Origin of the sequence: Nocardioides pini (genome assembly GCF_026712185.1) — a bacterium.
Lineage (GTDB): Bacteria > Actinomycetota > Actinomycetes > Propionibacteriales > Nocardioidaceae > Nocardioides > Nocardioides pini.
Window position 1 is genome coordinate 169,775 of the sequence record NZ_JAPPUX010000003.1, and the last position, 52,714, is coordinate 222,488.

The window sequence follows — 52,714 nt, forward strand, 5'->3', positions numbered from 1 at the left end:
CCATCGCGGCGGGGCCAACGAGGGCCGCTGCCACGGGGACGGCGATTGCCACGTTGACCGCGAACGAGACGGCGATGTGGCGGGCGATGCGTGCGGGGCGGCGGGTCGTCATGCTGTCGAGCTTGCGGAGTGCTCGTCGGAGCGTTCAAGGCCAGACGTGGAAGCAATCAGGTCGCGCCGTCTACGCGCGCACGCGAGCTCCGAGTCGTCCCACATGCTCGAGGTGCTGCCGTAGTCCCGGGACGGGCGGCGGGTCCACCAGTCGTTAGCGGCGTACCGCTCCACGAGCAGGGACGTGACGAGGGCGTCCTTGGCGGCGTACGGGTCATCCATCGGTGACCACCGCATCCCCGGCGCACGGCCGGACCTCCAGCACGAACCGCACGCCGTCGGGCGGGGTCTTGGTGGGCGTGTGGATGTGCTGCCCGGAGAACGGGACCTCGATCCACGAGTCATCGGTGATGACGCCCTGGGCCACGAGGGCGTCGATGCACGCCTTGAGCGTCGGGGCCATGTTGTCGGCGTCCTTGCGGTGCCGGGTGGCGGGCCAGTGGTGGAGGACGACCTCGCACCCGGCCACGTGGGGGATGCCCGCGGCGGCGATGGCCTCGCCCGCTTCCTCGATGGTGTCCTGCGTGATGTCGTTGCGCTTGCGCCAATGGAGGCGCTGGTTCTGCGACAACGGCAGGACATCCCACGGCAGGGGGACGCGGACGGTGTGCACGAGGATCAGCGGCGGCTCGGTCACGGCGCGTCCGTCTCGGCGGGGTCGTCCACCTTGTCGGCGGCGTCGATGAGCCACCCGGCGGCCCACGCGTCGGGAATCTCGGCGGCGGCCTCGCGGAGGGTGGTGGCCCGGACGTACGCGTCCCGCTCGCTCAGGTCGCGCATGATGGCGGCCATGCTCTCGACGTCGTGGCCGGTCCGCATGGCCAGATCGGCGGCGACCTCGGCGAAGGCTGCGTAGGTGGTCACGTCGGCCTCGGTGGGGTGCTGCTCAGACATAGGTGCTCCTTCGGGTGCTGCCGGAGCCGCCGCACCCGCAGTAGCGCGATGCGGCGACGATGGGGGACGGACAGCACGCGGGGTCGGGGTCGTCCCAATCGCCCGGCTCGATGTCCGCCTGGGCCGGGTCGGGCGGGGGCGGCGCGTCGTCCGCCCCCGTCCCGCCGGTCATCACGAGGTCTGGTGCCGGACGTCGAACCCGGCCTCGACGAGGAAGTGGTCGGTGAACAGGAAGAACCGGTCATCGCGGAGGACGCGGCCGTAGGCGGTGGTGACGCGGCCGTCCCGGTTGAAGCGGGCGATGACGTCGATGTTGCCGTGGCCGGTCCCGGGGTGCTTCCCGAGGTCGTCCCACACGGACGTCAGCGGCTCACCGAAGAACGTGTCGCTGCGCTTGTCGTCCATGTTCTGGTCGCCGCCGTAGAACACGAGGGCCGGACCCTTGCCCTTGCGCTTGGCGAAGCGGCCGATGGCGCGGGCGAGGCGCTTGTTCTGCGCCCAGTGGTTGACGGTGCCGTACGTCGACCCCGCCTTGAAGCGCGCCCCGGTGAGGTAGTGCGACGCGATGACGGTGATGCGGCCGAGGTCGGCGGTGTCGAACGTGCACCACAGGATGCCGCGCGGACCCCAGTGCCGGACGCTGCCCGGGATCTCGTTCGCCGGGGGGATGACCCGGACGAACCCGGACGACCAGCCCCCGGTGATGAGGGACTTGCGGACCGCGATCCAGCTCGCGTTGTGGCCCTTCACGTGGAGGCGGTAGCCGTGGCGCTTCGCCACCTTGCGGATCATCTTCCGGTAGGCCTTCGTGCTCGCCTCGGTGCCGGTGATCCACGCGACGCCGCGGCGCTCGGCCCGCTCGAAGATGGCCTCGATGTCGTGTTCCTTCTGCCCCATCGGGTCCGAGAACTGCATGGACGCGTGCATGAGGTCGAGGCGGGTGGTGGGGGTGGTGGTCATGCGTTGTTGGCCTTTCTGGTCGAGCGTCCACGTGCGTTAGACGACGTGGCCGCGCGGATGCCGTTGGGGAACTCCTGCCGGAACCCCCAGCGGAAGATGAGCGCGCCGACGATGAACACGACGGCCGCGCCGATGAGGTCGCCGTTGCTGCCGATCACGCGACGTCCTCTTCCTCGCCGGTGGGGGTGTCGATGACGAGGCCGCGGGGGTCGCACTCGTCGCAGACCCAGCCGTTGGGGCCGAGGGCGATGGTCATGCCCGGGTGGGCGTGGTGGCCGCACGAGACGATGGACACGGCCCGGGCCGACGTGCGGCGGCGGATCTGTGACGGCGGGATCATCTCGTTGAGCGCGATGCGCTCGTCCGTGTTCGTCTCGGTGGCGTCGGGGCGGCAGGCGGACGCGGCGCACTCACCCGGGGGGAGGTCCGACATCACGCAGCGGCCGTCGGTGTCGATGCGGTGGCTCATGAGACGAAGACCCCCACGAAGTCGTCGGTGCGCTGGTCGGTGAGGCCCTGCCGCTCGACCTTCGACGCGGACCCCCACGGCTTGCCCGTGTTGCCGACGCACAGGACGTCCCCGCCGTCCTTGTGCTTGCGGAAGAACCAGTCGCGGCGGGGGAGGGTGACGACGTGGGCGAGCAGGTCGCGGGCCTCGTCGGTGTCCCCGGCGATGCCGACGAGCACGAGGTGGTCGGTGATGGCGTCGCGTGCCGTGGCGGTGTCGAACGTCCCGCGGACGATCCACGTCTCGCCGGACTCGCCGAGGTCGATGACCTCCAGGCGCTCGGTCATGGTGTCGGTCATGGTCACTTCTTCCTCTTGGGGTGGGACGCGAGTGCGCCCCCGGTCTCGGAGTTGCACGGCCCGCAGGCCGGGCGGATGTTGTTGCGCCGGTAGGTGCCGCCCTGGCACCCGGGCACGATGCGGTCGACGGTCAGCGCGTCGACCGTCATGAGCACGCCGCAGCGGTAGCAACGGCAGGCGGGGACGCCGCCCGTGTCCCGCTCGACCTCGACCACCACCGGGGGGACACCGGCACCGCCGGGCCACACCACGAGCAGGTCGACGTCGGCGCGGAACGTCACGACGAGCCACTCGCGGCGGCGACGCCGGTCCCGGGAGTTGCCCGAGACGTTCTTGTTGGACGTGCCGCGACGAGCGACGGTCTGGGCGGTCACGGGGCGTCCACCGGGGCCGCGGTCCACACGAGCCGGTAGCGGTCCCAGCGGACGCGCTGACGGACGCCGGACGTGGACGCGTTGCGGTGCGCCCGGCCGAACGCGGCGGCCCACTCGTGGAACGCCATCACCGCTCGTCCTCATGCACGAGCTCGTCGGCCCACGCGCCGAGCTCGATGGCGAGGCGGGTCAGGAACGCGGCGAGGGCGTCACGCATCGTCGGCCGCCGGGGTGATCGTGACGGCGTGGACCTGGCCCCGGAACCCGACGCGGGCCGAGACGAGGGCGTCCGGCGGCAGGTCGTCGCGGAGGGCCGACTGGACGAGGCCGGTCAACTGGTCGAGGGTCATGCCGCGCTTGCGGTCGCCCGGCAGGACGGCCTTCGTGAGTGCTTCCTTCATCGGTGCTCCTTCGGTGGTGGACGGCCGTCCGCGCTCGTTAGACGGCCGGGATACGGGAGGGCCGCCCGGTCGGTGTGACCGGGCGGCCCGGGGGGGGGATCACTTCAGGCGGGCGTCCCGGCACTTGCGGCACTCGACGCCGCGGCGGCCGCCCTTGGTGGTGGGGAACGCCTTTGCGGGCTTCGTCTCGCCGCACGCCCCGGCGCACTCGCGGGTGGCGTCGGCGTCCGTCGGCTCCCACGTGCGCTCGGCGCGCTTGCCGGGGCGCTTGGTCGGGGCCGGGGCCTTGCCCGCGCCGCAGCAGTCGCACTCCGTCTCGTCGGCGTTGAGGTTGCAGTGCTCGGCGTTGTTGCAACCGCCGCAGTCGACGTCCTCGTTGGCCTCAAGGACCGGGGCGACCGGGGCCGGGGCCGGGATGGTGTCGATGACGACCTCGCCCTTCGGGCTGACGAGCTTGAAGCCGCCGTCGGCCTTCTCGCCCGCTCGCGTGGCGTCGATCTTGCGGCTGTAGGTCTTGGTGGTGCCGTCCGCGGTGGTGAGGGTGAACTTCGACATCGTGTGCTCCTTGGCTAGTGGTGCTGCTTGCTGACACGTAAGACGTTAAGTCCTCCCGTCCACGCGAACAAGGCCGTTCGGCCAGATTCTTTAGACGGACTTCTGGGCCGCGTCCATCACCTCCTGGAGGTCGTACATCGTGCGGCCCTTGTGGTCCTGCCCGTGGCGGGCGATCCGGCCCCGGTTGGCCCACGAGCGGATCGTGGCCGGGCGGACGGCGACCGCGACGGCCGCCGTCATCGTGTCGACGTGGATCGGCGCGGGGGCCGGGCTGGACCCGACCCCCGCCGTGGTGGTGTCAGCCACCGTCACCGGTCCGCACCGCGGCGGGGACGTACCAGCCGCGCGAGCCGTCGGGGAACCCGATCTGGACCTGGCCCGTGATGCCGTCGACCGACAGCACCTTGCCCTCGCGGCCGTCGGCGGCGATGACGGGCGTGTCCTCGGACAGCCCCGCCTTCTCCGTCGCGGCGACGTTGGCCTGAGCCTCGGGCGTCTCGGTCGGGTCCGTGGTCACCGCGTCGGGTGCCTCGTCCTGCTTCTGCTTGCCACGCTGGGCCATGCGGCCCTCCTTTCTGTGGACGTCGGTCCACGATCTTTAGACGACCGGGCCAAAAGAAAAGACCCGGGGCTTGGGGGGATCAGAACGGGGGCTCGTCGCCCTGTCCGCCGCCCCAGCCGCCCTGCTGCTGCTGGTTGCCCCAGCCGCCCTGCTGGCGCTGCTGGCCGCCCTGCTGCTGGTTGGCCCACGGGTCGGGCTGCTGCTGGCGCTGCTGGCCGCCGCCGTTGCCGCCACGACCGGGGGACCGGGTGAACTTCGCCGACCCGAACGTGAGCGACGGGCCGATGGTGTCGACGTTCATCTCGAAGGACGACCGCTTCTCGCCCTCGCGCGTCTCCCAGTTCTGCTGCCCGACCTTGCCGGTGGCGATCACCTGCTGGCCCTTGACGAGCGACTCGGCGACGTTCTCGGCCGCCTGGCCCCACACCGCGAGGCGGAGGAAGAGCGTGGTGCCGTCGACCCACTCGTTGGTCTGGCGGTCGAACGTCCGCGGGGTGCTCGCGACGGTCATGTTGGCGACGGGCTTGCCCGACGGGGTGAACCGGAGCTCCGGGTCATCCGTGAGGTTCCCGACGATGGTCGACTGCATATCTCTCCTAGGTGGTGTTGGTTCTCAGTAGAACGGGCTCATCATCGAGATCCGGCTCAACGTGTCGAGCATCTTGGCGATGCCGTTGACGCTGAGCGGGGCCTCGGGGAGGTCGATGTCGAACACGACCCCTTCGTCGTCGGACCACAGCGGCGTGACGGTGGCGATGTCCTCGTGGCTCACCGGGATCGACACCACCTCGGCGACGGCCGTGCCCTCGCGGATCGGTCCCCACGTGAAGCCGCCGGGTGGCGTGGCTTCCATTGCGCTCATGTTCTTGTCCCCTCGTTTTTCGTCATCACAGGTCTCGGGTTGCTGACATCTACGCTACGTCTAACTATCGTAGACAATAGGCTAACACGCCGCCAGTTGAGGCTTGAACTACCCCGGCCCCGAGAAGTCAGACGCACGGCCGCCCGTGGAAGTTTCTGACACGGACGACTCTTTGAGAATGGGGTCCGCCACCCCCCACACCCGGCGGCACGACGGCATCCCGCACCCGATCCGCCACCCGGCCGGGTCGACCCACAGCGACGGCATCCCGCACGCCGGGCACGTCTCCTCGATACGGAACGGGCGAAGCCCCCGGGGCGGCTCCACGATCCGCGAGGCGATGCGGTGGTGGTCCCACACCTTCTCCACGACCTCGGCCGCGAGGTCCGGGTCGGCGGCGTGGAGGTCCGGCAGGCGATCCGCGACGACGCCGAGGCGTCCGGCCGTCGTGGTCGACATCGCGCCCTTGATCCGCAGCGTGCCGCGGGCGAGGTCGGCGTACCGGCGGGCGTCCGTCTCGATGGCCCGGCGGACGTCGACCACCTCGACGTCGATCGGCACCGGCTGCTCGATGCGCGTCCCCCGGATGCCCACGCCGTCCGACGGCGGACCCGGGCGGGTGCCGTGGGCGACGTACGCCCCCAGGTCGGCGTGCTGCGCGGCGAGCTCGCGGCACACGGCCGCCGCCCGGGCGATCCACCCGGCCATCGCCCGGGCGTGCTGCTGGTCATCCATCGGTGCCTCCGTTCGTCGTTGCCTTGCCTGCCATGAGCGCCCTGAGCCGGCCGGGGTTCGGACCCGGCAGGGGCGGCGGGACGTCGACGCCGAGAACCCCGCACGCGTGGGCAATCGCCTGGTCCTCCGTGGCCCCGTCCGCGAGCGCCGTGCGGGCCGCCTGCTGCCACCGCTGCTCGCGGCGCGGCTGGTCGGCCAGCACCGCCGGGGGCGTCGGCGGGGTCACGCCCACCAGACGCTCCCGGCGGATGACGCGCACCCGGCGGATGATGTCGGCGGGCATGATCCACTCCCGCGTCTCCCGGTAGTGCGCCACGATGGCGTCGCGGGCGTCGGCCAGCCGGATGTCGGCGAGGGCGGCCCCCCATGCCTGGGCGTCGGCCTCCCCGACCGTGCGGCGGTCGAACGAGGACGCGATGCCGAGGGCGGCGGCGGCCTCCGCGGCGTTCACCCGGCACCGCCCCACGTGCCGGGCGGGAGGGCGGCCGGGCCGCCCTGCTCCTGCTCGGCCAAGCGGCGGGCGAGGTCGAACGCGTCGCCCACACGCTGGTCGGTGGTCGACGGCTTCGGGCCACCGTCCCGGGCCGGGTACGGCGGGTCATCCCAGCGGCGCTGGTTGAGCCACGTCGCACCGTGCGGGATGAACTGCGCCTCGGGGAGGTTCGGGTCCGCCGCCATCCGCTCGGCCCCGGCCACGATCACGCCGAGGTCGACGGTCGCCCGCGTCTCGCGGCCGATCTGGCGGACGACGGACGCGAACGCCTTGCGCGCCGCCTGCTTGCCCGTCTTGCGCGGGTAGGCCGCCCAGAACGCGTCGAACGCCTCGGCCATCACCGCGTCGTCGCACGCCGTCGGCGGCGTAGCCGATGACGATGAGTGGTTCATGGACGGTTCAGTACGGTTCAAGGACGGTTTGTAGGAAACAGCGTTCCCCCCGTAACTACCCGGCTGTTCCCCCCGTGCGACGTCGCTGTTCCCCCCGTGCGACGCAGCGTTTCCCCCCGTGACGGGTGCGGCAGGAACGTCGTTCCCCCCGTGGACGGCAGGAAACAGGTTCCCCCCGTCCATCGCGAGGTCGTAGACGACCGGACGGCGGTCGGCGCGGAGGTGCCCGACGATGCGCTGGTCACCGCGGCGGATGATCCCGGCCTCGGCGAGACGGCGGAGCTTGGTGCCCACCGTCCGCTCGGTGCAGCGGGCGTACTCCGCGAGGGTCGCACGGGACGGCCATGCGCCCGTGCCGTTGCTGCCCGCGTGGTCGGCGAGGCCGATCAGCACGAGGTGCTCCTGCGCGTCGATGACGGGGGCGTGCTTCAACGCCCAGACCATCGCTTCGAGGCTCACGCGTCACCCCCGGCGGCCTCGTGGTCGGCCACGTCCTCGTCGAGGTCCGTGGTCGGCCGGTCACCGTTCGCGGCGATGGTCGCCTTCTTGGCGTCGCCCTTCACGAAGACCAGCAGGTACTCGTGAATCCGCCCGGCCTTGCGCGACGCGTCGAACTGGCGCGGCGTGCGGACCGCGGCCGTCCCGATGGGCGTCAGGAGGATGTGGTCGTTGTAGAGGTCCAGCCCGGCGTCCTGAAACGCCCGGATGGTGTCGGGCACGAGGCCGACGCACGACCCGTCCCCGCCCTTCTCGCGGACCTCGCCCACGACCCACGCCGCGAAGCGGTTGTCGGCCAACGTCTCGCACGCGTCGCGGATGATGCCCCGGTACGCGTCGAGGAAGTCCCCGTAGGGCATGTTCGACAGGTCGCCCGGGTCGTCCGAGTACTTCTCGAGGTACGCGTACGGCGGGCACGAGAACACGAGGTCGGACTCGTACCCGTCGGCCACGAGGCCGGGCACGACCTCGGCGCTGTCCCCGGCGATCCACGACGGCACGACGTCGCCCGCGATGTCGGCCTGCTGGCGGTTCGCTTCGACCTGCTGCGCCCGCAGTTCAACCCCGGTGTAGTTCCGGGCCATCGCACCCGCCACGACGCCCCTGACGGACCCGCCCGCGAACGGGTCGAGGACGCGGTGCCCGGGGGCCGAGTACCAGCGATAGACGAGCTCGCACAACGTCGGCGAGAAGATCGACGTCTGGCTCGACTCCTGGGCGGACCTGAGGTGCCGCTGGTCGTGCATGAAGTCCATCCGCATGTTGAAGGTCAGACCGTCGTCGCGGCCGAGCTCGGACTCGATGCCGAGCGCCCTCCACTTCTTGTCGCGCCGCTGCCACGCCTTGCCCTTGCGGTCGAGGACGGAGAACGGCGGCTCGGTGTAGCGCTCGCGGAGCAGGTTCGACGCCTTCGGCTTCATGTCGAACAGGCCCTCGTCGGCGAACGGGTCTGCGGTTGCGGTGGTGTCGGTGTCGTTGGTCATTCGTCTACGCTCCTTAGACGTTCACGGCACGCCAAAGACGCGCCCGGTTGCCGAGGCCGGAGGTCCCGGCGTTGTCGGGGACGGCCTCCACGAGGCCGTCGTGGACGAGTTCGCTCGTCCGGGTGCGGACGCCCGACGGCGACGCCGAGACGTGCACCATGAGGTCGTCGTGGGTCATCGGTCCGTGGTCCGTGAGGGCCGCGAGGACCTGCTCACGGATGCGGGGCCGGATGGTGACGGCCTTCGCCGCCGCCTCGTGCGACGTGTCCGGGTCGCTCGCCCGGACGGGCAGGGTCGTACGTGTGGTCATGCTTCGCTCCTTCGGTTGTTACGGGGTGGGGTCGGGGATGGTGAACGCGGCCCACACCGGGCCGGGACCGAGCCACCAGGCGCGGTCGTGACGCCACACGGGCATCTCGTCCGGGTCCATCCACGACGGGACGATGAAGCCGCGGTCGGTGGCGAGGGCGACGTTGTGGTGCGCCCAGTGGTGGCATCCCGAGCAGAGGGCGACGAGGTTGCCGAACGTGTCCGGGCCGCCACGGGACCGGAGCTTGCGGTGGTGGCACTCCCACGCGTCGGGGTCGAGGCCCACGCCGCACCGGTCGCACAGACCGCCCGCGCGGCAGTAGATCGACGTGCGGAGGTCCGCGTCCATCGACGGCCGCTTGAGTCCGCGGGACTTGGCCTTGCGCCGCGCCTTCGGCGGGTTCGGGGCCTTGCCGTGGGAACCCCGGCGGCTGATGGTCGACCGGGCGGCGAGCGGGGTGCGCCGCGCGATGGGGCCGCCGCGCTTCACTGCTCGCCCCGACCGGCGACGGCGAACATCTGGCGAACCGATGCCCCCACCGACTGGTAGGCACGGAGCTCGGACTCCAGCGCCTTGGCGAGACGGTCGGCGTACTTGTAGGCGACCTCCGCGACGTCGCGCGCCTGCCGCTCGTCCTCCGTCTCAATCTCGACGGTGGCCTCCTTGTCCTTCACGGTGCCCTCGGCGTTGAGCCACGCGCGGGCGTGCGCGAGGTCGTAGGCGTGGTCCGCCTGCATGAAGGCCTTGTAGCGGTCGTTACAGACGCCCGCGCTGTTGGCGATCCGCTCCGCGATGTCGCGGATGCGCGTCTCGATGTCGACGGGGTTGAGGACGTCGATGCGCTCCGTCATGCGTCACCGCCCTCGGCTGCCGCCTCGGCCGCCGCGGTGGCGTCCGGGTCCGGGTCCGAGCCGGCCGTCTCGTCCTGGGCCAGCTCGTTGGCCCGGGCGTCGAACTCGTCGCGGATGTGCTGCGGCGCGCTGCCGACGCTGTGCGCCCGGTAGACGGCACGAAGGGCCTCGATGTCGGTCGCCGCTGCCATCGCCTCGCGCACGGCCGTCTCGGGGTCGGTGACCTCGCCCGTGGTCGTGTTGACGTGCGGGACCGTCTCGTAGGAGGACGCGTCCGGGTCCGGCTCGTCGGTCGGCATCGTGAGCGACTGGATGAGCGCCGTGCGGAACGCGACCGACATCGCCTTCGCGGTGGCCTTGTCGCCCGAGTCCATCGCCTCGGCCGCCACGGTGGCCCGCAGCGTGTCGCCAGCGGGGCCGGTGAACACGAACGCGACCACGACGCGGCAGAGGGTGAGGTTGCCGCCGCTGCGGGTCGTGGCGGCGTCGTACGCGACGGTCTGGAGGTCGGGCACCACGACGACTCCGTGACGGACGAGGGCCGGGTGAACGGCCTTCATCACGGCGTCGATCCCGCGGAAGTTGAAGCCCTGCTGGTTGTTGAAGCCGTCCTTGCCGACCGCGCCGACGTCGGCCATGACGCGGACGAGGGCGGCGGACACCGTGGGCGTCTCGGTGGCGGTGGTGGTCATGCGGTCTCCTTCGTGGTGGTGGTGTCGGCGGCGAGGGCGTCGTCCCAGCCGTCGGTGATCGAGGGCGCGTTGTCGGGGTCCATCGCCCGGCGCGGCATGAGGAGCGCGATGTAGTCCTCGCCCATGCGGAGGACGTACGGCTTGCCCGGGCCGCCGGGTGCCTGCCGGATCAGCACGGCCTCGCGCTTCGGGGCCGCTGCCCGGAGGTCCGCGAGCCGGTGGAAGTCGACGGACATCACGCCGCCGAACGCCGGGGCGTCGTCGTCCCACGTGGCCGCGTCGCGCACGAGGCGCTTCACGTCCGGGTAGTTCACCGGGCCGACCTGGGGGACCGGCGCGGACGCGGACGCGTGCTCCAACGTCGGGGCGACGAGGGTGTGGTCGTGGCCGATGAACCGGACCTCCTTCGCGGTGACCTCCACGCGTACGTCGGGGTTGGCCCGGCCGCGTGCCCGGAACGTCTGGAGGACGCGGGAGAGGTTGTCGCGGTGGATGTGCACCGTGACCGGCTTCGCGGCCGGGTGCTTGTCGTCCCACCGGACCCGGGACACCGAGCAGGCGAAGCGGTCCGTGGTGATGAGCAGCGCGTGGCGCGGGCCGACCTCAAGCCGGGCGTGGCAGAGGACCGGGAGGTACTCGTCGGTCCCGATGGTCTTGAGCACGGGGGCGATCCAGTCGCGGAGGCCGCGGACCGTCGTGCGGATCGTGGCGCTCATGCGTCCACCACCGAGAGGCGCGTGCGGGGCGCGGTGCCGATGAACCGCTCCGCGATGTCCGGGTGGGCCTCGATCAGCCCGGCCTTGTCGAACGTCTCCGCGTCGTACGCGGTGAGCGACACCCGGGGCTTGCCCCACAACGTCAGGAACCCGCCCTCGTCACCGATGGCACCGCGGAGGCGCTTCTCGATGGCCTCGCGGTCCGCCTTGAGCTTGGTCTGCTGCTCCTTGATGACGGCGAGGCGCACGAGGTCGTCCTCGACCATCTCGGGGATGCGGGCCTCGACCTCGCGGGGTGCCCACCGGGTCGACAACGCCCGGGCCTCGACGCACGCCCAGAAGTCGCGCTCGGCCTCCAGAATCTCGGCGATCCGGGCCTCGTCGCGGGGGATGGGGCCGACGTGGAAGATCTCGGTCACGGAGTCGACCCACTCCGACTCGGGCCGCTTCTGCCAGCCCTTCGGGTTCACGCCGACGACGAAGCGGGCGTGCGCCCGGCCGGTCACCGCGAGGTAGTGCTGGGTCTGGTCGTACGCGTGCGGGCTGATGTCGCCCGCCTTCCACGCCGCGTAGTGCTTGGTCGTGGTGCCGGTGGTCTTGCACTCGAGGATGCCGCCGTCCGACGTGAGGGCGTCGGGGTTGGCGTACCGCCACGACTCGGCCTTGTTGCGGAACAGGCCGCCCGGGCGGACCTTGATCCCGTGGTGGGCCTCGGCCTCGGCGAGCAGGCGGGGCTCCAGCATGTGGCCGAAGCGGAACATCGGCAGGTTGAGCTCCGCCGGGTCGTCCGTCGCGATCTTGTCGTTGTAGACGTCGCGCGGCGTCACCTTGCCGACGTGCGTCCCCATGAGGACGGCGGCGTCCGTGCCACCGATCCCGGCCCGGCGCTCACGGAGCCATCCGATCCGGTCCGTGTTCTCGTCCACGTCTACCCGGTGGGCGTCCGGCGTGCGCCAGTTGGCGCGCGTAGCCTGTTCCTTCGATGTCATCCTTCGCTCCTGTTCTTGGTGATGTAGGCCGCCACGTCGGCCGGGTCGAACCGCCACGAACCGCCGACGCGAACCGCGGCCAGGTGGCCGTCGCGGCGGAGGCGGGCGACCGTCCACGTCGACACGGCGAGGCGCTCGGCCGTCGCGGTCGGCGTCAGCAGGTGGTCGACCCCGACGAAGCCCGCCGTCATGCGGTGGCGAGCGGTGCGCCGTCCCGGTGCATGAAGAGGTCGTTGACCTCGACCCCGAGGGCGTCCGCGATGCGCTCGGCCTTGTCCTTGGCGATGCCGTACGCGGGCTTCGCGGCGACGTTGCTGATGGTCGACCGCGAGACGCCGGTGACGGCCTCCAGCGCGCGGATCGACAGCCCCGCCTTGTCAATGGCCTCGTCCACGACGCCCGGGCCGCGCGTCACGACGACGGCGACCCCGTGGGGGAGGGGTGCGGTGGTGCTCATGGTGCTCCTTCCGTTGTCCGTTCGTCCACAACGATTAGACGATGTGCCGACGAACGTACGTCAAGGAATCGGCAATGTCCAAACTAGGTGCGCCGCGTGTCGTCAATCACTAGACGGGCACCGTCTATAACCCCTAGACTCGTAGGGCGGGGTCAAGGAACGGCCCCGGTCCCCCCCACTACCTACGGAAGACAGGACCTTGAAACATGAGCACCGACCTCCCGCCCACCCTCAACCTCGCGGCGCTGATCCGTCGCGAGCAGGACAACACGGGCGCGTCATACATGGACATCGCCAAGCGGTCCGGTCTGTCTAAGGCCAAGATCGGCCAGTTGGCGGACCCCGCCTCGCGGCACCAAGTCCGCGGCGAGACGCTTGTGAAGTTGGCCGAGGGCCTTCGCCTGCCGCTACCCGTCGTGCGCCGCGCGGCGATGGTGACCGCCGGTATTAGCGACGAGAGCGAGGGCGGCCAGAACGCACGCATCGAGCTCATCGCGAGCCAACTCGCGCTCCTAGACGAGACCACCCTTGAGACCATTGCCGCGATGATCGACGCCGCCGTGCGGTCGCAGGCGAAAGCGAAGAAGAATGGCTAGGCCACCTCTGCCCGTCGGGACCTGGGGCGCGGTGCACGTCGTCCCCGCCGGGTCCGGGTTCCGTGCCCGGACACGGTTCCGCGACCTCGACGGAGTGACCCGGGAAGTGGAGCGCACCGGCAAGACGAAGGGCGCGGCCCGCAACGCCCTCACCACCTACCTCACCGAACGGACCACCCCGGCCGCCGACGCCATCACGGGCGAGTCGCTCGTGCGCGACGTGGCCGCCGTGTGGCTCGCCGAACGGTCGACCGGTGCGCGCCCGCTGTCCATCACGACGCGTCGCCGCTACCGCGAGGTCATCCACGACCACATCGCGCCCGCTGTCGGGTCGCTGCGGGTCCGCGAGGCCACGGTCACCCGGCTCGACCGGTTCGTGAAGAACGTGACGGCCGACGTCGGCCCGGCCACCGCCAAGCTGTGCACGTCCATCCTCTCCGGGGTCATGGGCCTCGCCGTCCGCCACGGGGCCGCCGCTACGAACCCCGTCCGCGACATCGCCAAGGTGCACGTCGACTCGAAGCCCGTCCGGGCGATGACGTTCGAGCAGGTGTCGACCGCCCGCTCCGCCGTCGCCGCGTACGTCGCCGGGGAGCCGATCATCCCGGGCGAGCGCGTCCTCCGGGGACGGTCCCGGGCCGACGACCTGCTCGACATCGTGGACGTGATGCTGGCGACCGGTATCCGCATCGGCGAGGTCTTGGCTATCCGGTGGTCCGACGTCGACCTGGAGGCCGGGACGGTGACCGTGTGCGGGACGATCATCCGCGACGACACCGTGACCCCCTCGCGCATGGCCCGCCAGCCGTTCACGAAGGGCAAGAAGGAGCAGACGTACCTCCTGCCCGCGTTCGGGGTCGAGGCGTTCATGCGCCGCCGGGTGGCGATGACGCACGGCAACGTCGAGGACCTCGTGTTTCCCTCGCAGGCCGGGACGGTCCGCGAGCCGGGGAACGTCCGCACGACCCTCGGCCGCATCCTCGACAAGGTGGACCTCGGCTGGGTCCGGCCGCACACGTTCCGCAAGACCGTCGCGACTGTCATCGAGCGCGAGGCCGACCTCCGCACGGCGTCCGCCCAGCTCGGCCACGGGTCCGAGGCCGTCACGCGCCGCCACTACGTCGAGCGCGCCACCGTGGGGCCGGACACGCGGCACATCACGGCCCGCTTCGTGCCCGCGTCGTCCAACGACTGAGGACGGTCGTCCGCGCGTTGTGGGGGGTTTCCGCGGGGTTTCCGCGGGATCGGCACCGTTAGACGGGGAACGACAACGGCCCCTGACCCGCATCACAGCAGGTCAGGGGCCGAGCCATGTGCCCCAGATAGGAGTCGAACCTATGACCTTTCGCTTAGGAGGCGGCTGCTCTATCCACTGAGCTACTGGGGCGGTGCCGCGGCACGCGAGGTGGCGCAGCGGGAAGTATCCTGCCACGACGTCGTACGCCGTCGGGCATCAGCAGGGCGCCTGCCTCGGCGTGGCTGGTGCTCGACGGGAGCGGAAATCTTGCCGGAGTGAAGTAAGTTCAGTCCGGTCAGCCCCTCCCCACCCCAACGAAGGTGAGCCCGTGTCGGACGAGCCGCGCCCTGAGCCGTCCGACGGCACCCCCAAACGCCGTGGGAAGGCCGCCCGCAAGCACACCGTGGGCCGCGTGGTCCTGATCAGTGCGCTCGTGCTGGCGCTCATCACCGGGCTCGGCACCGTCTACTTCATCCGCCACCTCAACGGCAACATCGAGGGCCTGTCGCTCGACGCCCTCGGCGACGAGGAGCGTCCGGAGAAGGTCTACACCGGCAACGGCGAGCCGCTCAACATCCTCGTGATGGGCTCCGACTCGCGCGACTGCGAGGGCTGCGGCATCGACCAGGAGGGTGGCGGCGGCTCCGACACCACCATCCTCGTGCACCTCTCCGCCGACCGCAGCCGGGCGTACGCCGTCTCGATCCCGCGCGACTCGATCATCGACCGTCCCGAGTGCAACGACGGCGAGTCACCCGCCGCGACCGACGTGATGTGGAACGCCGCCTACAGCGAGGGCGGCCCGGTCTGCACCCTGGACCAGCTCGAGACCACCACCGGCATCTACGTCGACCACTTCATCGTCGTCGACTTCGCCAGCTTCGGCGACATGGTCGACGCCGTCGGCGGCGTCCCGGTCTGCGTGCCCGAGGACATCGTCGACCGCGAGCACCAGATCTTCGTCCCGAAGGGCAACCCGTCCGTCCTCTCCGGCGACGAGGCGCTCGACTACGTCCGCGCCCGCTACGTCGGCGAGCAGCTCCAGCAGAACGACCTCTCCCGCATCCGGCGCCAGCAGGAGTTCATCGGCGCCCTCGTCCGCGAGGTGCAGTCGGCCGGCACCCTCACGCGGCTCGACAAGGTCGTGAAGTTCCTCGACGCCGCCACCAAGTCGCTGACCACCGACGAGGAGTTCGCCTCCGTCACCCGCCTCGGCAAGGTGGCGATGCAGCTGCAGAACATCGGTCTCGACAAGGTCCGGTTCGTGACCCTGCCGACCGAGTACTACCCGCGCGACTCGCCGTTCTGGGGCAAGGTCTACTGGACGCCCGAGGCCGAGCAGATCTGGAAGCTCATCAACGAGGACAAGGTGATCCCGCCGCGGCTCCTCGGTGGCAACTCGGTCAGCGCCGAGGGACCGCCCGGATCGTCGGAGACCCCCTCGCCGAGCGCCGGCGAGAGCCCCTCCGAGACGCCGTCGGAGACGCCGTCCGAGACCCCGTCCGAGACGCCCTCGGAGACCCCGTCCGAGACGGCCTCGCCGAGCGACACCGCCACGCCCGAGGCGCCCGCCACGACGGAGCCCGACCCCGTCCCGGGCGTCTGCGCCTGACCCACGCCCGTGGATCCCGACACCCCTCCTGAGCCCGGCGAGGTCGGCGAGGCCGAGCGCAAGGCCGAGCGCGAGGCCGAGTGGCAACGCCGGCGCCGGCTGGCCGAGGTGTTCGGCGACACCACGCCCGACCAGACGAGCGACGACCGCGACCCGCGCGAGGACCGTTCGGGCAAGGGCGACGACTGGTACCGCGACCAGGTGCCGCCGCACCACGGCTGAAGACCCGGTGCCGGGTGCGCCGCCGTCTCGAGCGGTGGCCCACCCACATTCGTACGCCGTCAAACGTGGCTCACGCACCGCCGGGCGGCGTGTCACGGCGGTTGCGCCGACGGGCGGTGGCCCACCCACATTCGTACGCCGTCGAAGGTGGCTCACGCACCGCTCCGCAGGCGCCCCCGGAGACGACGAACGGCCCGCCCCCGGTCGGGGACGGGCCGGACGAAGCCGTCGGCGGGCGCGGGTCAGGCGGCGCCGCCGCGGGCGCGGAGCAGGTCGCGGATCTCCTCGAGGAGCGCGACGTCGGGCGCCGCGCCGGCCTCCTCGGTGGGGAAGAACCGCTCGCGCGCCTTCGTGTAGGGCAGCACGATGAAGAAGTAGACGACCGCGCCCATGATGAGGAACGAGATCAGGGCGTTGAGGAACGCGCCGAAGCTCTGCTCCTCGGTGGAGAACAGGTCGGAGCTGTCGGGCAGCAGTCCGGTGAGCCAGGCGGTGAAGGTGGTGACGACCGCAGCGAAGGCCAGGGCCATGATCAGGCCGGTGGCGATCTCGATGAGGTTGCCCTTGAGGACGAATGCCTTGAAGCCGCTCATTGCTGGATCTCTCTCTGCTGGGGCCCCGAGAGGAGCCACGGACGAGTGAACGGTCTTCACGCTAGCGGCTCCACGACACGGTGAGGTACTTCGTGAGCGACGCGCCGGCGATCGTCGTCGCCTCGGCCGCCGTCGCCCCGACCACGACCAGCGCACCGCCGGATCCGCCGGCCGGTCCCTCGGGCACCCCCGTCGGGGTCGCGAGGACCGTGACGTCACGGGCCACGAGGGAGGCCTCGCCGGTGCCCGGGTCGGTGGCGAGGAGGTCGACCGTGTCGCCCGCGCGCAGCAGCGTGGCCATGCCGGCGTCGGGCAGTCGGACCGGCACGATCGTCTCCCCGGGCTGCGCGAGCGCCAGGCCCGGCCCGACGAGGCGTACGTCGGTCACGACCTCGCCGCGGCCGATCGGCGCCGCCAGCACCCGCCCGGTCGGGGCCGTCGCGGCCTCGGCCGGCACGAGGTCGGCCGGCCAGTCACGGGCGACGACGTCGTCGCCGGCGAGGAGCGCACCCGAAGGCAGGTCGCGCGCGGCGACCAGCACCTCGACGGTCTCGGCCGGCGGCGGGGCGAGGGTGCGCAGCGCGGCGAGGGCGGCGACGGCGGTGAGCGCGAAGGCGATCAGCCGACGACGGCGCCGCAGCTGGTGGCGTACGGCGCGCAGCCGACGCCTGGCCGGTGGGAGTCCCGGGAACATGCACCGACGCTAGGCCCGGGCGGCCGGCTCCCGCTCAGCCTGTCCACAGGGGGTCTCGTGACGGTCGCTGCGCGACCTCCTCGACCGGCGACGGGGCGGTCGGTCAGTCCGACGAGCTGGACGACGAGCTGGACGACGAGCTCGACGAGCTGGTCGACGGGGTCGGGGTCGACGAGGCGCTGGAGTCGGCGGACGAGGACGCCGGCGCCGAGGAACTGGCGCTCGAGCGGCTGTCGGTGCGGTAGAAGCCCGAGCCCTTGAAGACCACGCCGACGGCGTTGAACAGCTTGCGCAGCCGGCCGTCGCACTCGGGGCAGACGGTCAGGGCGTCCTCGCTGAAGCTCTGGAACTGCTCGAAGGAGTGGCCGCACTCGGTGCAGGCGTACTGGTAGGTCGGCATGTGGGTCCTCTGACAGCGACGGTGGTGCGGGATCGGCCGGGCCGGCGCGACGCGCTGGCACTCGGGCCCTTCGACTGCCAATGGTACGGCACAATGGTCGAGCGATGACCGAGCCTGCCGACACCTCCGACGCCACCGACGCGCCCGCCACCTCTCCCGCCACCTCTCCCACCACCCCGCCCCCCACCTCGCCCGCCGCGACCGGGCAGGCCGACCCGGCCGAGGGCTCCGGGCGCGGCTCGCGCTGGCAGGCCTTCAGGCGGGCGCCGCGCGCGGTGCGGTGGACGGCCTGGATCGCGCTGGGCCTCGTGGTGCTGCTGCTGGTGCTCGCCGTGGCCGTCGTGGTCGTCGTACGCCGCCCGCTGCCGCAGACCGACGGCGAGATCGAGGTGCCCGGCCTGTCCGCGAGCGTCGAGGTGGTGCGCGACGGCCACGGCATCCCGCGGGTCTACGCCGACACCGACGCCGACCTGATGTTCGCCCAGGGCTTCGTGCACGCGCAGGAGCGCTTCTTCGAGATGGACGTCCGTCGCCACGTCACCGCGGGCCGGCTCTCGGAGATCTTCGGCCCCGACACCCTGGAGACCGACCGCTTCATCCGCACCATGGGCTGGCGACGCGTCGCCGAGCGCGAGTGGGCCCTCCTCGAGCCCGCGACCCGCGACGCGCTGACGGCGTACGCCGCCGGGGTCAACGCCTACCTCGCCGACCGCAGCCCCTTGCAGCTCGCGGCGGAGTACAGCGTGCTGGGGCTCACCGGCCTCGACTACACGCCGGCGGAGTGGGAGCCGGTCGACTCGCTGGCGTGGCTCAAGGCGATGGCGTGGGACCTGCGCGGCAACATGGACGCCGAGGTCGACCGGGTGCTGCTCTCGCTCGACCACACCGACGACGAGATCGCCGACCTGTGGCCCGACTACCCCTTCGACCAGCATCCGCCGATCGTCGGCGGCGGTGGTGTCGTCGACGGCGTCTTCGAGCAGAACGCGACCGGCAACGCGACCCGCAACCCGCGCCGCCCGGCGTACGCCCCGGGTGTCGTCGCCGCCCTCGAGCGGGTGCGCGACCGGCTCGACGCGATGCCCGAGCTCATCGGCAAGGGGCGCGGGATCGGCAGCAACTCGTGGGTCGTCGACGGCGACCACAGCGCGACCGGCAAGCCGATCCTCGCCAACGACCCGCACCTCGGCACCAGCCAGCCCGGCATCTGGATGCAGATGGGCCTGCACTGCCGCGAGCAGGCGAGCGACTGCACGCTCGACACGGCGGGCTTCACGTTCTCCGGGGTGCCCGGCGTCATCATCGGCCACAACGCCGACATCGCGTGGGGCATGACCAACCTCGGCCCCGACGTCACCGACCTCTTCCTCGAGCAGACCGAGGGTGACGACCGCTACGTCCGCGACGGCGCGACCGAGGCGATGGAGGTGCGCACCGAGACGATCAAGGTGCGCGGCGAGGACGACGTCGAGCTGCGGGTGCGCGAGACGGTCCACGGTCCGCTGATCAGCGACGTCTCGTCGGAGTTCGCGACCGTCGGCGCCAACGCGCCGACCGACGAGCCGGGCGAGCGGGGGAGCGGGTACGCCGTCGCGCTGGCGTGGACGGCCCTCGAGCCGGCGCCGACGGCCGACGCGATCCTCGCCCTCAACCGCGCCTCGGACTGGGACTCGTTCCGTGCGGCCGCCGCCGACTTCTCCGTGCCGGCGCAGAACCTCGTCTACGCCGACCGCGAGGGCCACATCGGCTACCAGTCGCCCGGCCGGATCCCGATCCGACGGGCCGGCAACGACGGCACGATGCCGGTGGAGGGCTGGGTCAGCGCCAACGACTGGACCGGCGACTACATCCCCTTCGACGGGTTGCCGAGCGTGCTCGACCCGGAGGAGGGCTTCATCGCCACGGCCAACCAAGCCGTCATCGACGAGCGGTACCCCTACCTCCTGACGAAGGACTGGGACTACGGCTACCGCTCGACGCGCATCCGCGAGGTGCTCGAGGCCGAGGGCGAGCTGTCCGTCTCCGAGATGGCCGGGCTCCAGCTCGACTCGACGAACCCGATGGCCGAGACCCTCGTGCCCTACCTCCTCGACGTCGAGGCGCTGCCGTCCCCCTACTACCGCAACGCCCAGAACCTGCTGCGCGACTGGGACTTCTCCTCCCCGGCCGACAGCCCGGCCGCGGCCTACTTCAACGTCGTGTGGCGCACGATCCTCGACAAGACCTTCCACGACGACCTGCGGCAGCGCACCTGGCCCGACGGTGGCGACCGGTGGTTCCGCGTGGTCAGCCAGATGCTGTCGGAGCCCGCCGGCCCGTGGTGGGACGACGTCCGCACCGACGACACGGTGGAGACCCGCGACGACATCCTCCGGGCCTCACTCATCGACGCCCGCGACGAGATGACCCGGCGCCAGTCACGCGACCCCCGCCTGTGGGAGTGGGGGCGCCTGCACCGGATGAACCTCCACAGCCCCACCCTCGGCGAGTCGGGCGTCGCGCCGGTCGAGCGCCTCTTCAACCGCGACGGCTGGCAGGTGGGCGGCGGCTCGTCCATCGTCGACGCCACGTCGTGGAACGCCGTCGACGGCTTCGAGGTCACCGCCGCGCCCTCCATGCGGATGGTCGTCTCGCTCGCCGACTGGGACGACTCGCGGTGGATCAACCTCACCGGCGTCTCCGGCCACCCGGCCTCGTCGCACTACTCCGACCAGACCGAGCTCTGGGTCGACGGCGAGACCCTGCCCTGGGCCTACACCCGCGGGGCCGTCGAGGCCGCCGCGGAGGACCGACTGGTCCTCACGCCGGCGGGGTGAGTCCCACCTGCGCGTCCCGGCGGTCACCGGATATCCGGTGAGATCCCTGGTTATAGGTAGAGATCTCTACCTGTAACCAGGTCGGTCACCGGATATCCGGTGACTCCAGGGAGCCAAGCGGTCTCACCCCGGTCGACGTCAGGGCGAAGCCGACCCGTACGTCGTGGGGCTCGGCGGGCACGTCGAGCCCGACCTCGTCGTCGTACAGCACCACGGCGACGGGGGTGCCGGGCAGGACGCGGGGGAGGGCGCGGTCGTAGCACCCGCCACCCTGGCCGAGCCGCGCGCCGACCGGTGACACCGCCGTGCCGGGCACGAGCACGACGTCGGCCTGCGCGATCGCCGTGCGCCCGAGCCGCGGACCGGTGGGCTCCAGCAGCCCGCGCGCGGCGGGCGCCAGGCCCGGTCGGCCGGTGTAGGTGGCCCAGTCGAGGTCGAGGCCGGGCAGCACGACCGGCAGCAGCACGCGCTTGCCGGCCGCGGCCAGCGCGTCGAGGAGCAGGCCGGTGCCGGGCTCGCTCCCCACGGACACGTAGGCCGCGACCGTGGCAGCCGAACGGACCGGCTCCCAGCCGAGCGCCACGTCGGCGACGGACGCCGCGAACCCCGCGGCAGCCTCGAGCGGACGCCGCTTGCGGGCGGCCAGCACCTGGTCGCGCAGGGCGGTCTTGGCCGCCGAGTGTCCCGGTCCCACACCGGCAGCCTACGATCGAACCATGGCAAGCAAGGGCAATCCGCAGGGCCTCGAGCTCGCGCGCCAGAAGATGCGCGAGGCCGGGGTCGACGACGTCGCCGTCGACACGTTCGCGCACTACTACCGTCTCCTCGAGCACGGCGAGACCGGCATGATCCCCGAGGCCACCATCGAGCCGCTCGACATGGAGTCGCTGGCCGACGTCGAGGTCGACGAGGAGACCGCAGCGGAGGCCATCCGCAAGACGGCGGTCATCAAGCTCAACGGCGGTCTCGGCACGTCGATGGGCATGGAGCGTGCGAAGTCGTTGCTGTGCGTGCGCCGCGGCCTGAGCTTCCTCGACATCATCGCCCGGCAGGTGCTGCACCTCCGCCGGCAGTACGACGCCACGCTGCCGCTGCTGTTCATGAACTCCTTCCGCACCTCGGCCGACACGATGGCCGCCCTCGCGCGCTACGAGGACCTGCCGGTCGAGGGCCTGCCGCTGGAGTTCCTGCAGAACAAGGAGCCCAAGCTCCTCGCCGCCGACCTGATGCCCGCGTCCTACCCGAAGCAGCCCGACCTCGAGTGGTGCCCGCCCGGCCACGGCGACATCTACACCGCGCTGCGCGGCACCGGCCTGCTGGCGCGGCTCCTCGACGCGGGCTACCGCTACGTCTTCGTCTCCAACTCCGACAACCTCGGCGCGGTCCCCGACGCGCGGGTGGCCGGCTGGTTCGCCCAGAGCGGCGCGCCGTTCGCGATCGAGGCCGTGCGTCGTACGCCGTCGGACCGCAAGGGCGGGCACTTCGCCCGCCGCAAGGCCGACGGCCGCATCGTGCTCCGCGAGTCCGCGCAGACGCTCGACGCCGACAAGGAGGCGCTCGCCGACCTCAGCCGTCACCAGTTCTGCTCGACCAACAACCTGTGGTTCGACCTGCAGGCGATGGTCGAGGCGCTCGACGCCCGTGGCGGCATCCTCGGCCTGCCGCTGATCAAGAACGTCAAGCACCTCGACCCGGCCGACAGCTCCACCCCGGAGGTCATCCAGATCGAGACCGCGATGGGCGCGGCGATCGAGGTGTTCGAGGGTGCGCTCACGATCGAGGTGGGTCGCGACCGCTTCGTCCCGGTCAAGACGACCGACGACCTGCTCGTGCTGCGCTCCGACGTCTACGACCTCGGCCGCGACTTCGTGCTCGACCAGGCCGGCGACGAGGTGCCGTTCGTGTCGCTCGACGGCACCTTCTACAAGCTGGTCGGCGACTTCGACAAGCGCTTCCCCGAGGGCGCCCCGTCGCTGCGGGAGGCCGAGTCGTTCACCGTCGAGGGCGACTGGACCTTCGGCAAGGGCGTGCGCGTCGTCGGTGACGTCGCGCTGGAGGCCTCGGCCGCCCAGCGCGTCGAGGGCGGCACGGTGCTGAGCCAGGACCCGGCCCAGGACAGCGATGGCTGACCTGCTGCCCGTTGCCGACTACGTCGAGCGCATCCTCGCCACGATCTCCCCGCTGCCGGCCTTCCCGCAGCCCCTGATGGAGGCGCTCGGGCTGGCGCTGGCCGAGGACGTGGTCGCGCCGATCTCGCTGCCGAGCTTCGACAACTCCGCGATGGACGGCTACGCCGTGGTCGCCGAGGACGTCGCCGCCGCGACCGAGGACGCCCCGGTCACCCTCCCCGTGGTCGGCGAGATCGGTGCCGGCCAGTCGTCGATCCTGGCCCTGTCGCCCGGCACGGCGGTCAAGATCATGACCGGCGCCCCGGTGCCGGCCGGTGCCACCACGGTGGTGCCCTACGAGTGGACCGACCGCGGCGTCGCCCAGGTCCGCATCGACCGCCCGGCGGCGCCCGGGCAGCACATCCGGCCGACCGGCGACGACATCACCGAGGGCGACATGCTGCTGGAGGAGGGCACGGTCCTCGGGCCGCGCCACCTCGGCATGCTCGCCGCCGTCGGTCGCGCGACCGTCCGCACGCGGCCCCGCCCGCGGGTCGTGGTCATCTCCACCGGCTCCGAGCTGCGCGACCCCGGCACGCCGCTGGGCCGCGACTCGATCTACGACGGCAACTCCTACCTCCTGGCCGCCGCCGCCCGCGCGGCCGGCGCGATCGCCTACCGCGTCGGCATCGTGCCCGACGAGGCGCACGCGTTCACCGAGGCGCTGAGCGACCAGCTCGTCCGCGCCGACCTGGTCGTCACCAGCGGCGGCGTGAGCGAGGGCGACTTCGACGTCGTCAAGGAGTCGCTGTCCTACCACGGCACGATGTGGTTCGGCGGCGTCGGGATGCAGCCCGGCAAGCCGCAGGGCTTCGGCACCGTCGGCGAGGACGACACCCCGGTCTTCACCCTGCCCGGCAACCCGGTCTCGTCCTACGTCTCGTTCGAGATGTTCGTGCTGCCGGCGATCCGCCGGATGATGGGCAAGCTGCCCTACGTCCGGCCCGCCGGGCGCGCCCGCCTCACCCACGGGCTGTCGTCTCCGGAGGGCAAGGTGCAGCTCGTGCGCGGCCACTACGAGACCGACCGTGGCGGCAGCTTCGTCTCGCCCGTCGGCGGCCACGGCTCGCACCTCATCGGTGACCTCGCCACGGCCAACTGCCTCATCGAGGTGCCCGCCGACACGACCGCGATCCCCGCCGGCGAGATGGTCGCCATCCGCAGGCTCGACGAGGAGTTCTGATGGAGGACCAGCCGGGACGGCTCACCCACGTGGACGAGCACGGCGCCGCCCGCATGGTCGACGTCGGCGACAAGCCCGTCACCACCCGTACGGCGTCCGCGACCGGTCGCGTGCTCGTCAGCGCCGCCGTGGTCGAGCTGCTGCGCGGCGAGGGCGTGCCCAAGGGCGACGCGCTGGCGGTGGCCCGCATCGCGGGGATCATGGGCGCCAAGCAGACGCCCGCGCTGGTCCCGCTGTGCCATCCGCTCGCGATCTCCGGCGTGAGCGTCGACCTCGAGGTCACCGACGAGTCGGTCGACATCAGCGCGACCGTCCGCACCACCGACCGCACCGGCGTCGAGATGGAGGCGCTGACCGCCGTGTCGGTCGCCGCGCTCACGGTGGTCGACATGGTCAAGGCGGTCGACAAGGCCGCGACGATCACCGACATCCGCGTCGAGAGCAAGAGCGGTGGCCGCTCGGGGGACTGGACGCGATGAGCCTCCTGGCGGCGGTGGTCGTCGCGTCCAACCGCGCCGCGGCGGGGACGTACGCCGACGAGACCGGCCCGCTGATCGCGGCGTGGCTGCGCGAGCAGGGCTTCGCGTGCGACGACCCGGTCGTGGTGCCCGACGGCGACCCGGTGCGCGACGCGATCGCGGCGGCCGTCGCCGCGGGCGCCCGGCTCGTGCTCACCACCGGCGGCACCGGGCTCACGCCCACCGACCGCACCCCGGAGGCCACCGCCCCGTTGCTCGACCGCGAGGTGCCGGGCGTCGCCGAGGCGATCCGCGCGGCCGGGGTGGCCAAGGGAGTCCCGACCGCGATGCTCTCGCGCGGTCTCGCCGGGATCGCCGGCGACTGCCTGGTCGTCAACCTCCCCGGCTCCCGCGGGGGAGTGAAGGACGGCCTGGGCGTCCTCGAGCCCGTCGTGCGCCACGCCGTGGAGCAGGTCGTCGGGAGCGACCATTAGCCCGGCGCCCGGCTGGCCCGCCCGGCTCGAGTCCGAGGGCGTGGTGGTCCGCGCGCTGCGCAGGTCCGACGCCGACGAGTGGCAGGCCGTGCGCGCGCGCAACCACGAGTGGCTGCGGCCGTGGGACGCCACGGTGCCACCCGGCGCCGCGCCCCGCCCGTCGTCGTACCGGGTCGTCACGCGGTCCCTGCTCCACCAGGCCAAGCTGGGCCAGTGCCTTCCGTTCGTCATCGAGGTCGGCGGCCGCTTCGCCGGCCAGGTCACGGTGAGCAACGTGGCGCGCGGCTCGGCGCAGTGGGGCTCCATCGGCTACTGGGTCGCCGCCGAGGTCGCCGGGCGCGGGGTCGCGCCCCGGGCGGTCGCGCTGGTGATCGACCACTGCCTGGGACCGGTCGGCCTGCACCGCGTGGAGATCTGCGTGCGGCCCGAGAACACCAACTCCCTGCGGGTGGTGGAGAAGCTCGGCCTCGAGCAGGTGGGCTACGCGCCGCGGTTCCTGCACATCGACGGCGCCTGGCGTGACCACCGGATCTTCGCCGTGACCGCCGAGGAGGTCCCCGAAGGGGTGGTGGCACGGCTCGAGACACACCAGTCACACCAGTAGTTCTGCGACACACCACTTGACATCCGCCCCGCCCGCGCCCACCGCTCCTACGCTTCGAGCGTGGACCTGAGCGCTCTCATCTTCGTCGCCCTTGCCGTGGCGTGGGCCGTCTACCTGATCCCCAAGGCCCTCAAGCACCACGACGAGGTCGTCCGCAGCCGTTCCGTCGAGAAGTTCTCCCACACGATGCGCGTCCTGGCCCGGCGCGAGCCCGTCGACCGCCGCAACGCCCGCCTGGTCATCTCGCCGATCCGCGCCGCGCTGCGCCCGCCGGTGGAGACCAAGGCCCACGCCGAGCCCGAGGTCGTCACGACCTCGACCAGCAGCGCCGTCGTCACCACCGAGGTGACCCGCGAGGTCACCGCCACCGTCTCCACGGGCCGTACGCCGTCCCGCCCGCTGTCGCCTGCCGCGGAGCGGGCGTCCGCCCGCCGGGCCGCGAAGCGCCGCCGCAACGTCCTCGCTCTTGTCCTGCTCGCCAACGCCGTCGTGGTCGGCCTCGCCGTCGCGAAGGTCGTCGCCTGGCCGTGGGTCGCCGCACCGGTCGCGGTCCTCGTCGTCTGGCTGGTGGCCTGCCGGGTGTCGGTCCGCGCCGAGCGCCGCCAGCGCGCCTCCCGCTCCGCCATCGAGATCGGCGTCCCGCCGGTCGTCGAGGAGGAGCTCGACGAGTCCGACCTGACCGGCGAGATCACGGTGACCCCGCCGCAGCCCCGCGTCCCCGACACGCCGGCCGAGCCCGCGCAGGCGGCGACCTCGCCGGCCGCCGACGCCCCGGCCGTGGTCACCGGCGAGGTGCCGGTGGTCGGCGGCTGGGACATGGTGCCCACCACCCTGCCGACCTACGTCAGCAAGCCGGCCGCCCAGCGGCGTACGGTCTCCACGATCGACCTCGACTCCACCGGGGTCTGGTCGAGCGGCCACCACGACGGCGACTCCGCCCTCGCCCGCTCGGCCGAGCAGTCCGCCAAGGCGGCGCGGGAGGCCGGCGAGACCCGCCGCGCCAGCGGCGCCTGAGCCCGACTCGGGTCGAGGTCCGCCGGACGCCAGGGCGATTGGGTGGGCGGCGAACCGCTCGTGTATCTTGGCGTCGCGCCTCCGGGCGCATGGGGCTGTGGCGCAGTTGGTAGCGCGTCTCGTTCGCAATGAGAAGGTCAGGGGTTCGAATCCCCTCAGCTCCACCAGATGACGAAGAGCCCGCAGGTCGCCTGACCTGCGGGCTCTTTCCGCGTCCTGACCCGGCCGCCGGCCGTCACGACCCGGTCAGGTCCCTGACGGCGTCGACGACCAGGAAGACGCCGATCGCCACGGCCGCCACCGCGAACACCGTCGGGCCGGAGGCGATCGCGCGGTCCCGGAGCCGCGCCAGGTACGCCTCGGCCTCGCCGGGCCGCCTGGCGTAGAAGAGGTACATCAGTCCGACGCTGGCTGTGGAGGCAACCGTGAAGCACGCGAACGCGATCAGGGTGAGGAAGCCCTGCACGTGGTGGTGCGCCAGGTAGATCGCCGCTGCCGTCGTGATCGCCCACGGTTGCTTGATGACGCCGAGCACGGATGCGCCGCGCGGGCTGAGGTTGTCCAGGCGGCCGAGCACCTTCTTCGACCCCCACCCGTCCGAGTCTGCGGGCAGGACTCCCCGACGCCGCCACTGGCGGACGCCCGCACCCACCAGGGCGAGGCCTGCCAGCAGCTCGAGCACCACGAGCCCCGTCCGCCCCGTGCCCTGCTGGGCGGTGCGTGAGGAGCCGACGGCGTAGCTGAGGGAGAAGACGACGACCAGCGAGATCGCCCAGCCCACGAGGAACGCGGTCGCGTTGGTCCGTGGCCTGGCCGTGGCGAGCACCAGGATGAACACCACGATGGTGGCCGGCGACAGGCTCGCCATGAGTCCCATCATCAAGATCGCGAAGATCAACCCCATGGTGGCTCCGGGCCTTGTCTGATCGGGCCGCAGCCGCCCCTCGGTAGGCGTGGGGCGGCCGATTCTTGCGCTCACCGTGGCACTCCGTCGGCCGCTCCGCCTCACCATTTCCGGATGATGCAGGCGGGTCGACGCGCTACCTATGGTGAGCCCATGCGACCGCCGCCGACTGCCGCTCGAGGCCGATCCGTGACGGACGACGGTGCCCGGAGCCCGACGCTGCCGCGCTCGGTCGTGGTGCTGCTCGGCGTCGTCGGCGTCGTCGCCCTGGGTATCGGGATCAAGGCGGCGGCGGGGATCATCGCGCCGGCGGTGCTCGCCCTCGTGCTCACGATCGCGGTGCTGCCGATCCACCGATGGACGAAGAAGCACGGCTGGCCGGGCTGGTGCGCCACGCTGGCGGCCCTGGCCGGCGCGTACCTCATCCTGCTGGTGATGGTGGTCGGCACCGCCGTGTGCCTGATCAAGTTCGCCGACCTGCTGCCGTCGTACGCCAAGCAGGCGAAGGACCTCACCACGAACGTGGAGGACGGGCTCGCGAACCTGGGCCTCGACACCAGCTCCACGAGCGCAGCACTCTCGAAGCTGGACCCGACGAAGCTGGCGGGCTACGTCGCCGGGCTCGTCGAGGCGACCTTCGGGTTCCTCGGCTTCCTGTTCTTCCTGGTGACGCTGATGTTCTTCTTCGTGGTCGCCATCGCCGGCTTCGGTCCGCGCGTCACCGCCCTGCGGCGCTCGAAGCCGGGGCTCGCCGCCGCCCTCGGCACCTTCGTGAGCGGTTCGCAGACCTACCTGTTGATGTCCGCGCTGTTCGGCGCGATCGTCGGTGTGCTCGACGCCGGCGCCCTGTGGTTGCTTGGTGTCCCCCTGCCGCTGGTGTGGGGCTTCTTCTCGTTCCTCACGAACTTCATCCCCAACATCGGCTTCGTCATCGGCGTCATCCCGCCGGCCTTCCTGGCGCTGCTCGACGACGGTTGGGAAGGCCTGCTGTGGGTGGTCCTGGTCTACAGCGTCCTCAACGTCACCATCCAGACCTTCATCCAGCCCCGCGTCGTCGGCAACTCGGTGGGGCTCAGTGCCGAGATCACCTTCCTGTCGCTGGTCGTGTGGACGTTCCTCCTCGGAGCCCTCGGCGCGCTGCTCGCGGTGCCCATGACGCTCCTCATGCGAGCGATCTTCCTCGACTCCGACCCGCGGGCCGCCTGGGTGGCCCCGCTGATCGACGCCACGGTGGAGGACGAACCAGAGCCTTCGTGAACCTCCTGGCTCACTCGTCAGGCACGAGCTGCTCGTCGCTCCGAGTGGCGACGGGGGCGGCGTCGGCCGGCGCGGCCGGATCAGTGCCCGGCTCGGTGCCGGGTTCGGTGATGCCGCGCCGGTGGCCGAGGTGGCGGAGGATGTCGCGCAGGGCCACGTGCAACGCGTCCGCCCCGATCACCCGCTCCTCGGGGAACGGGAGGTCGGTCGGCACGACGACGCAGGCGCGGTCCTGCCAGCCGCCCAGGCCGCCGTGGCACCCCACGAGCCCCTCGAACGCGGCCACCTCCTCGGTCCCGGGGTCGAGGAGGCTGTTGGCGTAGATGTCCGGTGCCTCGGGGCGGTGGGCGACGCGGCGGACGAACTCGGGGGCGAGCGGCCCGAACGGCAGGAGCGGGTCCTCGCCCTCCACCGTGCCGTCGTCGAGCCGGTGCAGCCCGGCAGCACCCAGGGCCACCGGCCCGTCGTCGTCCATGACGACGACGAAGCCCACGCCGGGGTGGGCGGCCAGCCCGGGGACCAGCGCCGGGAAGCGGCGGGACAGCTCGGCGCGGGTCAGCTGCTCCTTCTCGCCGCGCACGTAGATGAGCCCGAGGTTGCCCGAGCCGAACACGTGGAAGGTCTCGTCCTGCGTGGTGCTCCTCCGCGCGGTCGCATCTCCTCGCGGCTTCGCGGCCGACACGGCGTCGGGCTCGTTGTGGTGCCCCTTGTCCATGGCCCTGCCCGCCGACTCCATGGTCCTGCCGGTGACGCCGCCGGACGTCGAGAGCTCGCCGACCAGGGCCCGGGTGCGTCCCCAGCCCTCCACGTCGTCGTCGGACGCGGCCACGTCCGACTGCGCCAGCCGCGAGACCAGCGTCGCCAGGTCCTCGTCGTACCGGTCGGCGAACGTCGCGCCCTGGGCCTGGCCGTGGTCGGAGAGCACGACGAACCGGTACCTGCGCGGCGCCGCGCTCGCCACCGTCTCCAGCTGGCGCAGCACGCCGTCGACCGCCTCGAGCGCCTCGAGGCTCTCGGGACGCAGCATGCCGGCGTGGTGCGCGATCTCGTCGTAGTCCACGAAGTCGACGTAGATCGACTTGGTGCCGCTCAGCATGTGCTGGGCGACCAGGATCGTGTTGAGGTCGCGGAGCGCGCCGTTGGTGACGCAGCGCAGCAGTGCGGTCTCCCACGTGCGCTCGCAGCGTGGCTGGACGTCCCGACGGATGCCGCGCCTGGCCTGGAAGCGGTCGCGCGCCAGCTCCGACACCGACCGTGAGATGGCCCGGGTCAGCCCCGACGGCGACATGACGAACTCGGCGACGGCGCGCCTGGCGGCCTCGGCGCCACGGACGCGGCGGCTCATGGTGAGCACCGCGGACGGGGCGTCACCGGTGAACAGGTTGCTGATGCTGACCCCGTCGTCGACCAGGAGCCCCTTGCCGGTGGTCAGGTCGGCCTCGATGACGGCTGCGTCCGCGGGCTTGTTGGCCACCATCACCCGGTCGTTCGCACGGTCGTACCAGCGGAACGCGGGGATCCCGTCGATCACCCCGTGCAGGATCCCCATCTGGCTCGCGGGTGTCGTGGCGGGCAGCTTGGGGGTCCACTCGTGCAGGCGGTGGCTTCCCGACCGGACCCAGCGGGTCAACGTCGGCACCGTGCCGGCCGTGATCGCCATCTGGAGGACGGGGAACGGGACGCCGTCCAGCTGCACGAACACCACCCCCTCGGTGTCCGGATCGGCCAGCTTCGCCGGGCGGCGGCGCGCCGACGAGACAAGTCTCGAGACCAGCACCTGTGAGGTCCCGGCGCTGCCGAACCACCCCAGCACCGTGCTGACCAGGCCGACCGCGACGACCACGACGAGGGCGGTCCAGAAGTCGTCGATCGTGACGGGTGGTAGGACAGCCCCGGTGACCAGCACGACGACGGCTTGGCCGACGAACGCGAGCACCAGGACCCCCGCCCACCCGAGTCGGACCGCCGCCGCGACGAGCAGGGGCTGGAGCACGACCCCCACGAGCGCCAGCACGGCAGCGAAGACGATCGGACCCACGGGCTCCTCGACGTGGAACCCCGGCAGGAGCCAGTCGCACAGCCACACCGCCGGCACGATGAACAGCACCGACACCACGAACGAGACGACCTGCGCGTACCACGGCCGACGCAGCGTCTCCCGGGCGAGCTGTCCGGCGATCCCCGTCGAGGGGGCCGGAGCGGGGCCGTCGCCCCCGGACGGGGGCGGAGAGGCATCAGCGTGCGTCGAGGTCACGGACCCATTGCACGTCGCCGGGGCCCGGGTGCGCCTCACTCATATCGTGTGAGTCGATGCGCAGGCGCGAGCGGAGCCTCTGGCGGCCTACCCGGCAGAGGACCTGGCTGACGGCGCGACCCGAGCCGCGCCGCGGTCGAGGGCGACGGCCAGGCCCGGGAAGAACATCACCGACAGCACGCCGGCGCCGACCAGCGCCGCTGCGTTCTCCGGGAGCATGTGGCCGCTGTCGAGGCCAACACTGGCGAGCGCCACCAGGAGTGGGAGCGAGGTCGCGGTGAGCAGCGTCATCTGCACGCGCTGGCGCACGGTCAGGTCGTGGCGGTAGAGGACCATCGACGGAAGTCCACGCACCGCCAGCAGCAGCACGAAGAAGGCGACCAGACGCAGCGGAGCCTCCCCGATCGAGGCCAGGTCCAGGCTCATGCCGGACGAGACGAAGAAGACGGGGATGAAGAACCCGTACCCGACGGCGTCCAGCTTGTCCTCCAGCGCCGCCACGTCACCGGGGGCCCACCGCCGCAGGATCACTCCGGCGAGGAACGCCCCGAGCACCACGTCGATGCCGACGTCGTCCGCCAGCACGAGCAGGGCGAAGAGGAGCATCAGCGTGAGCCGGAGCGTGATCTGCGACGTTGCGTGCTCGCCCTCGCGGGAGATCGCCGCGATCCGGGGCAGCCGGGCCAGTCGGGGCAGCCACGCGAGACCCAGCGCCACCGCGCACATCGCGACGAGCGAGATGAGGCCGGCCAGGCGACCCTGCGACCCGAGGAAGATCGCGATGCCGGCGATGGGCAGGAACTCGCCCACGGCTCCGGCAGGCATGATGAACCGCCCCAGGGGCCCGTCCAGCATGTCGTTGTCGCGCAGGATCGGCAGCAGCGTGCCGAGCGCCGTCGTGGTGAGGGCGAGCGCGACGGGGACGAAGGCGTTCACCAGGTCGACCGCCGCCAACGCCCCGGTCACGACGATCGCGAGCACCGCGCTGACCGTCCAGCCCGCCACGGCGAGACGCCCGGACCGCTCGCGGAAGTGGTCGAGCTCCAGCTCGTAGCCGGCGAGCAGGAACAGGAAGCCCAGCCCGACGTTGGAGACCAGCTCCACGGACTGCGGCTCCGCGAATCCACCGACCTGCGGGCCGATCAGCACGCCGCCCACGATCAGCACCACCACCTGCGGCACCAGCAGCCGCGCCAGGAACGCGCTGACGAAGGGCGCGGCCAAGGAGACGATCGAGACGATCAGGAGCGCCTGCAGCTCCGTCTCGACGTCCATCCGCCCACCTCTCGGCACCGGCGCGCGCCGCACCCGTCGCGGGACGCCGAGGTGGCAGATCGTGTCGCACCCCACGGGGCGCCGGCATCCTCCGCCGGGGGTGAGGCCGCCCTTCTCGAGGAATACCTGCCAGCCCGTAACAGGCTTGCTCGTCCCGACGCTGTAGGGGAGAGGGCAGCGGCGCGATTTGTTTCCCCCCGGATCGAGATCGCGCCGCTGTTCGTTGTCGTCGTCGCGACCACGGCTGTACCGTGGTCGCAGGCGCTCGATCCGGGGGGATGGACTGCCTGGTGGAGGCCCGGTCGCCCACTCGTGGGCGACCGGGCTTCCGTGTCCTGCCGGACGTCCTCCGGCAGACCGGCGGGCGTCAGTCGCCCGTCGGCCCGAACCGCTCGACCCGGATCGCCGCGGGGTCGAGGCCGCACGCGACGAGCAGGTCCTCGGCGTACGACGCGAAGCGGGCCGAGCCGCAGACGTAGCCGAGGTCGACGCCGTCGACCAGCGGCGCCAGCTCGTCTGCCGTGAACGGCCCGGCGGACCGGCCGTCGGCGTCGGCCCGGGTGAAGGCCAGGGTCGCGCCGTGACGCTCGAGCTCGGCGGCGTAGGCGAGGTCGTCGCGGGACCGGCCCATCGCGGCGATGCGCAGCAGGTCGGTGCGACCGAGGCGCCGTGCGGTGCGTGCCATCGCGACGGCCGGCACGACACCGGTGCCGCCGACGAGGCACAGGATGCGGGCCTTGGTGTCCCAGACGAACCAGCGACCGATCGGCCCGCGCAGCTCCAGCACGTCGCCCACCTCGGCGACATCGGCGAGGAACTCCGAGACCTCCCCGTCGGGCTGTCGCTCGACGAGGAGCTCGAGCAGCGGGTCGTCGCTGTCGGAGGCGAGGGAGTACGAGCGCTGGGCGGTGTAGCCGTCGGGCGCGCGCAGCCGGAGGATGTAGTGCTGCCCCGGCAGGTGGTGCGGCCGGTCGTCGACGTGCAACCGCAACCGGACCGTGTTCGCGGTCGGCTGGTCCTTCTCGATGATGCGGCCGTCGCTCCAGGCCGCCATGGGTGCCGGCGCCACGTCAGTCGTCACCCTGGTAGCGCTGCTCGCGCCACGGGTCGCCCCGGTCGTGGTAGCCGTTCTGCTCCCAGAAGCCCGGCAGGTCCTCCGCCATCAGCTCGAGCCGCGAGAGCCACTTGGCCGACTTCCAGAAGTAGAGGTGCGGCACCAGCAGGCGCAGCGGCCCGCCGTGCTGACGGGGGAGCGGCTTGCCGTCGAAGCTCCACACCACCCACGCGCGCCCGCCGGTGACGTCGGCCAGCGGCAGGTTGGTCGTGTAGCCGGTGACCGAGTGCGCCATGACGAAGGCCGCCGCTGGGTCCGGCCTCGCGACCGCGAGCAGGTCGTCGACGCTGACACCGCTGAAGGTGGTGTCGAGCTTGGACCAGGTGGTGACGCAGTGGATGTCGCCGAAGAAGGTCGAGCCCGGGAGGGCCTGCAGCTCCTGCCAGGTCCAGGTGTGCGGCGACTCGACGAGGCCGTCGATGCTGAACGTCCACGACTCCTCGGGCTGGTGCGGCGTGGCCTCGGCGCTCAGGACCGGCCACGACGAGCCGGTGTCGTACTGGCCCGGTGGGAGCCGGCCGCGCTCCGGCTCGGGACGGCGGCGGTGGAATCCTCGGGTGACAGGCATCGATGCTCCTCGGGGTGGGCTCGTGCTCGACCGGACAGGACCAGTCTGCCGGCTCAGCCGTTGCGGCCGCGAGCGGTGACCGGCCACGGGTCGTCCCCGGTGGTGGGCCACAGCTCGTCGGCGAGGTTGACCGCGGTGCAGCAGTGGTTGGGCACGACGAGGACCCTGCTGCCGAGCGCCGGCAGCCGACCCGGCACCTCGGCGACGGCGTGGTGCTCCGACAGCTGCACGATCCGGGCGTCGGGGTGGTCGAGGAGCCGGCCGGAGCCCGATGCGTAGGGGGCGCGGTCGGCGCCGAGCACCTTGGACCCGGCGTCGAGGACGGCCCGGCCTCCGGCGTGGCTCACCACGGTCGCCACCGCGGTCAGGGCGACCTGCTCGGGCGTCGCCGAGCCGAGCTCCCACTGCTGGGCGTCGTTGAACACGTAGACGCCTGGCCGGAGCTCGGTCAGCACCGTGGTGTCCGCGTGCTCGAGCGAGGGTGTGGACCCGCCGCTCACGACCTCGACGTCGAGGCCGGCGGCCCTGACCGCCTCGCTCGCGACGGCGAGGGCGACACCCTCGTCGCGGGCCGCGGCCGCCCGCGCGCCGGGTGAGTAGGAGTGACCCGGGAAGGTGAACACGCCGCGGACGGCCAGGTCGCCGGCGGCGAGCGCGACGTCGCCGGCCGCGGTCGGCTCGACGCCGCTGCGGTGGTGACCGGAGTCGACCTCGATCACCACCTCGGTGCCCGAGCCGGCCAGGAGTGCGGCCGCCGCGCGGGCACCGCCGACGGAGTCGACACCGATCGCCAGCCGCACGCCCGACGAGGCGAGCGAGCGGAGACGCCCCGCCAGCGCGGTCGTCAGCCACAGCGGGTAGGCGACGAACAGGTCCGTGACGCCTGCTGCTGCGAAGGCCTCGGCCTCCCCGACGGTGGCGACGGTCAGCCCGGCGGCTCCGGCGTCGAGCTGCAGCCGGGCGATGTCCGCGGACTTGTGCGTCTTGGCGTGCGGACGCAGCGCGACACCCGCCGCCGCGGCCGCCTCGGCGGCGCGCGCGACGTTGGCGTGCAGCCGGTCGACGTCGACCCGGAGGTAGGGCGTGGCCCGCTCCGCCGTCATCCGAAGCGCCTCCACTCGCCCTCCGAGACGACCTCGACCCGGTCGCCGTCCACGAGGACCGCGGACTGCTCGTCGAGGGCGTACGCCGGGTTGCCGAGGCCGGCGGCCCACTCGGCGGCGGCCTCCATCGTGTTGGACGGGAAGAGCCCGACGTGGGGGAAGATCGAGAAGTCGACGACACCCAGGGTCGCGTCGCCCTCCTCGGGCCGCCACTCGACGAACAGGTCGCCGATGCGAGGGGTGAGCGCCATGCTGCCGGCGCTGACACCGACCCACACGGTGTCGCCCAGCTCTGGGAGGAGGCCGGCGAGCCCGGACTCCCGCAGCCAGTGGGCGAGGTACGTCGCCTCGCCGCCGTCGACGAGCAGCACGTCGGCCTCGCGCACCCAGGGCACCCAGCGGTCCGGGTCGATCGTCGGGAGCGCCGTCAGCTCCAGCAGGCCGACGGAACGCCAGCCGAGGCCGGTCATCGTCGCCGGTGACCCGTCGGTGACGAACCGTCGCAGCGACACGGGCCCGCACATGGGATGACCCCACTGCGCCGTCGGGATGCACAGTGCGGTCGAGTCCTCGACCGGCTTGCCGAGCAGGTCGACCAGGGCGGCCCGGATGCTGTCGTTGGTCACGCCGCCGGAGGTGAGCAGGAGCTTCATGCCCGCATCGTCGCAGGCCGGGCCCGGCGCTACGGTCGTCCCGTGAGCGACTACCAGCGGATCCTCGTGGTCAGCACGCGGGCCGGCGCGGCGGAGGTCGCGCGGGTGCGGGCAGGGATCGGGGCGTCCGCGGTCGTCCTCACCGCGCCGACCGCCGACGGCAAGCGCGTCGTGCAGGAGCTGGGGCACACCGCCCACCCGGAGATGCTGCTGGCGCCGGTCCGCTTCCCCGACGTGGACCGTGGGCACCGGCTCGACGAGGTCGTGCGCCGCCACGCGGTCGCGGACCGGTTCCGCGACGTCGTCGTGGTGGCCGACCCCGCCACGATCACCCTCCTGCTGAGGGTGCTCGCTCCCGACCAGCTGCCCGCCTCGGGACCCGTGACCGAGGTCGGCCTCCCGCGGGGGCCGCGGCCGGTGCCGCTCGGTCGCGCGGCCGTGGCGGGCGTGGTCCTCGCCCTGCTCGCGATGCTGCTGTCGGCCGTGACACCGGTGTGGGTGCTGCCCGCGCTGGCGACGGTCGCCGGGCTGGTGCTGCTGGTCGTGCCCGGACGCCGGTGGCTCGGACAGTCGCTGCTCATCGCGGTCGCGGTGTCGCTCGGCGTCTCGTTGCTCGCCGTCGCCGGGTCGGCCCGGTTCCCCGGCGCGTGGTGAGTGCGGCGCCCGGCGCCCCGGCGGGGTCGCCCGGCGCGGCGGCTCAGCCCTTGCGCGGACCGAAGAGCAGCCCGCGGCGACTGGCCTTGCGCGGCTGCGGGATCGCGGGCGCGGGCCACCACTCGAGGCTCGCGTAGCCGGCGCGGTTGAATCCCTCGCGGTAGACGAAGTTGTCGCCGCACGAGCACACCCAGCGCTCTCCCACCTCGTGGTCCTCGCCGGACGGCGCTCCCTCGGTCTGCAGGCAGACGTGGATCATCGTCGAGTCCATCAACGCTCCCTCCCTCGCGTCGAGCCCTGGCACAAACCCCCGTGTGTGCAGGTTCGACCATGGTCGTGGCGCTCTCGTCGAAAGAGAATGGCCGCGCGCCGAAGTGCGGTCCATCTTGAGCAAACCTCGGTGGTTCCTGCTGGGTTCAGATCCAGCGCTGGAACCAGATGCGGTGGTCCCACTCCGCCTTCGTCAGCAGCGCGTCGGTCCAGATCGGCCAGAACCACGCGAAGGAGATGAGCGCGAGCACGGTGTAGCTGCCCGCGACGACGACGCCGAACGTGCGCCGAGGGGTGGGCACGTCGGACGTCCCGATCAGGTGGCCCATCACCAGCGTGATCGACAGGACGAGGAACGGCAGCGTCGTGATGGCGTAGAAGAAGAAGATCGGCCGGTCGTCGTAGGCGAACCACGGCAGCCAGGTGCTGGCGATGCCGGCGACCACGACGCCGTGGCGCCAGTCCCGCGCGCCGACCCACAGCAGCAGCGACGCGACCGCCGCCAGGCAGCCGCCCCACCAGATGACGGGGTTGCCGAGGAGCAGCACCTGGCGGATGCAGCTCGAGCCCGACGGCGCCTCGCACCCCTGCGACCCGGGCTGGATGTCGGTCTGCGCGTCGACCCCCACCGGACGTCCCATCACCAGCCACGTCGACGGCTTGGAGGCGTAGACGTGCGTCGAGTCGTTGAGGAAGTGGCTGTGGAACGTGTAGACGTCCTGGTGGTACGACCACAGCGACCGCAGCGACTGGGTGACCTCGCCGAGGCCGTCGGCGTCGGGCTCGCTCGCGGTCGGCCACGGCTTCCCGCCGCCGTACGACGTGTACTGCGTGTCGCTGAACGCGTCCTCGTAGGCGTCGGCGTGCACCAGCCAGCCCGTCCACGACGCGACGTACGTCGCCAGCGCGACGCCCACCAGTGCGACGAACGCCGGCACCCCGTCCAGGACGACCGAGCGGAGCAGCGGGCGGCGCTCGCCGAACGCGCGTCGCGCGCCGGCGCTCCACACCCAGGCGAGGAGGCCGAACAGGGCGAGCGCGTAGACGCCCGACCACTTGGTGCCGCACGCGAGGCCGAAGCTCACCCCGCCGAGGACCAGCCACGGCCGCCACCAGGTGCGGGTCGCGCCCCCGGCCAGCCGGTCGCGCAGCCACTGGCGGTCGGCCACCACGCAGTGCACGCCGCAGAGGGTGAAGAACGCCAGGAAGATGTCGAGCAGGGCGAGCCGCGACAGCACGAGCTGCAGGCCGTCGAGGGACAGCAGCAGGCCCGCGACGAGCCCGAGCAGCGTCGAGCCCGTCACGCGCCGGGCGAAGCGGCACATCAGCAGGACCATCAGCGCGCCGACCACCGCCGACGCCGTGCGCCAGCCGGTGGGGTCCATCCCGAAGACCTTGATCCCGGCGGCGATCAGCCACTTGCCCACCTCGGGGTGGACGATCATCGAGGGACCGTCCTGGAACAGCCCGGTCAGGTTGCCGTTGAGGATCGTCTTGTCGGCGTCCTCGACGTAGCCGCGCACGTAGCCGTGGTTGAGCAGCGACCACGCGTCCTTGGCGTAGTAGGTCTCGTCGAAGGAGAACGCGTGCGGCGTGCCGAGGTGCCAGCGGCGCAGGAAGAAGGCCAGCGCGGCGAGGCACAGCGCGCCCGCCCACCCGAGCACCGGGTCCTCCGACCGCCAGCGCGGACGATTCCGCTCGGCGGCAGTCGGGCTCACGCGGGCAGCCTAGCCAGACGTCACCCTCCCTCACGCACGTGCGGGCACGACGCGGACGCTCACACGCCGATCGAGGCCCAGTCGCCCCAGATGGCGAACGTCAGCCCGCGGCTGGCCTGGATGTTGACGAAGAGGGTGTGCCCGTCCGGGCTGAAGGTCGACCCGGCGAACTCGTCGCCCTCGCGGCCGGGCATCGCGTTGCGGGCGATGGAGAACAGGTCGCCGTCGGTGGTCAGTCCGCGGAGGAAGTTGCCCTGGTCGTGGTCCTCGCACAGCACCAGGGTGCCGCGCGGGCTGGTGGTGACGTTGTCGGGGAAGTCGAGCACCTCCCGGCTTTCGGACTGGTAGACGCACCGCAGGGTCTGGGTGCGGGTGTCGTACGCCCACACCTGGCCGAAGCCCTTACCGTAGCCGTTCACGTTGTCGGGGCCCGTCATCGCCGGACCCCCGCCCTGGGTGGCGGTGAAGTAGACGACGCCGTCGTGGAAGATCTGGCCCTCGCAGCGCGAGAAGTGGGCCGCGCCCTTCGCCCGGCCCTGGTCGCCCACGAAGTTGATCGCGGTGTCGTTGCTCGTCGGCGCCGGCTCGCCCGGCGTGTAGGGGAACTCGACGTCCGGCTCGTCGATGTCGACCCACTCGACGTCGTGGACGGTCGTGGTGTCCTGGTGCGCCTCGAGGTGCAGGTTGGGCCGGCCGACGACGGCGAGCATCTGCAGCCGGCCGTTGTGGTCGAGGTTGCGGTGGTCGTCGCGTCGCTCGCGCGGCACGTAGCGGTAGAAGCCGGACGGGAAGGCGAAGTTGTCCTCGGTCAGGTAGAGCACGCCCTCGGTCGGGTCGTACGACACCGCCTCGTGCGCGAACCGTCCGGCCTTGCGCAGCGGGCGGGCGTCGGCGAGGCCGCCCGCGGGGACCTCGAAGACGTAGCCGTGCCGCTTCTGCAGGGGCACGTTGGACGCGCCGGTGAAGTCGGGTCCGACGTCGGGACCGTTGACGGTCTCCTCGCAGGTCACCCAGGCGCCCCACGGCATCTGGCCGCCGCTGCAGTTCATCATCGTGCCGCTCAGGCTGGTGTAGGCGTCCTGCACCTCGCCGAACCTCGTCACCTGGATCGTGGTCGTGCCCGCGCCGCCGCGCTTGTCGTAGGGCTTGGTCGGCCCGAACGCCGGCTGCGGGTTGTTGACCTCGTGGTTGCGCACCAGCAGCACCGATCCGCCCGGCCCGGCGAAGGCGCCCATCCCGTCGTGCCGGCCGGGCAGCCGGGTGCCGTCGCGCAGCGTCACCGGCGTGGACGTGTCGTGGAACGAGCGGTAGGAGAAGCCCGCGGGCAGGTGGAGGCGTACGGCGCCGTCGCGCGCGTCGGCGACGGGGACCAGCGGCCCGACGGCGGCGCCGACGACGGCGCCCGTCCGCGAGAGCGCGGCGGCGTTGGCGAAGCCGGCGAACGGGCCGGCGACGAGGGCGCCACCGAGGGCTCCCTTGATGGCGGTGCGGCGGTTGAGCTCCATGCGAGTGACCTCCGAGGGCGCGACACGGGTGGGGGGATCTCGTCACGCTAGGGGTCGAAGGCCGGGAGCGGAACCCCTGTCGCGGGCATCTACGGTGAACCCATGACTGGCGTCCTGGTCCTCGCGGGCACCCCGATCGGGCAGGCCGGCGACGCGCCGCCGCGGCTCGCCGCCGAGCTCTCGGGGGCCGACGTCGTCGCGGCCGAGGACACCCGGCGGCTCAAGCGGCTGTGCTCCGACCTCGGCATCACGCTGTCCGGCCGGGTCGTGTCCTACTTCGAGGGCAACGAGCAGGCTCGCACGCCCGCGCTGCTGGAGGCGCTGCTGGCCGGCGAGCGGGTGGTGCTGGTGACCGACGCGGGGATGCCGAGCGTCTCCGACCCGGGCTACCGGCTGGTCGCCGCGGCGGTCGAGCACGACGTACGCGTCACGGCCGTCCCGGGGCCCAGCGCGGTCCTGACCGCGCTGGCGGTGTGCGGGCTGCCGGTCGACCGGTTCTGCTTCGAGGGCTTCCTGCCCCGCAAGGCGGGCGAGCGCGGGCGGCGGCTCGCTGCCCTGGCCGCCGAGGAGCGCACGATGGTCTTCTTCGAGGCGCCCCACCGCACCGAGGCGGCGCTGGCGGCGATGGCCGAGGCGCTGGGCGAGGACCGTCCCGCCGCCGTCTGCCGCGAGCTGACGAAGACGCACGAGGAGGTGCGCCGCGGTCCGCTGGGCGAGCTCGTCGCCTGGGCGGCCGAGGGCGTGCGCGGCGAGGTCACCATCGTCGTCGAGGGCTCGAGCGGGGCCCCGGCCCTCGACACCGACCCCGGCACGCTGCGCGCGGCGGTCGCCGACCTCGAGGCCGCCGGCTCCACCCGCAAGGAGGCGATCGCGGAGGTCGCCAAGCGGGCCGGCCTGCCGAAGCGGGAGGTGTACGACGTTGTCCACCGCTGACAGCGGGGGCGGGCCGACCCGCAGCCGGGCCGCCACCGAGGAGAGGTCCGGCGCCCGGCGCGACCAGGAGCGACCGCCCGCCCCCGAACCGTTGCCGCACCCCGTCGTCGACAACCACTGCCACCTCGACATCGCCGACGGCGACTGGCTCGACACCGCGGACGCCGTCGCGGCCGCGGCGGCCGTCGGCGTGCCGCGGATCGTGCAGATCGGCTGCGACCTCCCCGGCGCCCGCTGGGCGGTGGCCGCGGCGGCCGAGCACGACGCGCTCGTCGCCGGCGTCGCCCTGCACCCCAACGAGGCGCCGCGCCTCGCGGAGGCCGGCCGCCTCGAGGAGGCCCTCGCGGAGATCGAGCGTCTCGCGCAGGCGCACGACAAGGTGCGGGCCGTCGGCGAGACCGGGCTCGACAGCTTCCGCACCGGTCCGGACGGCCGTGCAGCGCAGGAGGAGAGCTTCCGTCGTCACGTCGACCTCGCCAAGCGCCTCGACAAGACGCTGGTCATCCACGACCGCGACGCCCACGACGACGTGCTCCGCGTCCTCGACTCCGAGGGGGCGCCCGAGCGCTGGGTGATGCACTGCTTCTCCGGCGACGAGGCCTTCGCCCGGCGCTGCCTGGACCGCGGGGCGTTCCTCAGCTTCGCCGGGACGGTGACCTTCAAGAACGCGCAGCCCCTGCGCGACGCGCTCGCCGTCACGCCCGAGGACCGGGTCCTGGTGGAGACCGATGCGCCCTACCTGACACCCACGCCGTGGCGGGGCAGGCCCAACGCGTCCTACCTCGTGCCGCACACCGTCCGGGCGATGGCGGAGGTGCGGCAGGCGGACCTCGAGGCGCTCTGCCGGGCGATCGACGCCAACACCGAGAGCGCCTTCGGGGGGCCCTGGTAGACCGTCCGGCGAGCGGCTGGCAGGTCGGCTGACAGGCAGAACCGTGAGCGGGGACACCCGGAAATTTGCCGTCAGGAGTTTGCGTCATGGCCGGTGATCGTTATCGTCCTGTGATTGTTGGCCGGGATCGGGAGCGAATTCCGGCAGCACGAGGACCGGATCGGGCCGGTCCTGCGAGACCCCCGCTCGCACGTCGTACGCCCCGCGACCTGGTCGTGGCTGTCGTACGTCGCTCGGCCGGGGGGTGCTGCCGCCCGAGGCCCGGGGAGTACGACGTTCGGAGAATCGTGCGCTCTCGTCTCGCGCAGCTCAGCAGGTCCAAGACCGTCCTGGCGACCCTCGTGGCGCTGGTCGTGGCAGCCGTCGGAGGTACGACGGTCGGCTACGCAGCCCTCAGCAAGGACGTGACCCTCACCCTCGACGGGCAGACCCGTCAGGTCAGCGCCATCGGCGGCACCGTCGCCGACGTGCTCGCGGCCGAGGGCATCGAGGTCACCGACAAGGACCTGGTCGCCCCGGCGGTCGACGAACCCATCACCGACGGCTCGGCGATCGCCGTGCAGTTCGGGCGACCGCTGGAGCTCGCCGTCGACGGTGAGTCCCACACCTACTGGGTGAACTCGACCGACGTCGCCAGTGCGCTCGGCGAGATCGGCCGTCGCTTCGACGGCGCCGACCTGTCGGCCAGCCGCGGGTCCTCGATCGGTCGCAGCGGCATGACCCTCCAGGTCGTCACGCCGAAGGTCGTCCACCTCAAGCTCGGCGCCAAGCAGCTGAAGAGGCGCAAGATGACCGCGATGACGGTCGCCGACGTGCTGAAGACGGCCGGCTACGACGTCGACAAGCACGACAGGGTGCGGCCCTCGCTGACCACCGAGATCGCCGACGGCGACAAGATCGTCGTCACCGACATCCGTGTGGCCACCAAGAACGTGAAGCGCGAGGTCGTCAACGCCCCCGTCGTCGAGCGCGAGGACTCCTCCATGTTCGAGGGCGAGGAGGAGGTCGTGCGCGCCGGCCGCGACGGCGTCCGCGACGTCACCTACCGGCTCCGCTTCGTCAACGGCGAGCTCGCGGCCCGCAAGATCGTGAAGGCCGACGTGCGCCGCAAGGCCGTGCCCCGCGTCATCGCGGTCGGCACCAAGGAGAAGCCCGAGGAGCCGGCTGCCGACTTCGCCGGCGGCAGCACCGTGTGGGACTCCCTCGCGCAGTGCGAGTCGGGCGGCAACTGGGCCATCAACACCGGCAACGGCTACTACGGCGGCCTCCAGTTCAACGTCGGCACCTGGCGTGCCTACGGCGGCACCGGCTACCCGCACCAGGCCTCCCGCGAGACCCAGATCGCGATCGCGACCAAGGTCCGGGACGCCTCCGGCGGCTACGGCGCCTGGCCCGCCTGCGCCGCCAAGCTCGGCCTGCCCCGCTGACAGGGAGAGCCCGCACTAGGCTTCAGCCCCATGACCACGAACCCGGCCGGCCCGAGACTCCTCGGGCCGGCCGAGGTGCGTCAGCTGGCCGCCGAGCTCGACCTGCGCCCCACCAAGCAGCGCGGCCAGAACTTCGTCATCGACGCCAACACCGTGCGGCGGATCGTCCGCGAGTCCGGCATCACCGGGGACGACGTGGTCGTCGAGGTCGGACCGGGGCTCGGGTCGCTCACGCTCGCGCTGCTCGAGGTCGCCCGGCGCGTCATCGCGATCGAGGTCGACCCGGTCCTCGCCGAGCGGCTGCCGGCCACCATCGCGTCGTACGCCCCGGGGCAGGCCGACCGCTTCGAGGTCGTGCTCGCCGACGCGATGCGCGTGGACGCGGTGCCGGGCCCGCCGCCCACCGCGCTGGTCGCCAACCTGCCCTACAACGTCTCGGTGCCGGTGCTCATCCACCTGCTCACCCTGCTGCCGTCGCTCGAGCGTGGCCTGGTGATGGTGCAGGCCGAGGTCGCCGACCGTCTCGCCGCCCCGCCCGGGTCGAAGACCTACGGGGTGCCCAGCGTGAAGGCCGCGTGGTTCGCCGACGTGCGCCGCGCGGGCGCGATCGGGCGCAACGTCTTCTGGCCGGCCCCCAACGTCGACTCCGGCCTGGTCGCCTGGACCCGGCGCGAGCCGCCGGAGACCACCGCCACCCGCGAGCAGGTCTTCGCCGTCGTCGACGCCGCGTTCGCGCAGCGCCGCAAGCAGGTGCGCGCCGCGCTGCGCGGGCTCGCCGGCTCGAGCGAGGCCGCGACCGCCGCACTCGAGGCGGCGGGGGTCGACCCGACCGCCCGCGGGGAGGTGCTCGACGTCGGCGACTTCGCGCGCATCGCCGAGGGCCTCGCCGCGGTCGTCGACGCATGAGCAGCACGGTCCGCGCCGCCGCGAAGATCAACCTCCACCTCGGCGTCGGCGCTCCGCGCGAGGACGGGTTCCATCCGCTCGACACGGTCTACCAGGCGATCTCGCTCTACGACGACGTCACCGTCTCCGACGCCGAGACGGACTCGCTGTCCGTCGCCGGCTCGCCGCACGTCGACGTGGCCGGCGTGCCGACCGACGCCACCAACATCGCGGTGCGGGCGCTGTCCGAGGCGTCGTGCGAGACCCGGCACCACGTCCAGATCGCGAAGCAGATCCCCGTCGCGGGCGGGATGGCGGGCGGCTCGGCCGACGCCGCCGCGGCCCTGCTCGCGCACGACCGGCTGCACGACCTGGGCCAGGCCGACGACGTGCTGCTCGCGCAGGCCGCCCGGCTCGGCAGCGACGTGCCGTTCTCCCTCGTCGGAGGTACGGCGCGGGGCCGGGGCCGCGGCGAGCTGGTCGAGCCGATCGTCGACCTCGGCACGTGGTGGTGGGTCGTCGTACCTGCCACCGTCGGCCTCTCGACGCCGGAGGTCTACCGCCACTTCGACCGGCTCCACCCCGACGCCCCGGCGCAGCCCGCCGAGCCCGCCGAGCTGCTCGCCGCGCTGGCCACCGGCGAGCCCGTGCGGCTGGCGCGCGCGCTGCACAACGACCTGCAGGACCCGGCCATCGACCTGCGCCCCGAGCTCGGCGAGCTGATCGTGCGCGGCGAGGCCGAGGGCGCCCTCCGCGGCATGGTGAGCGGCTCGGGCCCCACCTGCGTCTTCCTCTGCGACTCCCAGGAGGGATCCATGGAGGTGGTCGCCGCGCTCTCGGCGTCGTACGACGTCGTGCTCTCCGCCGTCGGTCCGGTGGCCGGTGCCCACGTCGTCAGCACGCGCGAGGCGGAGTGGGACCTGCGGTAGCACCGGCCCACGCCGATCCGTCCCGGCTGGGGCGCACCTGAGAGGATCGCCCGGACATGGCGAACCTGATCAACCTCGAGCGCGTCTCGAAGTCCTACGGCGTACGGCCCCTGCTCGACAACGTCTCGCTCGGCATCTCGGTGGGCGAGCGCGTCGGCGTCGTCGGCCGCAACGGCGACGGCAAGACGACCCTGCTCGAGGTGATGACGGGAATCGAGGAGCCGGACTCCGGCCGCGTCTCCCGCACCCGCGGCGCCGAGATCGGCTACCTCCACCAGGGCGACGAGCTCGTCGACAGCCACACCGTCCGCGAGGCGGTGCTCGGGGGGCGGCAGGACCACGAGTGGGCCGCCGACCCCACGATGCGGCAGGTCGTCGAGGAGCTGCTCGCCGGGGTGACGCTCGACCGCGCCGTCGTCGGCCTGTCCGGTGGCGAGCGGCGCCGCTGCGCGCTCGCCGCGCTGCTGCTCTCACGCCACGACCTGATCGTGCTCGACGAGCCGACCAACCACCTCGACGTCGAGGCGGTGGCCTGGCTCGCCGGCCACCTCGTCGGGCTGCCGAGCGCACTGATCGTGGTGACCCACGACCGGTGGTTCCTCGACGCGGTCTGCCAGACGACGTGGGAGGTCCACGACGGCGCGGTCGACTCCTACGAGGGCGGCTACGCCGCGTACGTCCTCGCCAAGGCCGAGCGCCAGCGGCAGGCGGCCGCCACCGAGACGCGGCGGCTGAACCTCGCCCGCAAGGAGCTCGCGTGGCTGCGGCGCGGTGCGCCCGCGCGCACGTCGAAGCCGAAGTTCCGCATCGAGGCGGCCAACGCCCTCATCGACGACGTCCCGCCGCCGCGCGACCGGATGGAGCTGCAGCGCTTCGCGAGCCAGCGGCTCGGCAAGGACGTCATCGACATCGAGGACGTCGACCTCGCCCGCGGCGACCGGGTGCTGCTCGACCACGCCACGTGGCGCATCGGCCCGGGCGACCGGGTCGGCATCGTCGGCGTCAACGGCGCGGGCAAGACCTCGCTGCTGTCGCTCATCTCCGGCGCGCTGCCGCCCGACGTGGGCCGGGTCAAGCAGGGTCGCACGGTCGAGATGCAGCACCTCACCCAGGCGCTCGACGAGATCGACCCCGAGGCGCGGGTGCTGCCGACCGTCGAGTCGATCCGGCGCGTCACCAAGACCCTCGACGGCCAGGAGCTCACCGCCACCTCGCTGCTCGAGCGCTTCGGCTTCACCGGCGACCGGCTGACCGCGCGGCTCGGCGACCTGTCCGGTGGCGAGCGGCGGCGCTTCCAGCTGCTCAAGCTGCTGCTGACCGAGCCCAACGTGCTGCTCCTCGACGAGCCCACCAACGACCTCGACATCGACACCCTCAACGTCCTCGAGGACTTCCTCGACTCCTGGCCCGGCACGCTCGTCGTGGTCTCCCACGACCGCTACTTCCTCGAGCGGGTCACCGACTCGGTCTGGGCGCTCCTCGGCGACGGGCAGGTCTCGATGCTGCCGCGCGGGGTCGACGAGTACCTCGAGCGCCGCGCCGCCCTGCAGGCGGCCGCGGCTGCGTCGCCAGCCCCCGCCCCCGCCCCCGCTGCGTCATACGAATCGGCACACATGGGTGCGGCTTCGCATGACGCAGGCGCCTCCTCGTCGCCGTCAGCCGCGGACACCCCGAAGGCGCGCCCCGGTTCGGCCGAGGACCGCGCGGCCCGCAAGGTGCTCGCCCGCGTGGAGAAGCAGCTCGAGCGCATCGCCCTACGCGAGGCGGAGCTGCACGCGGAGATGGAGGCCAACCTCACCGACTACGACCTCCTCGCGCGCGTCGGCGAGCAGCTCGGCGAGCTTGCCGCGGAGAAGGAGGAGCTGGAGCTGGAGTGGCTCGAGGCCTCCGAGGTCGTCGAGTAGCGCCGCTCAGCTGAAGGGCGCGAGCAGCGAACGCAGCAGGCCGGCGAGCTGGGTGCGGTCCTTGTCCGAGAGGTCGGCGAGCAGGTCGGCCTCGGCCGCGAGCAGCGCCTCGAAGGCACCGTCGACGGCGGCCTTGCCCTCGGCGGTGAGCCGCACCAGCACGCCGCGGCGGTCGCGGGGGTCGGGCAGCCGCTCGACGAGGCCGCGCGCGGTGAGCCGGTCGACCCGGTTGGTCATGGTGCCGCTGGTCACGAGCGTCTCGCGCAGGAGCCGTCCGGGGGAGAGCTCGTACGGCTGGCCCGCCCGGCGCAGCGCCGCGAGGACGTCGAACTCCCACGACTCGATGCCGTGCGCGGTGAAGGCGTCGCGTCGGGCGAGGTCGAGGTGGCGGGCCAGGCGGCTGATGCGCGAGAACACCTCGACGGGCGCGAGGTCCAGGTCGCCGCGCTCGCGGCCCCAGGCCTCGACCAGGTCGTCCACCTCGTCGCGCATGACGACATCGTGCCAGATCGGTCGAGAATCTTGACATCGAGACTGTTTGGGCGGGAAGGTGAAGTATCTCGACATCAAGACACCTCGTCCGACACCTTTCGGTATCCAGGGACGTTCTGGTGGGCGAAAGTGCCGATTGACCTACCAGCACGTCCCTCGATATCCCAGTGCGGGAGACGTGAAGGCGCCGTGACCGACGACCGACGACCCGTGGAGGACGCCATGAGCCACACCTGGGACCCCGACCGCTACCTGGCGTACGCCGACGAGCGCGGGAGGCCGTTCGTCGACCTGCTCGCGCGGGTGCCCGCCGAGAGCCCGCGCGTCGTCGTCGACCTCGGCTGCGGCCCCGGCAACCTCACCGCGCTGCTGGCCGACCGGTGGCGCGGCGCCGAGGTGACGGGCGTCGACAGCAGCCCCGAGATGATCGAGGCCGCCCGTGCCGTCGACGGCATCCGCTGGGAGGTCGGCGACCTGCGCGACTGGGCCCGCCCCGACCCGCTGGCCCTGCGCGAGCCGATCGACGTGCTGGTCTCCAACGCGACGCTCCAATGGGTCCTGGACCACCTCGAGCTGCTGCCCGGCCTGGTCGACCGCCTCCGGCCCGGCGGCTGGCTCGCCTTCCAGGTGCCCGGGAACTTCGACGAGCCCAGCCACACCACCCGCACCGATCTCGCCGCGCGCGAGCCGTACGCCGCACACGTGGGCGACGCCCGCGTGCCCGCGAGCCACGACCCGGCGGTCTACGCCCGGGTCCTGCTCGACCTCGGCTGCGAGGTCGACGCGTGGGAGACGACGTACCTCCACGTCCTCACCGGTGAGGACCCCGTCTTCGACTGGGTCTCCGGCACCGGCGCCCGGCCCACTCTGCAGGCGCTGCCCGACGACCTGCGCCCGCTCTTCGAGGACGAGTTCAAGGCGCTGCTGCGCGAGGCCTACCCGGCCGACGCCGCCGGCCGGGTGGTCCTGCCGTTCCGGCGCATCTTCGTGGTGGCGCGCAAGCCGCAGGGGGTGCCGGTGCCGTGAGGCTCCACCACGTGCAGGTCGCGTGCCCGCCGGGGGGCGAGGACGTCGCCCGCCGGTTCTACGCCGACGGGCTCGGCATGACCGAGGTCGACAAGCCCGCTGACCTGGTGGCGCGAGGCGGGTGCTGGTTCCGCGCGTACGACGACGCGGGCGCCGTCGCGGCCGAGCTGCACGTCGGCGTCGAGGACCCGTTCGCCCCTGCGCGGAAGGCGCACCCGGCCTTCGCCGTCGCCGACCTCGACGAGGTGGCCGGGCGGCTGCGCGCCCTCGGCTTCGAGGTCGACGAGGGCCAGCGGCACTCGTTCCCCGGCCACGTCCGCCTCCACACCTCCGACGGCCACGGCAACCGGGTCGAGGTGCTCCAGCTGTCTGACTGAAAGTTACCGACTGGTAGCCTCGCGGGCATGCCTGCCGTCCTGGACCTCTGGAAGAAGACCTCCGCCCTCCCGCTGGGCAGCCGCGTCTTCTCGCTCGCCTTCAGCCAGAAGGCGCCCTACTTCGCCTCCATCCGGCCGCGGTTCACCGTCATCGAGCCCGACCACGTCGAGCTCGTCATCCCGAAGCGCCGCCGGGTGCACAACCACCTCGGGACGGTCCACGCCATCGCCCTCTGCAACGGCCTCGAGGCGGCCATGGGGGCGCTGGCCGAGTCGACGATCCCGCGCGACCGGCGCTGGATCCCCAAGGGCATGGAGGTCGCCTACACCGCCAAGGCGACCACCGACATCACGTGCATCGCCGAGACCGACCCCGGCCAGTGGACGGCCGAGGTCGGCGAGGGCTACGACCTGCCGGTGCGCGTGCGGGGCGTGCGCACCGACGGCACCGTCGTCGTCGAGGGCGAGATCCGCCTGTGGGTGACCGAGAAGCGCGGAGCGTAGCGACGCGCTTCGACGTCTCGAGTGCGCCCGAGCCTGCGTGGGCGCAACCGTTCCGCGTCGGCTAGAGCGCCGTCGCGTTGCCTGACGGTGCCGGGCCCACCATCGGCACGTCGAGCACCTTCTTCTCCCCGACCAGGCGCTTCTGCACGATGGTCGCGATCCAGGTGAGGACCAGGTTGACCGCGACGTAGATGCCGGTGATGACGATGGCCGTCGGCACCTGGTTGCCGAACTCGAGGTAGATCGGCTTCGCCACCGCCGTGAGGCCGGGGGCGAGGATGTAGTAGCCGAGGCTGGTGTCCTTCAGGGCGACGACCATCTGGCTGATGATCGCCGGCAGCATGATCTTGACCGCCTGCGGCAGCAGCACCGACGTCATCACCTGCGACTTGCGCATGCCGATGGCGTACGCCGCCTCGGCCTGGCCGCGCGGCACGGCGTTGATGCCGGCGCGGAACACCTCGGCGAGGACCGACCCGTTGTAGAGGGTCAGGGCGATGACGACGCACCAGAACGACGTGAGCGGCCCGTTGCCGATCGCGAGCAGGAAGAACGTGAAGACCATCAGCAGCAGGACCGGGACGGCCCGGAAGAACTCGACGACGAGCCACGCCGGCCAGCGGACCCAGCCGTGGTCGGAGAGCTTGGCGACGCCGAAGACGAGGCCGAAGACGACCGCGAAGATGATCGAGAAGAACGCCATCTTGAGGGTCTGGAGGAGACCGTCGACGAGGATGTACTCGATGTAGTCCGGGGTGACGAACGGCTCCCAGAGCTCGTACTCGAGCTGCCCGGCGTCGTAGAGCGCCCAGATGGCGTACGCGACCATCGCGACCAGCACGACCACGCTGACGACGGTGTAGATCCGGTGCCGGGCGACCGTCTTGGGGCCGGGGGCGTCGAAGAGGACGGACGAGCTCATCGCGCGACCCTCACCTTTCGCTCGACGAGGTAGGACGACAGCGAGATGACCTCCACGACGACGATGTAGCCGATCGCGAAGAAGAGGAAGATCCCGATCCGCTCGTCGGCGTTGTCGTTGGTGAAGCCGCGCATCGTGGCCGTCGCCTCGGCGAGGCCGAAGGCCGCCGCCACAGACGTGTTCTTGGCGAGAGCGATCATCACGCTGGTCATCGGCGGGATCACCGCGCGCGTCGCCTGGGGCAGGATGACGAGCGTCATCGACTGCGAGAAGGTCAGGCCGATCGCCCGGCCGGCCTCGGCCTGGCCGAGGGGGACGGCGTTGACGCCGGAGCGCATCGCCTCGCAGACGAAGGCCGAGGTGTAGAGGGTGAGGGCCAGGCAGGCGCGGAAGAAGAAGGCGGAGACGTTGTAGCCCGCGATCTCGATGTTCTCGACGACCTTGAAGTTGTAGCCCAGCACCGGCATCGCGATGAAGATGAAGACGAAGATCATCAGCAGCGGCGTGTTGCGGAAGAGCGTGACGTAGAGCGACGCCGCCTTGTTGAGGATCGACACCGGGCCGACCCGCAGGACGGCGAGGATGGTCCCGAGCACCAGCGAGGCGATGCCGGAGACGACGAACAGCCCGATCGTCAGGCCGAACGCCTTGAGGTACTCGTCGAAGTTCGAGAACACCGCGTCCATGGGCGGCGAGCTCCTCTCTGCGGGACGCCGGCGGGCCTCGCGGCCCGCCGGCGTCCGATCAGTGGTGCTTCAGGGTGATCCGGGTGATGTGCTCCGGCGTCAGGCGGCCGGGCACTCGTCCATGGCCGGCGGCTCGGGCGTGTCGACGCCCGACTGGCCCAAGGTGGCCTCGAAGGCCGCGGCCCAGTCGCCGTCGTCCTCGGCCTTCGTGAGGGTGTCGACGATCCACTGGCACATCTCGGGCTTGTCGAGGCTGTAGCCGACGCCGTAGCGCTCCTCGGAGAACGGGTCGACGACGACCTTGAGCTCGTCGGGGTGCTCGGCGGCGTAGCCGAGCAGGATCGCGCCGTCGGTGGTCATCGCGTCGACGGTGCCGCTGAGGACCTGGTCGACGCACTCGGAGTAGGTGTCGAAGCCGCGCGGCTTCGCACCCTCGGCCTTGATGTTGTCCAGGGAGGTGGAGCCGGTCACCGAGCACACCTCCTTGCCCTTGACGTCGTCGAGGCTCTCGATGTCGCTGTCCGAGGCCACCAGCAGCTGCTGGCCGGTGACGTAGTAGGGGCCGGCCTGGCCGACGACCTGGCGGCGCTCGTCGGTGATGGAGTACGACGCGATGACGAGGTCGACCTCGCCCTCCTGCAGGAACGGCTCGCGGTTGTCGGAGATGGTCTCCTTCCACGTGATGTCCTCGGGGGCGATGCCGAGCGACGCGGCGAGGATCTTGCCGATCTCGGGGTCGAAGCCGACGGGCATGTCGTCCGTGGCGCCCTTGAAGCCGATGCCGGGCTGGTCGTACTTCACACCGATGGTGATCTCGCCCGAGTCGGCGAACTCCTTCATGGCCGTCCCCTCGTCGAACTCGTCGCCGGCGTTCTCCTGGACCTCCACGTCGGTGGTGTCGCCACCGTCGTCACCTGCGTCGCCGCAGGCAGCGAGCGAGAGGGCCAGTCCGACGGTCGCGATGACGGCCTTGGTACGGATGAATCGCATTCGCTTCTCCCTATGTCTGTGGTGCGGGAACTCGTGGTCGGACCCGATGCCTCAGTGCTTGAGGATCTTGCCGAGGAAGTCCTTGGCGCGGTCCGATCGGGGGTTGGTGAAGAACTCCTCGGGGGTGTTCTCCTCGACGATCGCGCCGTCGGCCATGAAGACGACGCGGTCCGCGGCCGTGCGGGCGAAGCCCATCTCGTGGGTGACGACGACCATGGTCATGCCCTGCTGGGCGAGGTCGACCATGACGTCGAGGACCTCCTTGATCATCTCCGGGTCGAGGGCGGAGGTTGGCTCGTCGAAGAGCATGACCTTCGGCTCCATCGCCAGTGCGCGGGCGATCGCCACGCGCTGCTGCTGGCCGCCGGAGAGCTGGGCGGGGTACTTCTCGGCCTGGTGGCCGACGCCGACGCGGTCGAGGAGCTCGCGCGCCTTCTTCTCGGCCTCGGCCTTGCCCATGCCGCGGACCTTGATCGGACCCAGCGTGACGTTCTCCAGGATCGTCTTGTGGGCGAACAGGTTGAAGCTCTGGAAGACCATGCCGACCTCGGCGCGCAGCGCGGCGAGCGCCTTGCCCTCCTGCGGGAGGTCCTTGCCGTCGAGGGTGATGGTGCCCTCGTCGATGGTCTCGAGCCGGTTGATGGTGCGGCACAGCGTGGACTTGCCCGAGCCGGACGGCCCGATCACGACCACGACCTCGCCGCGCTTGACGGTGAGCTCGATGTCCTTGAGGGCGTGG

68 protein-coding genes and 2 tRNA genes (2 of these 70 cut by a window edge) are annotated in these 52,714 nt (G+C 72.1%); 23 read left to right on the forward strand and 47 right to left on the reverse strand.

Annotated elements, in window-relative coordinates:
• From NYO98_RS10515 to NYO98_RS10645, 27 genes are all read right to left on the reverse strand, one after another.
• Window positions 1–112: the 5' portion of a hypothetical protein gene (locus tag NYO98_RS10515; RefSeq protein WP_268111619.1), read on the reverse strand. The gene continues 227 nt to the left of window position 1, outside the view; only the first 112 of its 339 coding nucleotides appear in the window; its start codon is at window positions 110–112; the stop codon falls past the left edge of the window.
• A gap of 213 nt (window positions 113–325) precedes the next feature.
• Entirely contained in the window at window positions 326–748 is a 423-nt protein-coding gene (locus NYO98_RS10520; RefSeq protein ID WP_268111620.1) for a RusA family crossover junction endodeoxyribonuclease, read from the reverse strand.
• Window positions 745–1,005 (reverse strand): hypothetical protein, encoded by a 261-nt coding sequence (locus tag NYO98_RS10525; RefSeq protein ID WP_268111621.1) that lies wholly within the window; start codon window positions 1,003–1,005, stop codon window positions 745–747. The genes NYO98_RS10520 and NYO98_RS10525 overlap by 4 nt, the downstream gene beginning before the upstream one ends.
• Before the next feature lie 171 nt (window positions 1,006–1,176).
• Window positions 1,177–1,965 (reverse strand): hypothetical protein, encoded by a 789-nt coding sequence (locus NYO98_RS10530; RefSeq protein ID WP_268111622.1) that lies wholly within the window; start codon window positions 1,963–1,965, stop codon window positions 1,177–1,179.
• On the reverse strand, window positions 1,962–2,123 hold the full coding sequence (locus NYO98_RS10535) for a hypothetical protein (RefSeq protein WP_268111623.1): 162 nt from the start codon (window positions 2,121–2,123) through the stop codon (window positions 1,962–1,964). The genes NYO98_RS10530 and NYO98_RS10535 overlap by 4 nt, the downstream gene beginning before the upstream one ends.
• Window positions 2,120–2,434 (reverse strand): hypothetical protein, encoded by a 315-nt coding sequence (locus NYO98_RS10540; protein WP_268111624.1) that lies wholly within the window; start codon window positions 2,432–2,434, stop codon window positions 2,120–2,122. The genes NYO98_RS10535 and NYO98_RS10540 overlap by 4 nt, the downstream gene beginning before the upstream one ends.
• On the reverse strand, window positions 2,431–2,772 hold the full coding sequence (locus tag NYO98_RS10545; protein WP_268111625.1) for a hypothetical protein: 342 nt from the start codon (window positions 2,770–2,772) through the stop codon (window positions 2,431–2,433). The genes NYO98_RS10540 and NYO98_RS10545 overlap by 4 nt, the downstream gene beginning before the upstream one ends.
• A 2-nt stretch (window positions 2,773–2,774) precedes the next feature.
• Window positions 2,775–3,146 carry an HNH endonuclease gene (locus NYO98_RS10550; protein WP_268111626.1) on the reverse strand — a complete coding sequence of 124 codons (372 nt, stop codon included), beginning with the start codon at window positions 3,144–3,146 and terminating at the stop codon, window positions 2,775–2,777.
• Complete coding sequence (locus NYO98_RS10555) at window positions 3,143–3,274, reverse strand: hypothetical protein (RefSeq protein WP_268111627.1); 132 nt, start codon at window positions 3,272–3,274, stop codon at window positions 3,143–3,145. The genes NYO98_RS10550 and NYO98_RS10555 overlap by 4 nt, the downstream gene beginning before the upstream one ends.
• 81 nt (window positions 3,275–3,355) lie before the next feature.
• The gene (locus NYO98_RS10560) at window positions 3,356–3,547 is read right to left on the reverse strand and encodes a hypothetical protein (RefSeq protein ID WP_268111628.1); all 192 of its coding nucleotides are present in this window, start codon (window positions 3,545–3,547) and stop codon (window positions 3,356–3,358) included.
• 99 nt (window positions 3,548–3,646) lie between these two features.
• Complete coding sequence (locus NYO98_RS10565; RefSeq protein ID WP_268111629.1) at window positions 3,647–4,102, reverse strand: hypothetical protein; 456 nt, start codon at window positions 4,100–4,102, stop codon at window positions 3,647–3,649.
• A 90-nt stretch (window positions 4,103–4,192) separates the two neighbouring features.
• Entirely contained in the window at window positions 4,193–4,408 is a 216-nt protein-coding gene (locus NYO98_RS10570; protein ID WP_268111630.1) for a hypothetical protein, read from the reverse strand.
• On the reverse strand, window positions 4,401–4,664 hold the full coding sequence (locus NYO98_RS10575) for a hypothetical protein (protein ID WP_268111631.1): 264 nt from the start codon (window positions 4,662–4,664) through the stop codon (window positions 4,401–4,403). The genes NYO98_RS10570 and NYO98_RS10575 overlap by 8 nt, the downstream gene beginning before the upstream one ends.
• Window positions 4,665–4,743: 79 nt before the next feature.
• Window positions 4,744–5,253: a single-stranded DNA-binding protein gene (ssb, locus tag NYO98_RS10580; protein WP_268111632.1), complete on the reverse strand. Its 510-nt coding sequence runs from the start codon at window positions 5,251–5,253 to the stop codon at window positions 4,744–4,746.
• Between the two features lie 24 nt (window positions 5,254–5,277).
• Window positions 5,278–5,526, reverse strand: coding sequence for a hypothetical protein (locus NYO98_RS10585; protein WP_268111633.1), 249 nt, complete (start codon window positions 5,524–5,526; stop codon window positions 5,278–5,280).
• Window positions 5,527–5,634: 108 nt separating this feature from the next.
• A complete protein-coding gene (locus tag NYO98_RS10590) occupies window positions 5,635–6,261 on the reverse strand; it encodes a hypothetical protein (RefSeq protein ID WP_268111634.1) in 627 nt (208 codons plus the stop codon).
• Window positions 6,254–6,712 carry a hypothetical protein gene (locus NYO98_RS10595; RefSeq protein WP_268111635.1) on the reverse strand — a complete coding sequence of 153 codons (459 nt, stop codon included), beginning with the start codon at window positions 6,710–6,712 and terminating at the stop codon, window positions 6,254–6,256. Before NYO98_RS10595 ends, NYO98_RS10590 begins: the two co-directional genes overlap by 8 nt.
• Complete coding sequence (locus NYO98_RS10600; protein ID WP_268111636.1) at window positions 6,709–7,605, reverse strand: helix-turn-helix domain-containing protein; 897 nt, start codon at window positions 7,603–7,605, stop codon at window positions 6,709–6,711. Before NYO98_RS10600 ends, NYO98_RS10595 begins: the two co-directional genes overlap by 4 nt.
• The gene (locus NYO98_RS10605) at window positions 7,602–8,627 is read right to left on the reverse strand and encodes a class I SAM-dependent methyltransferase (RefSeq protein WP_268111637.1); all 1,026 of its coding nucleotides are present in this window, start codon (window positions 8,625–8,627) and stop codon (window positions 7,602–7,604) included. Before NYO98_RS10605 ends, NYO98_RS10600 begins: the two co-directional genes overlap by 4 nt.
• Window positions 8,628–8,640: 13 nt before the next feature.
• Complete coding sequence (locus tag NYO98_RS10610) at window positions 8,641–8,937, reverse strand: winged helix-turn-helix domain-containing protein (protein WP_268111638.1); 297 nt, start codon at window positions 8,935–8,937, stop codon at window positions 8,641–8,643.
• 18 nt (window positions 8,938–8,955) lie between these two features.
• Window positions 8,956–9,426: an HNH endonuclease gene (locus tag NYO98_RS10615; RefSeq protein WP_268111639.1), complete on the reverse strand. Its 471-nt coding sequence runs from the start codon at window positions 9,424–9,426 to the stop codon at window positions 8,956–8,958.
• Entirely contained in the window at window positions 9,423–9,788 is a 366-nt protein-coding gene (locus NYO98_RS10620) for a hypothetical protein (protein ID WP_268111640.1), read from the reverse strand. The genes NYO98_RS10615 and NYO98_RS10620 overlap by 4 nt, the downstream gene beginning before the upstream one ends.
• Window positions 9,785–10,480 carry an ERF family protein gene (locus NYO98_RS10625; protein WP_268111641.1) on the reverse strand — a complete coding sequence of 232 codons (696 nt, stop codon included), beginning with the start codon at window positions 10,478–10,480 and terminating at the stop codon, window positions 9,785–9,787. The genes NYO98_RS10620 and NYO98_RS10625 overlap by 4 nt, the downstream gene beginning before the upstream one ends.
• Window positions 10,477–11,196, reverse strand: a complete 720-nt coding sequence (locus NYO98_RS10630) for a hypothetical protein (RefSeq protein ID WP_268111642.1) — start codon at window positions 11,194–11,196, stop codon at window positions 10,477–10,479. Before NYO98_RS10630 ends, NYO98_RS10625 begins: the two co-directional genes overlap by 4 nt.
• A complete protein-coding gene (locus NYO98_RS10635; protein ID WP_268111643.1) occupies window positions 11,193–12,122 on the reverse strand; it encodes a YqaJ viral recombinase family nuclease in 930 nt (309 codons plus the stop codon). The genes NYO98_RS10630 and NYO98_RS10635 overlap by 4 nt, the downstream gene beginning before the upstream one ends.
• Before the next feature lie 59 nt (window positions 12,123–12,181).
• Window positions 12,182–12,376: a helix-turn-helix domain-containing protein gene (locus NYO98_RS10640; protein ID WP_268111644.1), complete on the reverse strand. Its 195-nt coding sequence runs from the start codon at window positions 12,374–12,376 to the stop codon at window positions 12,182–12,184.
• The gene (locus NYO98_RS10645) at window positions 12,373–12,642 is read right to left on the reverse strand and encodes a helix-turn-helix domain-containing protein (protein ID WP_268111645.1); all 270 of its coding nucleotides are present in this window, start codon (window positions 12,640–12,642) and stop codon (window positions 12,373–12,375) included. The genes NYO98_RS10640 and NYO98_RS10645 overlap by 4 nt, the downstream gene beginning before the upstream one ends.
• A gap of 206 nt (window positions 12,643–12,848) precedes the next feature.
• Here NYO98_RS10645 and NYO98_RS10650 point away from each other — a divergent pair, with 206 nt between their 5' ends.
• Both NYO98_RS10650 and NYO98_RS10655 read left to right on the forward strand, forming a co-directional pair.
• Complete coding sequence (locus NYO98_RS10650) at window positions 12,849–13,238, forward strand: hypothetical protein (RefSeq protein ID WP_268111646.1); 390 nt, start codon at window positions 12,849–12,851, stop codon at window positions 13,236–13,238.
• 94 nt (window positions 13,239–13,332) lie between these two features.
• On the forward strand, window positions 13,333–14,433 hold the full coding sequence (locus NYO98_RS10655; RefSeq protein WP_268111647.1) for a site-specific integrase: 1,101 nt from the start codon (window positions 13,333–13,335) through the stop codon (window positions 14,431–14,433).
• A 119-nt stretch (window positions 14,434–14,552) separates the two neighbouring features.
• Here NYO98_RS10655 and NYO98_RS10660 read toward each other — a convergent pair.
• Window positions 14,553–14,625 (reverse strand) — tRNA-Arg (locus tag NYO98_RS10660).
• A gap of 262 nt (window positions 14,626–14,887) precedes the next feature.
• Here NYO98_RS10660 and NYO98_RS10665 point away from each other — a divergent pair.
• Together NYO98_RS10665 and NYO98_RS10670 are read left to right on the forward strand one after the other, a co-directional pair.
• The gene (locus tag NYO98_RS10665) at window positions 14,888–16,087 is read left to right on the forward strand and encodes an LCP family protein (protein WP_268111648.1); all 1,200 of its coding nucleotides are present in this window, start codon (window positions 14,888–14,890) and stop codon (window positions 16,085–16,087) included.
• Window positions 16,088–16,096: 9 nt separating this feature from the next.
• Entirely contained in the window at window positions 16,097–16,309 is a 213-nt protein-coding gene (locus NYO98_RS10670; protein ID WP_268111650.1) for a hypothetical protein, read from the forward strand.
• Between the two features lie 242 nt (window positions 16,310–16,551).
• Here the strand turns inward: NYO98_RS10670 and NYO98_RS10675 are convergent, their stop codons facing one another.
• The 3 genes from NYO98_RS10675 to NYO98_RS10685 form a co-directional block, all read right to left on the reverse strand.
• Window positions 16,552–16,902, reverse strand: a complete 351-nt coding sequence (locus NYO98_RS10675) for an MscL family protein (RefSeq protein WP_268111651.1) — start codon at window positions 16,900–16,902, stop codon at window positions 16,552–16,554.
• A gap of 61 nt (window positions 16,903–16,963) precedes the next feature.
• Window positions 16,964–17,596, reverse strand: coding sequence for an SAF domain-containing protein (locus NYO98_RS10680; RefSeq protein ID WP_268111652.1), 633 nt, complete (start codon window positions 17,594–17,596; stop codon window positions 16,964–16,966).
• 103 nt (window positions 17,597–17,699) lie between these two features.
• Window positions 17,700–17,996: an FmdB family zinc ribbon protein gene (locus tag NYO98_RS10685; protein ID WP_268111653.1), complete on the reverse strand. Its 297-nt coding sequence runs from the start codon at window positions 17,994–17,996 to the stop codon at window positions 17,700–17,702.
• A gap of 104 nt (window positions 17,997–18,100) precedes the next feature.
• On the opposite strand from NYO98_RS10685, the gene NYO98_RS10690 reads away from it, so the two are divergent.
• Window positions 18,101–20,812, forward strand: coding sequence for a penicillin acylase family protein (locus tag NYO98_RS10690; RefSeq protein WP_268111654.1), 2,712 nt, complete (start codon window positions 18,101–18,103; stop codon window positions 20,810–20,812).
• An 85-nt stretch (window positions 20,813–20,897) separates the two neighbouring features.
• Here the strand turns inward: NYO98_RS10690 and NYO98_RS10695 are convergent, their stop codons facing one another.
• Window positions 20,898–21,506 carry a 5-formyltetrahydrofolate cyclo-ligase gene (locus NYO98_RS10695; protein ID WP_268111655.1) on the reverse strand — a complete coding sequence of 203 codons (609 nt, stop codon included), beginning with the start codon at window positions 21,504–21,506 and terminating at the stop codon, window positions 20,898–20,900.
• 22 nt (window positions 21,507–21,528) lie between these two features.
• On the opposite strand from NYO98_RS10695, the gene NYO98_RS10700 reads away from it, so the two are divergent.
• The 7 genes from NYO98_RS10700 (at window position 21,529) to NYO98_RS10730 (ending at window position 26,900) form a co-directional block, all read left to right on the forward strand.
• The gene (locus NYO98_RS10700; RefSeq protein WP_268111656.1) at window positions 21,529–22,941 is read left to right on the forward strand and encodes a UTP--glucose-1-phosphate uridylyltransferase; all 1,413 of its coding nucleotides are present in this window, start codon (window positions 21,529–21,531) and stop codon (window positions 22,939–22,941) included.
• The gene (gene glp, locus NYO98_RS10705; protein ID WP_268111657.1) at window positions 22,934–24,163 is read left to right on the forward strand and encodes a molybdotransferase-like divisome protein Glp; all 1,230 of its coding nucleotides are present in this window, start codon (window positions 22,934–22,936) and stop codon (window positions 24,161–24,163) included. Before NYO98_RS10700 ends, glp begins: the two co-directional genes overlap by 8 nt.
• On the forward strand, window positions 24,163–24,642 hold the full coding sequence (gene moaC, locus NYO98_RS10710) for a cyclic pyranopterin monophosphate synthase MoaC (protein WP_268111658.1): 480 nt from the start codon (window positions 24,163–24,165) through the stop codon (window positions 24,640–24,642). The genes glp and moaC overlap by 1 nt, the downstream gene beginning before the upstream one ends.
• On the forward strand, window positions 24,639–25,115 hold the full coding sequence (locus NYO98_RS10715) for a MogA/MoaB family molybdenum cofactor biosynthesis protein (protein ID WP_268111660.1): 477 nt from the start codon (window positions 24,639–24,641) through the stop codon (window positions 25,113–25,115). Before moaC ends, NYO98_RS10715 begins: the two co-directional genes overlap by 4 nt.
• A gap of 40 nt (window positions 25,116–25,155) precedes the next feature.
• Entirely contained in the window at window positions 25,156–25,719 is a 564-nt protein-coding gene (locus tag NYO98_RS10720; protein ID WP_268111661.1) for a GNAT family N-acetyltransferase, read from the forward strand.
• Window positions 25,720–25,779: 60 nt separating this feature from the next.
• The gene (sepX, locus tag NYO98_RS10725; protein ID WP_268111662.1) at window positions 25,780–26,733 is read left to right on the forward strand and encodes a divisome protein SepX/GlpR; all 954 of its coding nucleotides are present in this window, start codon (window positions 25,780–25,782) and stop codon (window positions 26,731–26,733) included.
• Window positions 26,734–26,824: 91 nt separating this feature from the next.
• Window positions 26,825–26,900, forward strand: a tRNA-Ala gene (locus NYO98_RS10730).
• 68 nt (window positions 26,901–26,968) lie between these two features.
• On the opposite strand, the gene NYO98_RS10735 is transcribed toward NYO98_RS10730, so the two are convergent.
• Complete coding sequence (locus NYO98_RS10735) at window positions 26,969–27,637, reverse strand: GAP family protein (RefSeq protein ID WP_268111663.1); 669 nt, start codon at window positions 27,635–27,637, stop codon at window positions 26,969–26,971.
• A gap of 189 nt (window positions 27,638–27,826) precedes the next feature.
• Here NYO98_RS10735 and NYO98_RS10740 point away from each other — a divergent pair, with 189 nt between their 5' ends.
• On the forward strand, window positions 27,827–28,894 hold the full coding sequence (locus NYO98_RS10740) for an AI-2E family transporter (RefSeq protein ID WP_268111664.1): 1,068 nt from the start codon (window positions 27,827–27,829) through the stop codon (window positions 28,892–28,894).
• A 10-nt stretch (window positions 28,895–28,904) separates the two neighbouring features.
• On the opposite strand, the gene NYO98_RS10745 is transcribed toward NYO98_RS10740, so the two are convergent.
• The 6 genes from NYO98_RS10745 to NYO98_RS10770 form a co-directional block, all read right to left on the reverse strand.
• Window positions 28,905–31,148 (reverse strand): phage holin family protein, encoded by a 2,244-nt coding sequence (locus tag NYO98_RS10745; RefSeq protein ID WP_268111665.1) that lies wholly within the window; start codon window positions 31,146–31,148, stop codon window positions 28,905–28,907.
• Window positions 31,149–31,235: 87 nt separating this feature from the next.
• Entirely contained in the window at window positions 31,236–32,423 is a 1,188-nt protein-coding gene (locus NYO98_RS10750) for a cation:proton antiporter (RefSeq protein WP_268111666.1), read from the reverse strand.
• A 367-nt stretch (window positions 32,424–32,790) separates the two neighbouring features.
• Window positions 32,791–33,504, reverse strand: coding sequence for an FAD-binding oxidoreductase (locus NYO98_RS10755; protein WP_268111667.1), 714 nt, complete (start codon window positions 33,502–33,504; stop codon window positions 32,791–32,793).
• Entirely contained in the window at window positions 33,494–34,105 is a 612-nt protein-coding gene (locus NYO98_RS10760) for a sulfite oxidase-like oxidoreductase (protein WP_268111668.1), read from the reverse strand. The genes NYO98_RS10755 and NYO98_RS10760 overlap by 11 nt, the downstream gene beginning before the upstream one ends.
• Window positions 34,106–34,158: 53 nt before the next feature.
• On the reverse strand, window positions 34,159–35,208 hold the full coding sequence (locus NYO98_RS10765; RefSeq protein ID WP_268111669.1) for an alanine racemase: 1,050 nt from the start codon (window positions 35,206–35,208) through the stop codon (window positions 34,159–34,161).
• Window positions 35,205–35,861, reverse strand: a complete 657-nt coding sequence (locus NYO98_RS10770) for a Type 1 glutamine amidotransferase-like domain-containing protein (RefSeq protein WP_268111670.1) — start codon at window positions 35,859–35,861, stop codon at window positions 35,205–35,207. Before NYO98_RS10770 ends, NYO98_RS10765 begins: the two co-directional genes overlap by 4 nt.
• 42 nt (window positions 35,862–35,903) lie before the next feature.
• On the opposite strand from NYO98_RS10770, the gene NYO98_RS10775 reads away from it, so the two are divergent.
• On the forward strand, window positions 35,904–36,515 hold the full coding sequence (locus tag NYO98_RS10775) for a hypothetical protein (RefSeq protein ID WP_268111671.1): 612 nt from the start codon (window positions 35,904–35,906) through the stop codon (window positions 36,513–36,515).
• Window positions 36,516–36,558: 43 nt separating this feature from the next.
• Here NYO98_RS10775 and NYO98_RS10780 read toward each other — a convergent pair whose 3' ends face one another.
• From NYO98_RS10780 to NYO98_RS10790, 3 genes are all read right to left on the reverse strand, one after another.
• Window positions 36,559–36,786: a hypothetical protein gene (locus tag NYO98_RS10780; RefSeq protein ID WP_268111672.1), complete on the reverse strand. Its 228-nt coding sequence runs from the start codon at window positions 36,784–36,786 to the stop codon at window positions 36,559–36,561.
• A 145-nt stretch (window positions 36,787–36,931) separates the two neighbouring features.
• The gene (locus NYO98_RS10785) at window positions 36,932–38,503 is read right to left on the reverse strand and encodes a dolichyl-phosphate-mannose--protein mannosyltransferase (RefSeq protein ID WP_268111673.1); all 1,572 of its coding nucleotides are present in this window, start codon (window positions 38,501–38,503) and stop codon (window positions 36,932–36,934) included.
• A 59-nt stretch (window positions 38,504–38,562) separates the two neighbouring features.
• A complete protein-coding gene (locus tag NYO98_RS10790; protein WP_268111674.1) occupies window positions 38,563–40,008 on the reverse strand; it encodes a PhoX family protein in 1,446 nt (481 codons plus the stop codon).
• Window positions 40,009–40,110: 102 nt separating this feature from the next.
• Between NYO98_RS10790 and rsmI the strand changes: the two genes are divergently transcribed.
• The 6 genes from rsmI to NYO98_RS10825 all read left to right on the forward strand — a co-directional run bounded on the left by rsmI (window position 40,111) and on the right by NYO98_RS10825 (window position 46,978).
• Window positions 40,111–40,941: a 16S rRNA (cytidine(1402)-2'-O)-methyltransferase gene (gene rsmI / locus NYO98_RS10795; RefSeq protein ID WP_268111675.1), complete on the forward strand. Its 831-nt coding sequence runs from the start codon at window positions 40,111–40,113 to the stop codon at window positions 40,939–40,941.
• Complete coding sequence (locus NYO98_RS10800; protein ID WP_268111676.1) at window positions 40,928–41,833, forward strand: TatD family hydrolase; 906 nt, start codon at window positions 40,928–40,930, stop codon at window positions 41,831–41,833. Before rsmI ends, NYO98_RS10800 begins: the two co-directional genes overlap by 14 nt.
• Window positions 41,834–42,120: 287 nt before the next feature.
• Window positions 42,121–43,260: a transglycosylase family protein gene (locus NYO98_RS10805; protein WP_326494432.1), complete on the forward strand. Its 1,140-nt coding sequence runs from the start codon at window positions 42,121–42,123 to the stop codon at window positions 43,258–43,260.
• Window positions 43,261–43,290: 30 nt separating this feature from the next.
• Window positions 43,291–44,166, forward strand: a complete 876-nt coding sequence (gene rsmA, locus NYO98_RS10815; protein WP_268111678.1) for a 16S rRNA (adenine(1518)-N(6)/adenine(1519)-N(6))-dimethyltransferase RsmA — start codon at window positions 43,291–43,293, stop codon at window positions 44,164–44,166.
• The gene (locus tag NYO98_RS10820) at window positions 44,163–45,074 is read left to right on the forward strand and encodes a 4-(cytidine 5'-diphospho)-2-C-methyl-D-erythritol kinase (RefSeq protein ID WP_268111679.1); all 912 of its coding nucleotides are present in this window, start codon (window positions 44,163–44,165) and stop codon (window positions 45,072–45,074) included. Before rsmA ends, NYO98_RS10820 begins: the two co-directional genes overlap by 4 nt.
• Before the next feature lie 56 nt (window positions 45,075–45,130).
• Complete coding sequence (locus NYO98_RS10825; RefSeq protein WP_268111680.1) at window positions 45,131–46,978, forward strand: ABC-F family ATP-binding cassette domain-containing protein; 1,848 nt, start codon at window positions 45,131–45,133, stop codon at window positions 46,976–46,978.
• Between the two features lie 6 nt (window positions 46,979–46,984).
• On the opposite strand, the gene NYO98_RS10830 is transcribed toward NYO98_RS10825, so the two are convergent.
• Window positions 46,985–47,470 carry a MarR family winged helix-turn-helix transcriptional regulator gene (locus tag NYO98_RS10830; protein WP_268111681.1) on the reverse strand — a complete coding sequence of 162 codons (486 nt, stop codon included), beginning with the start codon at window positions 47,468–47,470 and terminating at the stop codon, window positions 46,985–46,987.
• 222 nt (window positions 47,471–47,692) lie between these two features.
• Between NYO98_RS10830 and NYO98_RS10835 the strand changes: the two genes are divergently transcribed.
• From NYO98_RS10835 to NYO98_RS10845, 3 genes are read left to right on the forward strand one after another with little or no spacing between them, the layout of a single operon-like run.
• Complete coding sequence (locus NYO98_RS10835; RefSeq protein WP_268111682.1) at window positions 47,693–48,496, forward strand: trans-aconitate 2-methyltransferase; 804 nt, start codon at window positions 47,693–47,695, stop codon at window positions 48,494–48,496.
• Window positions 48,493–48,873 carry a VOC family protein gene (locus NYO98_RS10840; RefSeq protein WP_268111684.1) on the forward strand — a complete coding sequence of 127 codons (381 nt, stop codon included), beginning with the start codon at window positions 48,493–48,495 and terminating at the stop codon, window positions 48,871–48,873. Before NYO98_RS10835 ends, NYO98_RS10840 begins: the two co-directional genes overlap by 4 nt.
• A gap of 27 nt (window positions 48,874–48,900) precedes the next feature.
• Window positions 48,901–49,377 carry a hotdog fold domain-containing protein gene (locus tag NYO98_RS10845; RefSeq protein WP_268111685.1) on the forward strand — a complete coding sequence of 159 codons (477 nt, stop codon included), beginning with the start codon at window positions 48,901–48,903 and terminating at the stop codon, window positions 49,375–49,377.
• 61 nt (window positions 49,378–49,438) lie between these two features.
• Here NYO98_RS10845 and NYO98_RS10850 read toward each other — a convergent pair whose 3' ends face one another.
• From NYO98_RS10850 to NYO98_RS10865, 4 genes are all read right to left on the reverse strand, one after another.
• Window positions 49,439–50,299 carry an amino acid ABC transporter permease gene (locus tag NYO98_RS10850; RefSeq protein ID WP_268111686.1) on the reverse strand — a complete coding sequence of 287 codons (861 nt, stop codon included), beginning with the start codon at window positions 50,297–50,299 and terminating at the stop codon, window positions 49,439–49,441.
• On the reverse strand, window positions 50,296–50,985 hold the full coding sequence (locus tag NYO98_RS10855) for an amino acid ABC transporter permease (RefSeq protein WP_268111687.1): 690 nt from the start codon (window positions 50,983–50,985) through the stop codon (window positions 50,296–50,298). The genes NYO98_RS10850 and NYO98_RS10855 overlap by 4 nt, the downstream gene beginning before the upstream one ends.
• Window positions 50,986–51,084: 99 nt before the next feature.
• Window positions 51,085–51,975: a glutamate ABC transporter substrate-binding protein gene (locus NYO98_RS10860; RefSeq protein ID WP_268111688.1), complete on the reverse strand. Its 891-nt coding sequence runs from the start codon at window positions 51,973–51,975 to the stop codon at window positions 51,085–51,087.
• A 51-nt stretch (window positions 51,976–52,026) separates the two neighbouring features.
• Window positions 52,027–52,714 carry the 3' portion of an amino acid ABC transporter ATP-binding protein gene (locus NYO98_RS10865; protein ID WP_268111689.1) on the reverse strand. Its footprint extends 89 nt past the window's final position, so the window shows 688 of its 777 coding nt (coding positions 90–777); its start codon lies off the right edge, out of view; its stop codon occupies window positions 52,027–52,029.

Coding starts and splice junctions, on each gene's coding strand:
- NYO98_RS10680 (WP_268111652.1), bottom strand. CDS start 17,596: ATGTTCCCGGGACTCCCACCGGCCAGGCGTCGGCTGCGCGCCGTACGC.
- NYO98_RS10760 (WP_268111668.1), bottom strand. CDS start 34,105: ATGCCTGTCACCCGAGGATTCCACCGCCGCCGTCCCGAGCCGGAGCGC.
- NYO98_RS10585 (WP_268111633.1), bottom strand. CDS start 5,526: ATGAGCGCAATGGAAGCCACGCCACCCGGCGGCTTCACGTGGGGACCG.
- NYO98_RS10715 (WP_268111660.1), top strand. CDS start 24,639: ATGAGCCTCCTGGCGGCGGTGGTCGTCGCGTCCAACCGCGCCGCGGCG.
- glp (WP_268111657.1), top strand. CDS start 22,934: ATGGCTGACCTGCTGCCCGTTGCCGACTACGTCGAGCGCATCCTCGCC.
- NYO98_RS10640 (WP_268111644.1), bottom strand. CDS start 12,376: ATGACGGCGGGCTTCGTCGGGGTCGACCACCTGCTGACGCCGACCGCG.
- NYO98_RS10860 (WP_268111688.1), bottom strand. CDS start 51,975: ATGCGATTCATCCGTACCAAGGCCGTCATCGCGACCGTCGGACTGGCC.
- NYO98_RS10825 (WP_268111680.1), top strand. CDS start 45,131: ATGGCGAACCTGATCAACCTCGAGCGCGTCTCGAAGTCCTACGGCGTA.
- rsmA (WP_268111678.1), top strand. CDS start 43,291: ATGACCACGAACCCGGCCGGCCCGAGACTCCTCGGGCCGGCCGAGGTG.
- NYO98_RS10790 (WP_268111674.1), bottom strand. CDS start 40,008: ATGGAGCTCAACCGCCGCACCGCCATCAAGGGAGCCCTCGGTGGCGCC.
- NYO98_RS10565 (WP_268111629.1), bottom strand. CDS start 4,102: ATGTCGAAGTTCACCCTCACCACCGCGGACGGCACCACCAAGACCTAC.
- ssb (WP_268111632.1), bottom strand. CDS start 5,253: ATGCAGTCGACCATCGTCGGGAACCTCACGGATGACCCGGAGCTCCGG.
- NYO98_RS10850 (WP_268111686.1), bottom strand. CDS start 50,299: ATGAGCTCGTCCGTCCTCTTCGACGCCCCCGGCCCCAAGACGGTCGCC.
- NYO98_RS10735 (WP_268111663.1), bottom strand. CDS start 27,637: ATGGGGTTGATCTTCGCGATCTTGATGATGGGACTCATGGCGAGCCTG.
- NYO98_RS10590 (WP_268111634.1), bottom strand. CDS start 6,261: ATGGATGACCAGCAGCACGCCCGGGCGATGGCCGGGTGGATCGCCCGG.
- NYO98_RS10545 (WP_268111625.1), bottom strand. CDS start 2,772: ATGACCGACACCATGACCGAGCGCCTGGAGGTCATCGACCTCGGCGAG.
- NYO98_RS10555 (WP_268111627.1), bottom strand. CDS start 3,274: ATGGCGTTCCACGAGTGGGCCGCCGCGTTCGGCCGGGCGCACCGCAAC.
- NYO98_RS10645 (WP_268111645.1), bottom strand. CDS start 12,642: ATGAGCACCACCGCACCCCTCCCCCACGGGGTCGCCGTCGTCGTGACG.
- NYO98_RS10700 (WP_268111656.1), top strand. CDS start 21,529: ATGGCAAGCAAGGGCAATCCGCAGGGCCTCGAGCTCGCGCGCCAGAAG.
- NYO98_RS10770 (WP_268111670.1), bottom strand. CDS start 35,861: ATGAAGCTCCTGCTCACCTCCGGCGGCGTGACCAACGACAGCATCCGG.
- NYO98_RS10845 (WP_268111685.1), top strand. CDS start 48,901: ATGCCTGCCGTCCTGGACCTCTGGAAGAAGACCTCCGCCCTCCCGCTG.
- NYO98_RS10690 (WP_268111654.1), top strand. CDS start 18,101: ATGACCGAGCCTGCCGACACCTCCGACGCCACCGACGCGCCCGCCACC.
- NYO98_RS10630 (WP_268111642.1), bottom strand. CDS start 11,196: ATGAGCGCCACGATCCGCACGACGGTCCGCGGCCTCCGCGACTGGATC.
- NYO98_RS10830 (WP_268111681.1), bottom strand. CDS start 47,470: ATGCGCGACGAGGTGGACGACCTGGTCGAGGCCTGGGGCCGCGAGCGC.
- NYO98_RS10525 (WP_268111621.1), bottom strand. CDS start 1,005: ATGTCTGAGCAGCACCCCACCGAGGCCGACGTGACCACCTACGCAGCC.
- NYO98_RS10855 (WP_268111687.1), bottom strand. CDS start 50,985: ATGGACGCGGTGTTCTCGAACTTCGACGAGTACCTCAAGGCGTTCGGC.
- NYO98_RS10650 (WP_268111646.1), top strand. CDS start 12,849: ATGAGCACCGACCTCCCGCCCACCCTCAACCTCGCGGCGCTGATCCGT.
- moaC (WP_268111658.1), top strand. CDS start 24,163: ATGGAGGACCAGCCGGGACGGCTCACCCACGTGGACGAGCACGGCGCC.
- NYO98_RS10765 (WP_268111669.1), bottom strand. CDS start 35,208: ATGACGGCGGAGCGGGCCACGCCCTACCTCCGGGTCGACGTCGACCGG.
- NYO98_RS10625 (WP_268111641.1), bottom strand. CDS start 10,480: ATGACCACCACCGCCACCGAGACGCCCACGGTGTCCGCCGCCCTCGTC.
- NYO98_RS10605 (WP_268111637.1), bottom strand. CDS start 8,627: ATGACCAACGACACCGACACCACCGCAACCGCAGACCCGTTCGCCGAC.
- NYO98_RS10560 (WP_268111628.1), bottom strand. CDS start 3,547: ATGAAGGAAGCACTCACGAAGGCCGTCCTGCCGGGCGACCGCAAGCGC.
- NYO98_RS10780 (WP_268111672.1), bottom strand. CDS start 36,786: ATGGACTCGACGATGATCCACGTCTGCCTGCAGACCGAGGGAGCGCCG.
- NYO98_RS10675 (WP_268111651.1), bottom strand. CDS start 16,902: ATGAGCGGCTTCAAGGCATTCGTCCTCAAGGGCAACCTCATCGAGATC.
- NYO98_RS10575 (WP_268111631.1), bottom strand. CDS start 4,664: ATGGCCCAGCGTGGCAAGCAGAAGCAGGACGAGGCACCCGACGCGGTG.
- NYO98_RS10820 (WP_268111679.1), top strand. CDS start 44,163: ATGAGCAGCACGGTCCGCGCCGCCGCGAAGATCAACCTCCACCTCGGC.
- NYO98_RS10750 (WP_268111666.1), bottom strand. CDS start 32,423: ATGGACGTCGAGACGGAGCTGCAGGCGCTCCTGATCGTCTCGATCGTC.
- NYO98_RS10610 (WP_268111638.1), bottom strand. CDS start 8,937: ATGACCACACGTACGACCCTGCCCGTCCGGGCGAGCGACCCGGACACG.
- NYO98_RS10685 (WP_268111653.1), bottom strand. CDS start 17,996: ATGCCGACCTACCAGTACGCCTGCACCGAGTGCGGCCACTCCTTCGAG.
- NYO98_RS10530 (WP_268111622.1), bottom strand. CDS start 1,965: ATGACCACCACCCCCACCACCCGCCTCGACCTCATGCACGCGTCCATG.
- rsmI (WP_268111675.1), top strand. CDS start 40,111: ATGACTGGCGTCCTGGTCCTCGCGGGCACCCCGATCGGGCAGGCCGGC.
- NYO98_RS10835 (WP_268111682.1), top strand. CDS start 47,693: ATGAGCCACACCTGGGACCCCGACCGCTACCTGGCGTACGCCGACGAG.
- NYO98_RS10540 (WP_268111624.1), bottom strand. CDS start 2,434: ATGAGCCACCGCATCGACACCGACGGCCGCTGCGTGATGTCGGACCTC.
- NYO98_RS10620 (WP_268111640.1), bottom strand. CDS start 9,788: ATGACGGAGCGCATCGACGTCCTCAACCCCGTCGACATCGAGACGCGC.